The organism is Thalassotalea fusca (assembly GCF_053485835.1).
The window spans coordinates 230,687-288,357 of record NZ_JBQRUN010000003.1 but is presented as its reverse complement, the minus strand read 5'-3'; the positions used below and the strand labels follow the sequence as shown (position 1 = coordinate 288,357).

Genomic DNA, 57,671 nt, shown 5'->3' with positions numbered 1-57,671 from the left:
AAAGTTTTCAACGAATCTGGCTGGGGTTATTCTTCAAGCTTAGTTGCGGCAGTTGATGACTGTGTGGCTGCAGGCGCAAAAGTTGTTAGCATGAGTTTAGGTGGTGGCGGTAGCAGCCAAACGGAAAACAATGCGTTCAGCAACTACTACAACCAAGGTATTCTAAGCATCGCGGCAGCTGGTAACGATGGTAATACATCACATAGCTACCCAGCGTCATATGATTCAGTGGTATCGGTAGCGGCAGTTGACTCAGGCAACATGCACGCAAACTTCTCACAACGTACGAATCAAGTAGAAATTTCTGGTCCAGGTGAAGCGGTACTATCAAGTGTTGCTATTGGCGACGGTCAGCTTGCACAACTAACAGTTGGCGGTACAGACTACTTTGCAAATGGCGTTGTTCCACATATTTTCTATAACAGCAGCTTGTCTTATGCGCCTACCGGCAACGACGGTTCAGCTTCAGGCACATTAGGTGTTTGTACAACAACCGGTACGTCATACTCTTGTGGCGACATGACAGGTAAAATCTGTTTAGTTGAGCGTGGTGAAAACCAAGGCGATAGCAGCACTTCTACAGAAAACTCTTACCCAGAGTATCGTGGAGCAAACGCGTGTGCTGATGCTGGCGCAGCCGGTATTGTTGTTTACAGTAATGCGGCACGTCCTGGGTTACAGGCACCATTTATGGTTGACTTTAATGGTAAAATCCAAGGCAAGCCTACGGCTTCTGTAGACCGTGCAACAGGTTTAGCGTTAGCTGCTAAAGCTGGTCAATCGGCAAGTATGTCTAAGTCTGGTGGTCACGATTGGGACTACTACAATGGTACATCAATGGCGACACCTCATGTATCAGCAGTAGCGGCATTAGTTTGGTCACATCACCCAAGCTGTACAGCGACGGATGTTCGTAACGCTATGAACATGACCGCACAAGACTTAGATACTGCAGGTCGCGATAACAAGACAGGCCATGGTTTAGTTAAAGCACAAGCGGCACTTAACTACTTAGCAGGCCAAAGCTGTGCCGGTGGAACAACAGATAATCCTCCTTCAGCTAACTTCACTTACTCTTGCTCTGCGCTTGCGTGTTCATTCACTAATAACAGCACAGACGACAACGGTATCGTGAGCTATAACTGGAACTTTGGTGACGGCAATACAAGTACTGCACAAAACCCAAGCCATACGTTCTCTGCTGACGGTGCATACAACGTAACGTTGACTGTTACTGATGGTGCGAGCCAATCTGATTCTTCTACGCAATCAGTAAGCGTAAGCTCTGGCGCAACAGTTGATATTCAACTATCGGCAAGTGCTTATAAGCGTAAAGGTCGTGTGAGTGTAGACCTAAGCTGGAATGGTGCAACTACAAGCAACGTAGATATTTACCGCAACGGTAGCAAAATAACTACAACAGCTAACGATGGTTCATACACTGACGCAACAGGACGCCGTGGTGGTGGTTCATTTACTTACAACGTTTGTGAAGCTGGTACGTCAAACTGTTCAGACAACACAACAGTGTACTTCTAATCACTGATTCCTTGTAACTATCCCTGTTTAAGCGGCCATCTTGGCCGCTTTTTTTATTTACATATTTACCAGAGTAACTTATACCAATCTCTTATATGGGTTGGTATTAGATGAAAAAGAACTGTTAAGATATGGGAAATCTTAAATTGGTTTATGTTCGATAAAGGTATAGATGTGATCAGAACTTTGCTTCTTTGTATAACTTTAATAATCTCGTCTCAGTCAATGGCAAAAGAGATAAAAGGCCAATACATTCAGCCAAATAATTATACGCCAAAAGTGCGAGTAGAAACCTCTATGGGCTATTTTGTACTCGCGCTTGATCGTTATCGCGCCAAAATAACGGTAGATAATTTTTTGGGCTATGTTGCCCGCGGTCAATACGATAAGACGCTATTCCATCGTGTAGAAGAGGGGTATTTAATTCAAGCTGGCGGCTATCAAACTAATTTCTCAGAAGTTGAACCGGATGAGCCTATTTTCAATGAATCGGGTAATGGCTTAAAAAATCGATTTGGTACCATCGCTATGGCTAAGCAGTTACACGAAGCACATTCTGCCACCAATCAATTTTTCATTAATGTAAACAACAATAGCAATTTAGACCCGGGTAGTTCTTGGGGTTACGCTGTTTTTGGTGAAGTCGTTGAAGGCTACGACGTGGTAGAAGCGATTTCCGAAGTAGAAGTTGGGCACAGTGATGAATTGGGTTATCCAACCGTGCCAAAGCAAATGGTCACGATCATTAGAATGGTGATCTTAGATGAAGAGAAAAATTAGTACAAAAATACAAAGTTTAGCGCTTCAATTAGCAGCGTCGCCAAAAACACATTAGCAGCGTCAAAATGAGAACGGTGCAAGATACTAACATAGTAGTAGCTATTGAGTGACCAAGTAGCGTTCCTGTAACAAAAGCCCCTAACGATGCCGCGCTAATTTTTGCTGCGGCAATCCACATATAAATTTGTGCGGCACTTTGCTCTGGGGCATATTCTCTTCTGGCGGCCAAGGTGACAGCAAAGAATATTGAATTCACTACACCGCAAAGCCAGTAACCGATTAGGCCCGTAGTAAAATTGGGACTTAGCACCACTAGTATCAGTGTTACTACTAGTACAGCGCCTACGTTTCTCAGTAACATGATCGCGTCAGCTTTCAAGGGCTTGAACATTAGTAAGCATGCGCCACAAATGCAACCAAGCCCATAAAATGTAACCAGAAATGCGCCATTTTCTTTACCTTGCATCCACATTTCACTAAGGAATACCGCCATGATTGGCAAGGCTGCCATGCTAAAGGATGCGCCAGAGGTCATAGCAAGCGTCCGCCGTAATGGAGGTGAGTGAAGTATTGTCTCTAGCACCTGTTTAAAGCTAAGGTAATTCTTGTGTTGGTCACAGGCTCGAGACGTTTTTTTGGGGAGATTTAGTACAAATAAGCCAGCAATTACAGGTAACGTCATGACCCATCCTGCGGTTAATTCAAGGGCAAAGTGTTCTGAGAAGATAGCAATGATTAATGGGCCAACGGTTAAGCCAAATCCATAACTTAGGGTGTCGTAGCTTTGGGCGCGGCGTTGGATGTTAGTATCGTTATCTACCTGAAAAGTTAATTGGGTGCTGAGCCCTCCCATCATGAAGGAGCTGCATAAACCACAAATCAGTAACGAGCTTATGGTGAGCCAAAGCTTTTCAGTGTGAAATCCTACCAAACTTAACTGAAAACAAACGGTAAAAACAAAACAGGCTATCGCTAATAAACGCCGAGGGTCATGTGAATTATCTAACCAGCGACCATAAATAGGGCCGAATAAATGTGGCGCTGTGATACACGCGGCAAGCAACCCAACTATTTCTCCTTGCGAGCCGTTGGCATGTGCGAGTAAAACCACCGCTATGGTTGAAGCCCCTGTTGCGATGCGCGCTAACATAGCTGCAATGATGTAAATGCCCAAGTTATTACTTGGGCTTGAAGGATTGACACGACGGCAGACTGATTTCACCAAGTTGTTCATTGAGCGGCTAATCCAGTTTTAATTGGGCCAGAACGTTGGCTAAGGCTTCACGTTCTTCACCAACTAATGGGGTGAGCGGCGCAGGCAAGCAATTGCTTTCGGCATAGCCAAGTATATGAGCTGCAGTAGCCATTACTCGTAACCCTCCTTTGTTGCGAGCGAACAATTCCCATAGGCAGTTCAACTGTGCGGAATAGTGTGACGCGTTTTCCGGCTGGTCAGACTGTGCCGCGTCAATTAAACGTTGAACTGTTCTAGGGAACAACCCCCCTATAACTGAAAACCATACGTCACAACCCGCTGCCATACCAGCAGCACCAAATTTATCGCCACTAACACCTATTGCGACATTGTTTGGGACTATTTTACGTAGCTGTGCGAGCCGTTCTGCGCCTTCGTTTGTCGCAAATGGCATGCCTGGAATTTTTATCGCGGCGACATTAGGTAACCTTGATATTGCTCTATAGAGTTCATCACTAAAGGCAAAGTTGGTTACTCCGGGGTTTTCGTATACACAAAGTGGTACCGAAACCGTTGCGCTTACTTGCTCATATAACGATAATACTTCGCTGTCTGTCAAAGGATGATAAGACACTGGTGCCAGTAATACTGCGCTCACTCCAGCTTGTTGTACTGCTTCGGCATTTTTCAATACATCATAAGTACGCAGACTACCGATACCTGCCATAACGGGGATATTTCCTGCCAGTTCCGTCGCGGTTTTGGCGACATTTGTTAGCTCGTCAGGTTTTAGATAAGGGTAAAGCCCTGTTGACCCCATGGCGCAAATAGAGTCAACTTTGGCTTCTGTTAAATTAACCATTAGGCGTGCAAACGCTTTCAAGTCTATTTGTTCATTTTGGAACGGTGTAATTGGAAAAGCAGATAAACCAGTAAACATTTGAACTCCTATTCGTTTAGAATGTAATAAAACAAAAAACCATGGGATAAATAGCTTTGGCTATTTTGACCTAGGACATAATTTTTTATTGTCATAGGACAAAAGATGAAAGTCAAGATTTCAGGTACTTCTGCGCAAGGAATTTTTGAATCCATTCGAGCATTAACCAGTAATGGTCAACTAGTTGCTGGGGATTCACTGCCGCCAGTTCGTGAGCTCGCTGAAGAATTAGGGGTTAATCGCAATACGGTGTCGGCTGCTTATCAGCGCTTAACTAAAGCAGGCATTGCGGTTACTCAGGGAAGACTAGGAACGCGAATTTGTCAGGAACCAGATGCTGGTGAACAAGAAGGGGTAACTGACACTGCATTGTTTGATCTTGCCGACGGTAGTCCACGGCGGGAATGGTTGCCTGATCTCAACAAAGTGGTTGCGGCAACGCATTTAAACCAATTCTTATACGGTGAAGAGACCATCTTGCCGCAGATCCTTGAATATGGAAAATCGTGGTTCACAGGTGCGTGCCCGACACATTTCGATATCACGCTTTGCAATGGTGCCATAGACACAATAGAACGGATGATAGCTGCTCATTTAGTGCCGGGTGATAAGGTCGTGGTAGAAGACCCATGCTACATCAGTTCTGCCAACGCCATTCGCCTCGCTGGCATGCAGGTTGTTGGTGCGAAAGTAGATGAGCAGGGTATGTGTCCAGACGCACTTAGCGCGGCATTGAAAAAAGGCGCCAAAGCTGTGCTAATTACGCCTAGAGCGCATAATCCTACTGGTGCGAGTATTACCAAGGCGCGTGCTGACGAACTCAAAACTGTGCTTGCCGATTATCCTAACGTACTAGTTATGGAAGACGATCATTTTTCGTTGCTGGCCGTAACAGAGCATCATTCTGTTATCCCCGAAACTACCTACAATTGGGCGATATTTCGATCGGTATCAAAAGGGCTTGGCCCAGATTTACGCATGGCATTTGTTGCTGCAGATTCGGAGTCGATTAAGCGTATCAATACGAGATTAGCACCTGGCATGTCATGGGTAAGCAGGGTGCTACAATCATTGGTGTACACTTGCCTAACGACAGCGGAATTTCAACAACACCTTAGTGATGCACGAGACAATTGTGCACAACGACGGGAGTTAGCCATTAACACATTGGCGGCGCATAGTATTGAAACAACCAAGACGATAGATGGGTTAAATATTTGGATCCCTATTGGGGAAAACTGTCAGGCGGTGGTTTATGCTTTATTACGCAAAGGCTGGTTAGTAAGACCTGGCAGTAGCTTTGATATTGATATTGAATCAAATGCGATTAGAGTGAGCGTACAAAACTTGGAAGAAAATACTGCACGAGAGTTTGCCTCTGATCTTGCAGAGATAATGTTCAAAGACTAGGAACAACTTACTGATTGGTCATGCATCACAAATGATAAAAGTGTAATCACCCAACTCTTGCACAAATGTTTAAAGGTTGCTTTATAAGTGATTGTTTTGATGTTAGATTAGACTTAAGAAACGGAATTATAATAATAACCGAGATTAATCGGTAGAAAACTTTTTATGACAAACCTAACTAAGAATACCATTTTCCAAACGGTATTAGTCAGCGCATGTGTATTTGCTTTGACGGCATGTATTTCAAGCCCTGAAAAGTCAACGCATAAGATTAATGCTATTTCTAATGCAGCCCCATCTTCTATAAATACTCCAACGAGCGCAGCTGAACAGGATCCTATCGCTAAACAAGATCGCTGCGATAGGATAAAGCCAACAGACAAATACTATAACTTGTGCAAAGAGCGTGTACGTAAATCAAAATCAGAAAAAAATGATGACTCGGTGGTGTTTGAATGGAAGAAGCAGTAAAGCAATCGCGAATGGCATTTCACGCGAAAGTAATTTTTCTTTTTGTGGCTTTCGCTGTTTACGTAGGGCTGGAACTATCTTTAAATGTATTGCTAATTGACCTATACGCACTACCAGTGGAAAAGGTATTTGTTGAACATGCAGAATCAGTTGCTCGGTTAGATTTATTCGGGCGCAGTTTATCTAGCTTTGGTTTAGCTTTAGCAATTTATACATTTTTACCACGCAAACTTAAGAGCCGGTTTAAGTTTCAATCACAAACAATAGACACGGTTCATCCTCAGCACATCTCTACCACGCAACGCATAAGGCTCTTTATAATTTCCATAGCCAACGCGGGCATTACCATATTATCGATAATTGTAATTTGGTTATTGCTAATCCCAAGCATTAGAGTTGGCATAGAAAGTTGGGTGCACAGTAGGACGGGTGAACAAAAACTCAGTGCTGTGCGAGCTATTGTATACAAGGAAGGCTATCTAGCTGGTCGAATTAAGATTGCTGATTTTGATGAATTTAATGCAATTGTACAAGATGAAGATCGTCGAGACTTAGTGGTAGCCTTGATTCCATCACTTGCCTATTTTTCTAAGAATTTTAATCAAATGATTGAACAAAATATGGAAAAGTTGGCAGACGCGTTTTTAAGCAATAATCAAACACAACGATTTACACAGAACGGCCTTCCTAAACTGAGACAATTCGACGATTTATATCGTCAGGAATTGCAGCTTTACCACAAAGCAAATAGTGACTACCAAAAAGCGATTCATCGACTTGAAAATGATAACGCAATCTTGAATGAGCAACGCGAGTTAATAGCATCAGTAAATACCCAACTTCAAAGTCGCTGGGATACCTATGCTCAGCTTTACGGTAGTGCACGTTCGAGTTTTAAACAGTTGTCAAAAGATAAGTCGTTAAGAAAAGCCCACCATAAGTTTAAAGATCAACATCGCGCTAGGGGTTGTAATACTGCTTGTAAAAGAAGAGTAGAAGAGGCACATGCTGACTACCTGAACAGCATAACGTACCAAAATGGACAGGGGTTAGGCATCAAAGTATTGCCAGAGCATGTAATTTTCACTGTATTGGGTACAGAGGAACGTATTTTGAGTATGCTCCGGCAGGGTCGTGAGCATTGGTTAAAATTAGTCTACGGTGTTGGCGAACATGAAAAATTTGATGAATTTGTCGTGTCTGAAGAAGCGCGTGTACAACTTATCAAAATGTTTAAAGAAAAAGGCGTTGAGCTACCTAGCAACTGGCAAACACACGATGTAAATGCTATCACCAAAATACTTCGTGACAAATACGAACAACAAGCCAATCAAGTCTGGCAAAAATACCAACGAGATTCGCGATTTGATATTACCGATGTTGGCCTCGACCGCATTGGTTTTGCTACTCACGACACGATCAAGCGAATGGCACAGCAAACACTAGGACAATACTATATCAACGACTTTTCGCCAGGTTTGTCCGAAACCACCTATGAAAAAAAATGGTTGGCTGAGCAAGATAACATTTCGTTTATTCGGATGATTACATCTACTGCAGCAGCCGCAGCTTTTGCACCGGGTGGTTCACTTTATGATATTGGTAATGATGCAGTTAAGCTGGCTGTTATATTGCCGTTCAGCGTGGTATTGAGCTTTGTCGCAATTTGTGCACTTTTCTTCAAATTTGGTTACTACCTTTATCATAATAGTGTCACCTATTTAGTTGCATTGGTAACGATGGGCGTGTTGATTATTGGATTGCCCGTAATAAATTCAGTTTCCAAAGAGGGCACTTATGGCGAGATGATGAGTGCATTTGCCGAAGACTTCAATAAGAACGAACCACTTGAATATACAAAAACGACACTTTTTGGCTTTGTGCTAGATGTTGAAAACGGTATTTTCGAAAAATACCGAGGTTTATCTTTTATTAACCATATCGCTTCTCAAATATTCAATCAGTATAGAGAAGATCCTGCCACGGGAGAACTGGTTGTGAGAAAACCGAAAAACGACTTTTTTAAAGTTATGAATCGCTATGACGACGTTTTCTTTGAGCATTTTTCGTGGTTACCTTCAGCTGTAGCACCTAGTTTCTTCGGTATGAGTGAGGTTAGACAATATGACGCAAATATTACCGTGTTAAAACGTGATCATAGCATTGGGGCATTTTTAGGAGTCTATTTGAATAATGACAAAGTCACCCGAGTTGCTATGCCGAATTTCTTAGCAAATAAAGATCTCGGCTTACTGGCCGAACAACGCTTTTTCTATAACCCTGATTTAACGAGTATTGCGAATACATTCATTGGTAGCTATGAAGATGGAGATTATCTGCTCAATTTAGCAAACGGCACGGTCATGCGTGAGTCTGCGAAAAACAAAATTGAAAAAGCTATGGTGAAATTGATCAACAAGCAACCTGGGTTATTAAACTCGCTCAACAAACTGCAGGCATCTGGGTTAAAGAATTTGGTATTGGTTCAACTAAACCGCTCGGAAAATTATCAATGTTTCTCGGTGCCAACGATAAACTCTGTATCTTTTGCGAAGGCTATAGCAGAGCAGAGCTTGAGTTTCCAACCTATTGATAATTGTCGAGGAGTTTTGTAGTGATTCAATCGGTTATTGACACTATCAAAGAGTATTTATCTAAAACCATAGTTGCATTAGTGTTGTTTGCACTTATTTTTTCCGCCTTTCAGGTGATGAAATCGCAACATGATGCTGAGCTGTTAAAGGCTTTGCAAACTATAGAACGCATTAAGCTAAAATGGACGTTAACTGAGGAGTAAACTTGTGTTGAAAAGGGCTAATTCATCCCAAAAAGATAATGACCAGAACATTTATAAAAAGCGGTTACTTTCATTCGAAATTAATGTACCTATTGTAATAGCGGTTATTGGACTGCTCTATTTAGGATATGCTGGTCATCAGGAGAATATGAAGAACAGTCGCAAGTTAAATGAGCTGCTAGTAAAATATGAAAAGACATTAGATACCGCCATCGCAAATGATGCCAATTCACTTAAAAACTATCGTAAGAATGTAGAAAAAGTGCTTGCAGATCTTTCGCCTCAAGAAAAAGCTATTTTAGAGACCGCACTTCGTTTGTCGCAACAGGAGGCAGACTAAACTATTTAAGAGGCAATTGTGTTGGAAATTGCCTCTTAAGTACTAACTGCGTTTATCGTAATGATGAATCACTTGCTCCGGAGAAAATCCTTCTGGTATTCGTAGCGTGATTGGACGATATAAATGTATATTGCCCTCTACAATAGCCCCTTCTTCTATTTCCAGAACCGGTATTTCCTGCTCAACTTTTGACGACCAATAGCCCGGTTTTTCGAAAATAATATCACCGTTAATTCGTGTTCCCTTTCCAATTAAGACATTGCCAGTAGCTGTGCGCACGTTGGCGCCAATTTCAACGTTTGTTGCCAGCTGAATGTCACCGTTGAGCGTCACCACATCATGGCTGACTTGTACCTTGTCACCGATATCAATATTGCCATTGGTAGTTTCTATGGAATCGGCTTCACTGAAGTTTTCGATAGTAATATTACCGTTTAATACTTCAATCGACTTTACTTTGGCATGGTGGCTAATAGTGATGTTGCCGTTTGTGACGGCCAAATGCCCAGCTGAATTGTTAGCATTCACATCGATGTTACCCATAGTAACATCAACACTTTGTCCATGACTGGCAACGCGGTTACCAACTGAACAACTAGTTAGGGTAAGAATTACTAGGATGACACCGTACAGACGGTATGCATTGCTTAACATAATCAATTCCTTTTCAGCGTTTCATGTGGCTGATGTAAAAACTAGGCTTTTTTCACAAACTTGGCGGTTACCATCATTTCGCCAATACCGTCTACTTTGCAATCAAGCTCATGATCTTTTTTATCAAAAATGCGTCTTACCAGTGCTTTCGTCCCAATTTTGATGACTTGTGAGCTACCTTTAATTTTCAGATCTTTAATCACCGTAACTTTATCACCATCGGAAAGCAGGGCACCGTTGGAATCTTTGACTTCAAAGGCGTCTTCATCTTGTACATCTGAAGGGTTCCACTCGTAACCACATTCTGGGCAGATAAGTTGAGATTGGTCTTGATATACGTATTCAGATGCACATTTTGGGCAAGGAGGTAAAGATTCACTCATGGGTAATTAATTCGTAAGTTGAAATTTGCGGGTATTCTAGCAGTTTACATTTGTTATCGGAAAGCGCATTACTGCGTCAAAGTGAAAAAGACAGTATTTTCTCCGGCATATTTTTGACACAGATACTCTGATTTACGGATGACGTTTAATTTCACAGAAATGACTTCGGATTTTTCGCTTTTTTATTGCTGTTATATTTCATTGTGTTAACCAACTTTCACCTAACCATGCTCTTTTTTAGATAGATCATGGCGCGTTTGATGCTTAAAAAATGCACAATCATAAATTGAGTAGTACATTATGGAAAACGTAGCCAAACTCGAGAATCACCAAAGCATTTATCAAGAAAACTATCGTCTAGCGCAAGAACTCTCAATTGTCAGTGAAGTAGATCAATATGAAAGTAAAACGCTCACGGCAGAGAATTTAATAGACTTACATATCATCAATATCGATATGCCGGACACAGGAGCACATAATCGTGCGGTTAAGGCGTATTTGATGACACACTTGTTTGATCAGGAAGGGAATGTTGCAGATTCACCGGAGATGATTTTATTGATTGATCAAGCAAATAAAGTGCTAGAACCCTATTCATTAAATAAAGTATCGAATAAGCAGGACGTATCAGATACGCAACTGTCTCTAAGTGAGATGCTGAAAAAGCAGGCCCACTTGAATAACTTTCTTAAGAACTGGTTATTGAATCTTAAAGCGATGGATTATCAGCAGTTAAATTAACACTACAATTAGTAATGTTGGCTTTCTTTTATAATGAAGTTAAAAGAGCCTCAGCGTATTAAAGGCTCTTGTTCCTAACTGCGGAAATATTGCGTCAGTTAGTGCGCTTGCTATCTAGCCTATTTTGGATAATACCAAATATTGGTTGATAGCGATTTAGGTAAGAATGGAAATTTTAACGCTAGCTCATGCTTTCCGCGCGTTAATTCGGGAATATCAACATAAGCGATTAACCCTTTAGTCTCACTCTGAGCATAAACAGAAAATTCCCACTCGGGAGCCAATGTTAGTTCACCCAACTGCAAATTCACAAAGCTGTTTAGGCATTGGTTATCCAATTTTACATCGTTTAAATTCGGACATGTTTCTTGTAAATAATGCTGTAACGTTGCCGTTAGTGGAATAAAAACTTTAATCGGCATATGTTGATATTCCCTTTTGTCTACGGCTACATTTGTAATGAGCCCCTTTTGTATATGCTCTGACAAATGGATAATACGGTAGGCTTTAAGATCTTGCTCATTTCTTACCGTACTCTCATCAAATGAAAATACACTATTCCTTTCTAAATACGAAAAAACAGTAATCATAGCAATAGCAAAAATGAGAGACATCGCTGCTTTTCGGGCCAATCCATTGCTTTTCCCACCTAGGACAATTTTTTCGTATAGGAAGTAGCCAGTTAAAAATCGAAATACGACATAAATGTAATAAAAGGGAACTTGGATCCATTTGGCTTTTTGCCGGCTTAATAAGCTATCACTGAAAATTTCAGCTAAAAATATGAGTGAGCAAATTAAGAATAATAATATGAATAAGTGAACTGTTAGTTGAAATTGTTCAAAAGACTTTGCTAGTACAATTAGCCCACTCATTTCAAATGTTAAAAGTAAAACTGAACTAAAGAGACATACGACTAAAAGAGCAACTGCAAATAGCTGACTGCCAATGTGGTCAACTCTATCTATGTGTCGATTCATCTGTCTAAATTGCTTTACTTGAGCAATGTTCAGTTTCCGGTACTGGCTAAATTCCAGTTTTCCAGAAGTCTTTTCTACGCGAGACATTAGCCCAATCAGCGCTATCCAATAAGCGCGAAAAGACAAATTCAAAACTAAGAAAAATATGATTGACAGCATACTTAAGGTAGTAAGAACGGTTAAGTAAAAGCAGATTTGATAAAGCCCTGAACCATTATCTTTGATATAAAAATCAATCCAGCTATACAAGTACGGCAGGTTAAAATATGCCTGCATTAATAATACGAGTGTAAATCCAGAAATTAGGAGTTCCATTTCCCAGCTTCTACGATATAACGACTCAATCCATGTAAGTTTAGTTGATGACATCGACTTAAATTTTTTGGAGCGCATGCACTTGTTATTCAATGAAAAAGCGCTATACGCGATTGTATGATAGAGACGTATTCTAAGTGAATTTTTGTTAATTGTCTTTGTGTTAAGTGGTTTTCCAAATTCACTAAATAAAGTATCGAAAGCGTAGGACTAGTCAGAAAGTCAACTGTCTCTATGTGAGGTGCTGAAAAAGCAGGCCCAATTGAATAACTTTCTTAAGAACTGGTTATTGAATCTTAAAGCGATGGATTATCAGCAGTTAAATTAACACTTAGGCCAATACTTAAATGGCTTGGTGCGCTAAGTATTTCATGACGACGTCCTTGTTAAATTGATGAACAAGTAAATTTAAATTGTATTGCTATTGGGTGAGCTTCGGAAGTCTATCGCATAATTGTATCTTTTGTTGTCGCAAGCGTAATACGTACACACAGAAAAAATCCAGCTTAGCCGTGTCTAAACAAGGATGTAGTGTCTGCGCCTACAGGGGAGACATACTTTTTTTGTTCGCGCCAATAAGTTCGGACGAATAAAGTATCGGTAACTGACATAGTGTTGTCTTAATCAATGCTAGTAGAGAAAAGGTCACTATGTCTTTTGTAAAAACGCCAAATAACAATGCTATTACTCACTGTATTTCGTTTAACTGGCCGATAGTTGGTTTTCTATTATTTATGTTAGCCATTCCAGGTATACCGGCAATCTTCATCGTGTTATCTGTAACATTCAATGAACCTTTGATCGAAATGGCGTCATCAATCGTCAATGTGGCATATTTCAATTCACCTTCGCCCATTATGGTGCATGGTATATCTGGCATCATATTTTTTATGACCATTCCTTTTCAGTTCTCCAAAGCGATTCGCATTAACCACGCAATATGGCACAGAGTCAGCGGTATATTTGCGGTAGCTTCGGGGGGCGTGATGGCTGTCTCGGGCATATGGATGCACTTAGCTTTTGCGCCAAATACGTTTGATACGCGTTTGGTATCTATATTAACTATTGCAATTGCTTTGTGTGTAGCTTTTACCTTAGCAATTTTGTTCATCAGAAAACGTAACATTCCAATGCACAGAAAATGGATGATTCGGGCAGTCGCGATAGCTTTGGGAGCCGTTAGTCCATTGTTCATTGAAGCTGCTGCAGTGGTTTTCGCAGGTAATAATCAAGCGTTATTGAATACATTTGCGCAACTTCTACATGATGCTGGCCTAATCTTAGGCATGATACTGAATTTGCTGATTGTAGAATGTATGTTTTTGAAACAACAAAATAAAATGGCTCATTGTTAGTCACGTCGCGCAACTTAGCCGACAAGGCTTTGGTGTTGTTGATATCAATGCTGAAACACTCATCATGAGTAGCTATGACGTAGAAAAGAACATAGTCGTTTTAGACATTCAATAGCACATGTGAGTTGTCTAGCACCATTGAATGCAACGAAAGGATGATATTTGAATTAATTCATTGTAACTAAATGAAATTGTAATAACTCTTTGATAAGGTCAGAAATATTCCTGAACACTTTTAGGTGAGTTAAACGTGCGTTTAATATCGCAATTTTGTTCAGCTAATGCTAACGTTTAATCAAAGCGGTTAATCTCTTCAATAGGAGAGTTTAATGTTTCACTTTAAGAGCCATAATGAACATTCCTGACATTCCCAACTATCATGCACTGATCATGTTGATACTGACGGCAGTAGCGCTTTATTTCTTTCGTCGAGAGGATATACCGCTTGAGACATCGTCACTCGCCGTACTAGTGGTATTGTGTTTAGTGTTTACTATTTTTCCATTTGAAGTTGATGGTAAGCATTTGGAGCCATCGTCGTTATTTTTTGGTTTTGGTCATGAAGCACTCGTTACTGTGTGTGCGTTAATGATTATTGGCCATGCGCTTGTGCGCACTGGTGCGCTTGTACCTGTTGGCCGTTACCTTGCCAAACTGTGGAAAATAAGCCCGGCATTGTCGCTCCTTATCACGCTGATTATTGCGGGTACATTGAGTGCCTTTGTCAATAACACGCCTATTGTTGTTTTACTGTTGCCTATTTTGACCAGTGTTGCGTTACGCACTAACACCCCAACTTCTCCTATGCTCCTACCTATGGGGTTAGCCACGCTTGTTGGTGGCATGACAACGACTATTGGTACGTCGACTAATTTATTGGTTGTCAGCGTTGCCAGTGACATGGGACTACCCAGAATTGGCATGTTTGATTTTAGTCTGCCTGCCGTTATTGCAGCGGCAATAGCTATTGCGTATCTGTGGATTGTTGCCCCGAAACTGTTACCCGACCGCAAAGCATCGCTACCCGATACGTCACCTCGGCTCTTCAGTGCCTATCTTAATATCAATGAAGACAGTATCGCCAATGGAAAAACGGTCGCAGAAGTGCTCAAAATGACGGATGATGCGATGAATATTGAATCTATTCAACGTAGCCCAGATTATCGCAATATTAGGCCTTTCCCTGATACTGTGCTTAAAGAAGGCGATCGCTTACATGTTAAAGATAATCCTGACCAGCTAAAAGAATTTGAGTCGGTTTTGCAGGCCACATTATTCTCAGGGACACACCGTGTGGATGAAGATCATCCACTCAATGCAGAAAAACAAATGCTCGCAGAAATTGTGGTGATTCAGGCATCAGAATTGGTAGGACGTACGTTAAAAGATGTGCAATTTGCCAAGCGTTACGGGATTTCTGTATTGGCGTTACATCGTGATGGTAAGGCGATGGATATAGGGCGTCGTAGTATTGGCAATGTGGTTATTCACACTGGCGACGTTCTACTCGTGCAAGGGGACGCCGAACAGGTTGCTTATCTCAAAGAAACACAGGGCTTTCTCGTCATCGATGGTGCATCTGATTTGCCTTACTCTAAAAAAGCTCCGATGGCATTGTCGGTACTGTTTATGGTCGTTGCTGTGGCTGCCGTTGGCATACTTCCCATTGCTATCAGTTCAATATTCGGCATTTTGTTGCTACTTGTGACTAAGTGCTTAGATTGGAGTGAAGTCTCTGCGGCTTTAAGCAGCCAAGTAGTGCTTATCGTCGTTGCTTCGCTCGCATTGGGTTCCGCGATGATGCAAACAGGAGGTGCGGAGTATATTGCCCAGCTGTTTGTGGCATTGGCGTTTGATCTACCACCCGGTGGTATCATAGCGGCATTGATGTTGATGTTAGCGGTGCTCACCAACATTGTCTCTAATAATGCTGCGGCGGTAATCGGAACACCAATTGCTATTTCTGTGGCAACACAGCTCAACTTACCCGTACAACCATTTATTTTAGCGGTTTTATTTGGCGCTAATCTGAGCTACGCAACACCCATGGCTTATAAAACCAATATCTTAGTAATGAACGCTGGTGGTTACCAATTTTCAGATTTCATTCGGGTTGGTTTACCATTGATCGTATTAATGTGGCTGACGTTGTCATTTTTGCTTAGCTGGTTGTATTTATAACGTCACCGCGAAAAAATGAAAAAAAACGCCATAACTGGCGTTTTTTTCATCGTAGAAGCGAATTATTAACGCTTCGCTGCAACCTTCTTCTTCACTACTACGTTTGCTTCAATACGACGGTTTTTAGCATGTGCCTCAACGGTATTTGCAGCATCAAGTAATTGCTCTTCGCCATGACCAACCGCTATTAAACGGGTTGCGTCGATGTGATATTCATTTACTAGAACATCAACAATTGCTTGTGCACGTTTTTCTGAAAGGACTTTATTGTATGCGGCATCGCCTACTGAAGATGTGTGACCATTGATGGTTAATCTTGCGTGTGGATAGGTACGCAAAAATTCAGCGGCTGTAGCAACTTCTTCAAAGTATTCCGGCTTCACAATTGCTTTGTTATTGTCAAAATTAACGCTGAGTTCCATAGTCAACTGCTGCGTAGTAAATACCGTGCAACCATTCGCATTGACCCTATCTGTCATTGGCGTATTCGCGCAGCGATCTTGATGATCAAATACACCATCTTTGTCGCTGTCTTTAGGCTTTGCTTGTGTTGCCGCAGCGGCTGCTGGCGCTTTTGATTTTTTTGGACTGTCACCAAAATAGTAAATGAAGCCAATCTTAGTTGAAAAATCCATGTAATCATCGTCAAATTCGTAAGCACCTTTGGCTTCAGCATATAAGGCACTTTTCTCGCTAAGGTAGTAGCGGTAGCCTGCACCTAATCCGGCAGCTAAGTTAGAGCTGTCAACATCCAGAAAGTCTGCACCAGCATAAAGGTAGAAGTTTTGTTTACTTGGAAAATAGAGTAAATCGAGTGCTGTACTTGAACCTGAAGGCTCTTGATAGCCATTCGTTTCAGTCTCAAAATTCAACTTGGTAATCGATATTCTGGCTTCATACCAAGGGGAAATGCGATAGCCGTACTCAATGCCGCCACCTGAGCCGTGATCAAAGCCTGAATCATCGTCTGCCGGGTTCAGTTTGCGATCGGTGTCGTTCTTCATTGTAGTGCCGTGTAGGCCGATGTAACTACGGCCTGTTAGATCTTCACCTGACGGTTGTTCTGCGGCGTTGATCGCGCAAGAAAATAGCGAGATAGCCACAAGTTGGCTAAGTCGATTAAGCGTAAAAAATTGCATGTTTTATCCTTTTGAGCGTGTTGTCGTCAAATACAGGGGTAATAAATTAAACGCTAATTTTACGCAAAATTTCGAAGCGCGCCACAGCAGTTGGGCATTTAATCGAATTTTATTAACTAATTTAGAAGATTCTAGTGAAATCGATGCAAAAAGGCGCTTTTTACATCGATTTTGTAGGCAATTATCTAGCTTTGGGTTTCTAACTACCTTGCCACGGCTTAAGTGGGATATTGATACGGCTATCGTTAAACCATTTAATTGATAATTCTTGGCCTGCGTCAGCGACAGTTTCGTTGTTGACGGGCTTACCTGAACCCAGATTAACCTGTGCGTCGCGATTCTTATTAACATTTAAAACAATGGCGAGACGGCTGCCTTTTGCAATTAATTTAGCCGCCATTCTTGCGTTGACTATCGGGATCATCGTTTTTATATTGGGCGTCAGCAATTGGCGCTGGCTCATATCATTGGCAAAACTTGCTCTACTGCGGTAAGTATTTAAATGAAATGCGCGTCCTTCCTGATCAATTTCGTAGAAATTGTAGCCAATATCAACGTCTTTCTTGTTCACCGCTATTGAAAAGTGACCGGTAATCGCACCCGCCAATTCTTGTGGTGAATCGAACGCTTCGGTCATAAATATTAAACCATTTGGCTCGTTCAGCTGTTCTTGGATTACAGGCCACGGCGCGCGATTATGCTCTGTGGTTCTGTCGGTCATATCTATTGTTTGAGAGATAAAAGCTGTTTTATCTTCTGGGTCAGTTAGTAAAAAGAATTGTGAATCATCGTTAGCGGACGTTGATAAAAAATAGGTACGAGCTTGTGCGTTCATTGCCGCGTAACTGTTAGCGTGTCGCCATAGGTTGCTACCCATTAGCTGGTAGTTTACTTTGTCTTTCAAAAGTTCGGGTTGCTCTTTCCCTAACAATAAGTGATCAAACCAAGCGAATACGATTTCTTCGGTATCTTTTTTAAGCGCTACCTCATCGAGCTGATAGTTGCTGAAATGTGAAATGGCTTTCTCTTGTGCGGAACGGTGATCGTAAGGCCCAATGAGCAATGTATGATCGGCATTTTTGTTGTATTTATAGTGTCGTGTTAAATAGTCAATTGCAGATATCTGTCCGCCGTCAAAGTAGCCAGTTACGGTTAGCACCGGAATATTAATATTCTTATATTCTTCTTTTACTGGCACCATCGCCTGATAATAGTCGTCAAATGCTGGGTGTGATAACCACTTTTGAAACCAAGGACTTGCTACACCGTCAATTTTATCAATATCTGAAATGGCACGACCGCTGGTGTACATGTCTTCCACCAGTTTACTCGACTTTTGCCAGTCATTGTAAACACTGGCGTCTACCGTATTGTTATTTGTCGCGTAAGCAGCCCATTGATAATTTCCTGTAAGTACGATGTTGTTTTCGTAAGGTAAACCGGTGATTAGGCTAGCTGCAGTGTAAGGGGCAATTGCTTTGAGGGCAGGGTGCATATGCTTGGCAGCAGCCCACTGCGTGAAGCCATTATAACTGCCGCCATACATGACAACTTCGCCATTACTCCAAGGCTGCTTGCTGATCCAATCGATAGCATTAGTCGCATCTTTGCCCTCATGCTCCCATGGTACAACGGCGCTACTGCTTGAACGCTTACCTCGGGTATTTACGACAACTCCAATATAGCCGTGCGCTGCCGCATGGATTGCGGTTCTTATGTGCGCTGCTTCGTCTGCATATATGGTGAACTGCATTGCAGTAGGACTTTTGCCCTTAAGTCCTTTAGGTTTAACGATTGTTGCGGCAAGTTCGATGCCATCGGGCGTCGTAATCAGGGTTTCCGGTGTAATATCATATCGTTTGTCTTGTTCTATCTTAATTAATGTCTGACTGATAGGAATTACACGGGCAAGCACATGATACAAATGACTGTTGACAATGAGGTTTATCGCTTGCTCTTCACTCAGCGTTTCCAACGCACGCACGCTCATGAATATGTTGGTTACATAGTCAACCGCGCCAGATACTGACCAACCCAGTGCGCCGCCAAATTGTAATAACGTCTCGTTATCCATTGTCGCAAGTTGTAGATTGAGTGATTGACGCAAAGTCTGCTCAAAATGACGTGGATCAGATTGTTTTATAGCTAACGCTGTTTGGCTATCTAGTGTGTAATGGGTGTAGGAAATCGCCTGTGGAAACTGGTTAATTTCACGTAACAGTTCATGGTGTTGTTCACGAATTGAAAGCAATGCTGTCTTATTGAACATCCTTTCTTGCGCTATACGGTCGGATAAAATTTGATTGGCCAGTTGCTTTAGATCGTCATAGAATACAGGCGAATTCAGCACGGCTAACGTATCGTCATAACCATCGATTGTGGCAGCTCGAAGTGTTTTAGGTGTATAAAATATCTGTTCGCTTATTTGTTTTTGCGCAAATGCTTCAAGCACCTGAAAGCAAAAAATTAGCAAAAAAAGCTGTAGCGTTATCGTCAATGCGACTTTGTTATTTTTCATCATTGTTCTCATGTAAATTAGCAATTTGCTGTTGGTATCGTCTTGATTGCTGGTATGCTAGAAAATTGCAGGTGACGAGTAATGAAATACATCGGAATTTTTGTGACTTTTAATGACTGAGCCAGGTGGAATCAAGTGTTTTATGTAGCTTATTATAATATAAACAATGGTTTATATGTTTATTAGGGAAGTTTGATGCGCTGGCAAATCGCACAATATATTTTTTGTGATCAACAACAATTTCTAGCATTGCACACAGAAAATGACACAAAAACAGTTCAGTTAGAGCCAATGATGGTCGAACTGCTCCGTTATTTTTGTCAGCATCCAGATAAAATTGTTAGCAAAGAAACACTTATTGAGCATGTTTGGTTAGGCCGTATTGTCAGTGATAATGCGGTGAGTAAATTAATCACTAAGTTGCGCAAAGTATTTAACGATGATCCCAAGCAGCCTCAATTTATCGCAACATTTCCTAAAAAAGGCTACAAGTTTATTGCTACTGTCGTTCCTGCTAGCCATGACGAGCCATTGACGCCGACAGAAGATCCTTCAAAAACAAATGCTTGTATTGACCAAACGCACGATGTGCTAGTGCAACAAGCACCGCTAGTTTCGGCTGAAAGTGAACAAGTGAAGACTGTAGATACTGCGCTCGCTTCTACTGAGAAAAAGACCAATAGCGACTCAGAAAACAATACTCCTGCTACCGCGAGTAATTCTCTTCGCCTTGCTGCTGGCTTAATTAGTGTGCTAATGATTGTCCTCTTGTTATTTTGGTATAACAAACAAGCTGTTGAAAATATTGTAACGCTTACTTCTGCGAAAGCGATTACAACAGATGCAGGCAATGAGTTGTTTCCTGCGGTGTCACCCGATGGTACACGTGTTGCCTATATGCTAAGTACTGGCAAGCAGATGAAATTAATCATCAAGCGTCTTGCTGATCAGCAACAGATTGAAATACAGCACGAGTCTGGCGTCGGGGTAGGACCTGCTAATTGGAATACCAGTGGCGACAAAATCGTATATTTGGTTGCCACACCTCAGCGATGTCAGTACTTTATTCGAGAGATTGACGATATGTCAGTTGGTGAGCCTCAGTTAATACATAATTGTCCTGCGGGTAGCTATGGCAAAATACTATTCACCCATGATGACAATCGTTTAGTTTTTGCTGAAATATCTGAGGGGAACCACGGATATTCGATGTTTGAAATCAACTTGATTTCACAGAAAGTAAAACATATAAATCAACCTGAATTGGTGCTGGGGGGGAATAGTCAATTTGATTTACACCCAACCAAAAACCGATTACTTATTTCTTCACCTGATAAACAACAGTGGGAAGGGTTTTATTCACTCGATCTTGACAGCAATGAGCTTACATTATTGTTTAAACAAGACGCCTACATTTGCTGTGGTATTTGGAGTCACGACGGAGAACGCGTCGTTCTCATGGGGGAGCACCCAGCGTACCAGATCTTGAGTTATGACTTACAGGGTAATGATCGGCAAGTCGTGTATTCAGGGAGCCGCCAATTAAGTTGGCCAAGACGCCACACCAACGGGCGTGATTATCTATTTGCCTCGGGCAATCATAATGAAGATATTCATGCAATTTCACTGGCAGATTCAGCATCGCGAGTTGTCGCGGATGCGTCTGTAGATGAACGGTTAGTTACTTACTCTGCAAAACGTCATCAAATAGCTTACATCAGCTTTGCCTCTGGCAGCGAAGAAGTATGGATTTCGGACACAAATAGCACCAGCGACAAGCCAGCGCGAAAATTGACGAGTTTTAATGATAGTCGTCACTATGTTGATTTATTGTGGTCACCAGATGGTAAGTACTTGCTCGCTTTGATGCTCAATGAAATGCACCTTATCAATGTTGAGTCTGGCGATTATGAGCGTTTGAAAATACCGCAATCTGAGATTCGTGGCGTATCGTTCAAGTCAGGTTCACAAATAGCCTACAGTATTCAAGAATCCAATCAATGGCAGGTGTATCTTTACGACATAAACAATCATAGTGTTGCCAGTGTGGATAAACGCTGGCAGTTTGTGCGGTTTGACGCGCTGTTAAACGATACATTATGGCTTGATCAAACAGGTATATTGTTTGTAGGTAAGCAGCCAACGCCTATTGCTCATGAGTCAATTTCGTCGAGTAATCTGCTTAGTGGTCGACAGTTTAATTTAACTAAGCGCGGTAGTGATTATTTTTGGTATGAATACACAGATGGTGGAAAAATAAGACATCTTGATAGCGATACTGGCATTGTAAGCACTGTCACTCATAGCGACAGTGCTCGGTTTGCCTTAGCGGACAATACCTTGTTATATGGCATTACCCAGCGCGGCAGTATTGATATTTACCAAACGCAATCAGTCAGTCGATGATTGCGCTATACGTTTTCTTTTAGCCCTACGTGACAACATATTTAAGCTTTCGATAATCACAGCAAATGCCATTGCTGCGTATATATACCCTTTTGGTAGATGCGCACCAAAGCCTTCTGCGATAAGTGTTGTACCAATCAACAGTAAGAAGCCCAGCGCTAACATTACCACGGTTGGATTGGCATGAATGAAGCGAGATAGCGGGTCGGCGGCCACAAGCATAGCGGTTACCGTAATAATGACTGCCGCCACCATAATAGGTAAGTGTTCTGTCATGCCAACTGCAGTAATAATACTGTCGATAGAAAAGACAATATCGAGTAATAATATTTGAACTACAACAGCAGAAAAGCTTATGCCAACTGCAGCAATCCCATTATTTTCTGGTTCGGGATCCGGATCTATGATGTGGTGAATTTCTTTCGTTGCTTTCCATAGCAAGAACACGCCGCCCGTTATCAAAATAATATCGCGCCATGACAGGCTATGTTCAAACAATGTGACCACAGGTTCAGTTAAGCCAATGATAAAAGCAATTGTGCCTAATAAGAATAGTCTGAGTATTAACGCAGCAGAAATGCCTACTCGCCTTGCTAACGCACGTTTTTCCTCAGGAAGTTTATTTGACAAGATTGAAATAAAAACCAAGTTGTCGATGCCCAGTACGACTTCCATCGCCGTTAATGCAGCAAATGCCGCCCAAGCATTAGGATCTGTGAGCAGTGATAAAACATAATCCATACGTGTTTTCCAACAGAAATTCTGAAAGTGATAGAACCAAGATTATGGCTAACTGCTTCATTAAAAGCCATTTATTTTTCAATCAGGCAATATTATCTGAAGAATCCCAGCGTGATTGTTTCATTCGTCACGAAATGCCTCGGCATTGAGGTGATGTCGGTTAAGCAGTTTATAGAACTCAGTACGATTGCGCTGGGCAATTCGGGCTGCTTGTGACACATTGCCAGCAGTTAACTTAAGCAACTTGGCAAGGTAGTCTCGTTCAAATTCATCCCTTGCTTGTTGAAAGGAGGGCAGCGGTGCTGTTTCTTCACGTAGCGCATTGGCGACCAATTTCTCGTTGATTAAAGGCTCTGTTGATAGTGCGACACTTTGCTCAACCACGTTCTGTAACTGACGTATATTACCAGGCCAGGGGGCGCTAATAAGCAACTCCATCGCTTCTGTTGAAAACCCTTTTACAGTAGTTGTGGTGTGGGCAGATACGAGTGTCAGAAAATGCTGTGCCAGCAGTGGAATGTCTTCTCGACGCTCCAGTAGTGGCGGTAATTCAAGCTCTACTACATTGAGCCGATAATATAGATCCTCTCGAAATGTACCGTCGATAATGGCCTGTCTCAGGTTTTTGTGAGTGGCGGAGACAATGCGAACATCGGTCTTAACTGATTGAGTGCTACCAACGGGACGCACTTCTTTTTCTTGAAGTGCGCGTAATAGTTTTACCTGAAATGTCAGCGGCATATCACCAATTTCATCGAGAAATAGGGTTCCACCAGTGGTTGCTTGAAATAAGCCGGTATGGTTATTTTCTGCGCCGGTGAATGCCCCTTTCACATGGCCGAATAATTCAGATTCTAAAAGGTGTTCAGGTATAGCGGCACAGTTAATGGCGGTAAAAGGACGCTCTGCACGATGACTTGCTTTGTGAATTGCTTTGGCTAATAGCTCTTTACCCGTACCACTTTGACTATGAATAAGTATGCTAAAGTCACTCTGTGCTACTTGTTTGGTTTGTTGCAACAGTGACTCCATTACAGCGCTACGACTAATGATTCCTTCGCGCCAATGGTTTTCATGTGTTCCCTTTGGGCTAATGGCTGGCTGTAACTGCATCGCTTTTTCAACTGTTGCTAACAGTTCCTGACTTTCAAAAGGCTTAGTCAAAAAACTAAAAACGCCTTGCTTGGTGGCGTTTATCGCATCGGGAATCGTGCCGTGAGCGGTCATAATCACCACAGGCATGCTTGGGTACTGTTGCCTAATTTGCTCGAACAACGCCATGCCGTCCATGCCTTCCATGCGTAAATCACTGATTACCATATGAGGATGAAAACTCTTTAATATGCCAAGTGCTATTTTGGCATTAGCTGCTGGCTCGACAGTGTATCCGGCGGCTTTCAATCGAATACCGATTAACCTCAATAAACTTGGGTCGTCATCGACGATCAAAATTTTTCTTGGTGATTGTGTATCAGAAGTCGTCATAGCGCGCTACTGTCCTCGTTTATTGATGGCTTGTTCGATTTTTTTCAGTTGGACAATTTGCTTATTCAGCTGGGTAATCTTTAATTGTTGCTGGCTTAATTGTTTATCTTGTTTCGCGATCAGCGATTGTGCCTGATGGTATGCACCTTGGTAATTCTCCAATTCTTTCAATAATAACAACTGCTGATTGAGTTGATCTTTTAGCATGACGATAAATGCCAAATCCTTAGGTGTAAAAATGGCGTGATTATATGGCTCAAGCTGATAAGTATTCAGTTGTGCTTTTGCCGTATAAGGATTATGAATAGGGGCGTTGGGTAAGCTATGAAGCATGACTAACAATAAGTCTGTATTGGCTACTCCGTTGAGCTTATTTTGTTTTTGTCTGGTTATTTCAGCCGCTAATTCTTCATCGCTTAAGGTTTTTATCCATAGATAATAGTGGCTAGCATCAGATTCAGGCGTTGGTGCTCCTGTGATAGATTGGCACGCTGAAAGTAGCCCAGCCAGCGCCAGCATGAATAAAGACCGTCTTAGACATGAAAACATCGTTTGAACAATGGGAAATTGGTGTCTAGTTTTCATAACTTGTTGCTCTTTCTCTCGGCCGATTTAATCTTCATTTCTTGATACTCGGGGAAGTGTTATCTCAATATTGGCGCCGCAGTGTTGTGCATCACTGTCCTTAATGATTATTTCACCATTTAATCGCATCAATAGTTCTTTAACAATTGTTAGGCCAAGTCCACTCCCTTTTACTTGGCAATCAGTCGGTGCGGGCCCTTGATAGAATGCTTCGAACACACGTTCTTTCATATCATCACTAATACCGGGTCCCTGGTCGATAATATTTAGCGTTAACTGCTCTGCGGTGATGGTACCACTAATCGTCATCGTACCGGACGATTTTGTGTATTTAATCGCATTGGAAATAATATTGTCGAGAATCACCCTAAGTTGTTTGGCATTACTGTAGATAGTCACATCGTCAAGCGTGTTGATAATGGTGATCTGCTTGCGTTTTAAATCGAGCTTGTGATCGTTTAATACACTGTCAATCAATACCAGCAAGGCTATTTTTTCACTGTCTTGCAGGCTCGTTGAATCGAGCACAATATTAAAGTCGAGCAATTCTTCAATATGGCGCTGCAACCTATTCACACTCTCTCGAATGATTAGACAAATTTCTTGTTGTTCGTCGTTGAGTGGCCCGACACTATTGTCGTATATCAGTTCCGTACCTTCTCGTATGGCAGCCAGCGGTGTTTTCAATTCGTGTGAAATATGGCGAATAAAACTCGATTTTTGCAGTTCTAGTGCATGTAAACGTAAGCGCATCATTTCTAGCGCGTCCGCGATTTCCCGAATCTCTGGCGAACTTTTAACATGAATTGCTTGTTCAAAGTTGCCTTGCTCGAGTGATTTTATTTTTCGAATCAATAGTTTAAGTGGTGAAGTGATCAGGAAAATAAAGAATCCGGCAATAACTAAAGTAACAGGAATAATCACTAAGCTTATTAACATTGTGCGACTAACCTGTTCGGCGCCTTTCTTAATGCTGGTAGCTTGCGCACTAATCAGCTTATTGCTGTAAATATTTATTTGTTTGCCTAGGTCGGCTAATTTGACAAAGTGCTCTTGCAGCGGTTCTAAAGATTGCTCATCAATTGCCTGATCATTGATGAGGTCGTCGATTAACTGAATGCGTTGTTCGAAATGTGCACGCAAATCGTTGAGTGAATTGTCAACGTAAGGTGCTAGCTGATGGTCTAGCAGCTCTCTAATTCTCAGAAATTGCGCCACGTAATTGCGCTTCAATTCTTGGTCTTTCAACACGACGTATTGGCTAGCATATCGTTCTAACTGCGAACGACGATCATTGAGTTCCTGATTGATATTGGTTAACTCCGCAACCGAATAAATCGCCTGTGCGCCTTGATTAGACAGTTGATTTACTTGCGTCGCACTATAAATTAGCGCCACTACCAGAGGCAAGCTCACTAGTGAAAAACCAAGCAAGGTCAGCTTTTTGATGGAAAGAGCACGGCCGTCTAATAGTCGTCTAAGCGCATGATATTTTCTGCGCAACAATAATTTCATCGTTGTCGTGCGGGTCTTACGAATATCTACACCGCTTGGTGCAGGCGTTTTATTTATGGGCAAAACTTTCGTTATCCAAATGTTGAGAAGCCCTTTATTTTTAAGCGATCCGCCTGTTGTTTTCAATGCTGTCGTTAATTTGAGACAGGTAAGGAAACGGGGCTGGTGTGTTGTTTGTTATTGATTTTTAACAATTTATTTGTGTGTGTAAGGTTACGGGTAGGCGCTAAGTTTTTTTAACAAAAATAACTGTCGCCAAATAGCAACAGTTATTGATCAGTAAATTCATGAATGTCTTTAATTATCAGTAGTTTAAAATCTTGGTACGGATGGTGCTATGTGAGAGTGACATAAAAATAATGCGTTCTACGCTAATTCTATTGAAGGAAGATAAAATGAATAACATTAGTCTTAAACAAGTCACACTAGCCGTTTTCGTTACAGCATTAATCTCTACATATGTGAGCGCAGATGAAGCGGTAGAGAAATCGACAGCTATTGCCAAATCAACAGCAACACACAAAATTGATTTTCAGCAAATCGATACAGATAAAGATGGCGCAATTAGTCAGGTAGAAGCAAAAGTTAATCAATTTTTACATGATTCATTTGCAAAGGTTGATGCTAACGGTGACGCCGTGATCAGCAAAGATGAGTTTGACGCTTTTGTAAAAAACACTAAATAAGTTTATTACCTAAGTTTCGGTGGTCGCAGTTTATCCCCCTGCGCCGCCAATAACTTTGCTCGCGCAATGTTTGCCGGCAGCTCCCAACCTTCCAAGCCGGCTTTTTTTAAGGGTGAAACAATGATTGACAATAATGCTCGCTACATACAACTCGGTGAATGGATATTTGAAGTAAAATCGATTCGCGCGTTACGCGTTGATGCTTACGGTAAACCTTACAATGCCATAGCTAATGTTACATTGAACGGCGACGCTGCATATGTTGATGGTTTGATGACAAGAGAAGAAGACGAGATTAGTCGAGAAGACTTTCAAACTTTCTACTCTTTATGTCAAAAGCTTGGCCTGAAACATATGCAGTTTGACCGCTTCAAAAATGACGAGGCAAAACTGAGTACTGTTGAAATTACACCTTTAGAAATGGAAACACCGCGATTAAAGTTAGTTCTGTAGTTCGAATGTTTGTTTGTGCGACGGCACTAAACAATTGACCTGTTCGAATGACGGAACAAAAGCCAAAGCAGTGCTAAGTCTAAACGCTTAGTGCTGCTTTTTTCTATGCGCCATGAAGAAGCTTGATTACTGAGCCGGATAATCGCTATTTGTATCATTTGCTCATGGACATTGGCGTCAAATATACCTAACCTTGCATATTAGTCGAATATCAAATTCAAATTAGGAAGTGAAATGAAACTATCATCATCTCTATTAGCGATTTCTTTAGTTATTCTTTTAAGTGCTTGTTCAAAAGTTAACAAAGAAAATTACGATAAACTTGAACTCGGCATGAGTAAGGAAGAAATTCAAGCCGTTATCGGTGGCGCGGATAATTGTGAAGAAGCAATGGGCACATTAACATGTGTATGGGGTGACAAAGACGCTAAACATATTAAAGTGCGCTTTGTTGCTGATGCTGCGGTTACGTTTTCTAATAGCGGTTTATAATCGTATCGTTAAAAACAAAATGAAGCCAAATACCTGAGATATCCCTTATTTGTGCACGGTATCTCAGGTCCATATTCATTTACGATGGTACTAGAGCTAACTATATCAATTCAACATCAAGCACATCCGCCAACCGTCTTCGATACACATTCAATTCCCCATACGGGCGCAAGTTTGCAATAAGTGCGCGCACCAAGATAGTGTTGATTACTTCGCTGTCGAGTTCGGCGGAAATGAGCGATACAGTTTCCAAAACTTGTTGTTTCTGTACACTACTCATATCTTGCGCTTCTTGAGTGATGTTTTCCAATATCTGTACCGCCTGAAGGTGCTGGCGTTCACTATTATCAATCCCTTGCGTTAACGGGAAATTATCTTGCGTGAGCAATGGTTTAACGTTTGAAGTTTGCAAGGCGTTTATTGCGCTGTCTAAGCAAAAGGCGAGTAGTTTGGCACAGCGTTGAATAGAAAAGTTCGCATCATCTAGCGTTAGGTAAATCATATATTCTTGAAGCAGACCATTAACGAGTGATACGATGTCATACAACCATGGAGTTATGGTGTCACCATATGCATGGTGTAATACCTTTTGCTGAGAGAAATGGTAGTTAATTCGACACTCTTGCACTACAGCCATTACATTGGCATCCATTATGACCATTTCTTCGGATAGAAATGCTTGAATGAATGTTCGTTCATTGAGGGCTTCTTGAAATTCCTGCACAAGATATTCCTCTAGAAATTGCACTCCATTTTTTTGACTATTCTCTAGAAGTTGGTCAACTAACTGTTGGTTTTTTTCGTCTGATTGCAAAAAAAGTGCCTGTACTATATCAAGTTTACTTGAAAAGTAAGAGTAAACGGAGCCTTTAGCAATACCGGCTGATTCCGCAATACTGGCAATGGTTGTGCCTCTAAACCCTTTCTCTATAAATAAAGTCTTTGCGGTCGACATGATTAAGTCACGTTTCGATTGCGTTGGAGTAACCATTCTAATATGCGCCTTTGATATGGAAAGGCCATATTTTGCCATATTTTAAAATAAATGACTACTCGGTCATTTGACAAATGACTATGTGGTCATTTATATTTGGGTTTGTTGGTCATATCTGTGACCGCTTGGTCACTTTGGTTGGCTGGAAGAAATTTGAGGAGGCTCGAAATGCAAGAATCTAAAGGTAGTATACGTTCTTTATGGCAATTGTTGTCACCACATAAACCACCTAAGAAGGCTTTTGTTATTTTGACTATTCTTGTCATTTTCGCTACTGCGCTTGAGTTAGTCTTGCCCCTCTATTCGAGTTACCTCGTAGATTCTATTGGCAGTGAGGGGATAGACGGCCTAGTTGTTGCTGGGCTCATTGCTATTGTATTGATTGCTGCAATGTTTGAAGCTTTCCTTGGTTGGTATGGTGGAAGAATGGGGTGTCAAATAGGCTTTCGCTTGCGTTATAGCTTGATTGGACGTTTGTTGCATGCACAAAGTAAAGACATGGATGAGGAGCATAGCGCAGAATTAAGTGCAAGGATTGCCAATGACACATTAGAAGTAAAGGCTGTACTAGCAGATGATTTGATTGGATTACTCAGCGGTATCATTTCGCTTGTTTCGGTCATTACAATAATGTTTGTGCTTGATTGGCGACTAACTTTGGTGCTACTTACCTGTGTATTAGCCGGTTTTGTGCTGATAACACCTATCGCGATGATGATGAATAGTGTTGGTCAGGCAACATTGTCAGCAGAAGCGAATTTACTAAAATACGTGACTGAATGGCTTAGGTACGGACGTTTGGTGAAGTCACATAATGCGAGCGCACAACTACATTCACGATCAAAAGGATTACTTGATGAGTGCTATAAACATGAAATGCGCGCGGTAAAAATACTGTCGTTGATTGGCCCCATTTCTAATTTGGTACTGATGCTAAGTATGATTGCGATTCTTGGTTTTTCGGCATACTGGTTAGCACAGGGCACGATGACGCTAGGCACGATAACGGCATTTCTAATGTACTTGTTTGGCTTAACGTTTCCGCTAATGGCAATGGCGATGTTCTTTAGCAACTTAAATAAAGCGGCAGGCGCTGCGGCGCGACTCACTGAAATAAATCAACTGCCAATGGAGTCATCTGAACAATCCACACCACTAGCACAGGTAACGGAGCTAGCTGTACAAAACCTTTCATTTAGCCGCAATAATAAGGCTATCCTAAAAAATATTAACTATCGTTTTTCAGGAAATGGCTTGTCCGTCGTATTGGGAGAAAGTGGCAGCGGTAAGACGACTTTCCTGAATCAATTTTTAGGTTTCTACCCTGAAACACACGAAAGCGTACTCATTAATGGTCAACCACTAAATACTTATGAATTGGCATCAGTTCGTCAATCAATAGCGTGGGTTGATCAAGAACCGAAATTGCTGCATGCAACTATTAGAGAAAATTTGACGCTTGGGTTAGACGAACCGTTAAGTGACGAACGCATTCTTTCAGTATTAAATCGCGTTGGTTTAAATAATTGGTTAACACGTATTAATCACGATTTAGATCAACAAGTTTCTGAACAGGCACATCAATTTTCGGGAGGAGAAAAACAACGTTTTGCTATAGCGCGTGCTTTGTTACGTGATGCAAGGGTACTATTGTTGGATGAGCCCACCTCTGCGCTGGATGAAGCAAACAAACTTGCGATGATGTCACTGCTAAGAGAGCTCGCACAGAATATGCGAATTATCATGATTAGTCACCATCGAGAGCTGATAGCGCCTAGTGACAATGTAATCGAAATGAATGAGGGAAGCATTGCGTGCGGGTAAATTATATATTTGGGTAAAGAGTGGCATCTAAGAAATTGTTACATAACAGGTTTGCCCGCCCTGACCATTACTATTGCCAATGCAATGAGATGAGTTTATCTTATTTTAATTGTTAAACACTGTGTTTGCGTGGTGATGGTAGAAGACTCTAGGCACAACCACTCGCTTATCTGAATATAAGGAAATGTTATGGCGTACGAAATGTTAGTTGGGTTGCAGGTAACTGATGACGAAATGTACACTGCCTACCGTGAGGCAATGAAGCCAATACTGACTTTGTACAAAGGCGGTTTTGGTTATGATTTCAACGTTGCCGAGGTACTCAAACATGACGAGAGTTCGCCTGAAGGCAGTAACATCAATCGGGTGTTTACTATTTACTTTGAAAGTAAGGCGAGTTCTGAAGCATTTTTTTCAGATGCCGATTATCTCGCGGTAAAATCACAGTATTTTGAACATTCTGTTGGTGGCTCGACTATTATCGCTAGCTATGAAACTAATAAAAATAAGGCATAAGGGGGGCATATGTCGAACTTTAAAAAAGTGGGTATTGTTATTGTGGCAGTGCTAGTGTTAGGTTCTTTCGCCAAGCATTACAATGAAAAAAATCATATGGAAATGGCACTTAAAACGTGCGGTGCCAAAGAAAATATTAAGCGCGTTGATTCAAAAGGATTTGAGTGTCACGCCATGAATGAAGCACAAAATTAATATGACAGCGACGTTATTGTTACTCAAAAGACGGTAAGATCAATAACGCCCTGATTAGTCTTAATTAGTTCGTTAATTTCGTTGTTAATTAATCTCAGTAAAATTGACCGTGGTTTCAGTCTCGGCTTCAATCGTCAATTCGTGCACTTGCTCGCTCGGATTGGCAATCATTAGCGCGTCGTATTCTTCGGGGTCATCACCAACCGCACTGCATGAAAATGCAATGGTATACTCGCCTGCGGGTAATTGAGCGATTGTATAATGGTATGTGTCATTGTCAGCGTCATATGTAATCGTATCTGACGCAAATGGCGCAACTACCGTTTCAGGGATTTCATTTTGAGCTTCCGCTGGATCAAATTCATCGCCCATCATTGCTTCATCGGCAAGCATGCCCTCATATAGATAAACGATTTTTCCGTGATCGGTATCTTCATCGAACACTGTTTCACAGCTTTCACCTGCCGTGAGTAAATTCACATCAACCATTCCTGCAACCGAGCCTACCATGGCGTCATCAACGATACGTATACCATGAGGTTTCAAGTTGTAACCTGCGCCACCAGCGGTACTTACCAAAGAAGAGCGGAGATTAAACTCAATGGTATAAGCTTGTTCACCTTGATCAGATACCGTGAATGCACCTAATTTGAGCTTGTTGCTGGGGGTTTTTAAAGTCTTAGTGCCGTCACTGTCCTCAACCCAGCAAAACTCTGTACTGCCATTATGGTTTTGCGGACAACCTGAGGTATTTAAAATTAGATTGCTATAACTACCCGGGGCTATTTCAGCGCCTTCTATGATCAACTTAGTTTCCCCGTCTTGATAATCCATTAAATCAATGGTTAAAGTGGTCGGGTTGTCACTGTCATCTAAGATGGGGACTAATAGTCCAGAATCATCATCTTCATTATCATCAGCTGATTTTAATGTAATCGATTCAAACGTTACGTTGACAGAAGTGATAGAGTCAGCTGGCGCATCCGATAAAGAAAAAGAGACTTTCGGTGTTTGATCTTGCACTGGAGGAGGAGGAGGTGTGTCATTGTTAGTGTCTGAGCTTGAGGAGCCCCCGCCGCATGCATACAGAAATAAACTTAAAGAAAATAGGAGAGCCGTATTAGATTTCATGAGTAACTCTTAAGATAAAGACACTAGACTACTAATTATAGCAAAAGCTCAATTAAACCGTGGGACGAAGGACTCTTTAATCCTTCGATTTTTTCTCGCTCTTCTCTTCATACATGCGCTGGTCAGCAATGTTTGCTAATCCGTCGAGGGTGATTTCATCTTCGGGATAAATAGCGTAGCCGATGCTGGCGGAAATCGTCATTTCATGACCTTCGATATTCGCAGCACTCAGCAGGTTATGGGTTAGTTGAGCACGTATATGGCACATATCGTGGGCTTCATTTATATCATTAACCAGAATGAGAAATTCATCGCCTCCCGTCCTAGCAACAGTATCTGATGCGCGTACACTAAGCAGCATGCGTCTGGCGGCTTCTACCAACAGCGCGTCTCCAACACGATGCCCTAGCTTATCGTTGATACATTTGAAGTCATCTAGATCAATAAAAAATAAACCAAATGATTTCTTATAACGCTGGCTGTATACCATTACCTGTTGCATACGATCATCTAGCAATCGTCGATTAGGCAACGTGGTTAACGGATCGTAAAATGCCAAATCGCGATTGATTTTTCGTGAGATAGAAAGTGACGAGACAAGCGCGCCAAATGCGATGGCAATAAACCAACCCAAGAGCCTCATGTGCCAAATCTGTGTTGGCTTGATGGACCAACCAGAAATTGGACTAGCAGCAAGTAACCATTCACCGTGTTGTAAATTAATGGGGGTTAATATCGGTTGCCTGTTGAAAACGTCGGCGCTACCTAGAATCATTTCGCCTTCAACGCCTAAGCCGTCTTTTCCACGCAAAGCGAATTGAAATCCTTCTTGTGTTTCACTAAATTCAGTGGTGGTAAAAAATCCGTTGCTTTCGAGCACCAATGAAGCTAACCCCCAATAGCCGGCAGGGTTTGAATCGATATGGCCTGCAAGGCTTTTTCGGGTGAATATTGGGGTGCGAATAATGATGCCGCGTCCTCCTTGAACAAGATCGAGCGGCCCAGCGACTATGGTTCGTTTTAACTCAATGGCTTTTTCTACAGCTGGCCATTGTGTGGTGTTTTTTGTGTAATCTAATCCCAGTGCCGCTTCGTTTCCTTTGAGCGGGTAGATATACGTAATCACATTGTTTCTGGCGAGTGCAATATTGCGAATATTCCTTCCAGTGGCGATGATTTCACTGGCAATTGTGGAAAATTCCTCGTTGCTAATTTGAGGGTGAGTCGCAACATGTGCCATTAAACCCGCTGATAAATAAAACATTGCATTAAATTCACCCTCAATTTGGGCGCGGATGGCTTTAGATTTGTCGATGGCTATTTGTTGCTGGCGGGCGGTGTGGTTTTCGCAGATGAGTTGAATAATAAACTCTGTAGTGGCAGTCAGCAGCACAACAATCATCAGCCCAATTACAACATGAGGATATATAAACTGACTAATGGCTAACTTAGTTGTCATAGCGCTATCAAAAACTCATCGTGATTTGCGCCTTATTGCATTTACAGCTTAAAAATATGCGGTTAAGGGTTTAATGGTGAGTTTAAGTATAGTGCATGTGTGTGTTATGTCACTTTGTGGCCGCTTGCTATCAGCCTAGGCTTCAACGCTAGTACGTATAACTCCTCATGGCTCGTTTCTGTCACTGTCTAGAGACGCGCTTTTATTCTCTGTGCGTTCCTCTTTTACTACATGCTGGAATGGCTTCGTTGCTTCACCGGCATAAACACTTAAGTGCGGGAAAGGTATTTCAATGCCGTGCTTATCAAAGGCTTTTTTGATCTCGATATGCATTGTATTTTTGAGCTCAAGAAAGTTTTCACGTCTTGCCCAAACGGAGAATTGAATATCAATTGAAGAGGTACCAAAGCCAGTTAATATGAAAATAGGCGCAGGTTCATCTAAGCATATAAGGTTCTTTTCAGCGATTGACATCAGGATCTCACGCACTTGTTCAATATCTTCTTTGTAGGCAATGCCTATTTTCAAATCCGCGCGCCGAATTGGAAATTTTGTTAAAGTGGTGACTGCGCTCTTAATCATGCTTTCATTCGGAATACGCACAAATAAGTTATCAAATGTACGCAGTTTGACCGAAAGCAAGTCGATGGAAACAACTTCTCCGGTGATATCATTGACCTTAATTACATCGGTGATGGAAAACGGTCTTTCCATCATCAGAAAAAGGCCACTGATTAGATTTGATGCCGACGTTTGAGACGCAAAGCCGATAGCGACGGTTAAAATACCTGCGGCACCTAGCAGAATACTTAAATCAATGCCTAGATGTTTTAAGGCGGTAAAAATGACGAGACCAAATATACCGTAGAAAATTGCTCGCCGCAGGATTAGGCGGCTATGCAATGTGAGTTTTTCCTCGATTATTTTAACCACAGCGCTACTGAAAAATTTAGCGATGATAAAACCAAGCAAAATCATCATTAATGCTTGCGATAAAGTGAATAATGGCGACGCTTTAATTAAGTTAATGATGCCAAGTAAATCTTCCATTGCATGCCCTTATAAGTACGCTTTGTTAAGCAAATAAGCTACTGATACTACGAATGAGTCTGTTGTCTTCAGAAGCTTCTCTGGGCGAATTGACGAGTTGCGCGTTGTTAGCTTCTGCTGGCGCTCGTTTTTCCAGAGTCAACTCGACATTGCCATTGTCATGTTCTCTTTTGACTTCGATGCTGGTGGTCCATAACTGCTGCACGTCATCGCTGTATAAATGTAGTAAAGTCACAGGCACGTTAATGCGTTCAATCACCAGTGATTCTTCATGATTGTTAATGACCGTAATTGGTGTAATGGCGCGATGTGACTTTCTTTCTAACTTGTCCAATTGAATACGTGCAGAAGTGTATTTGGCGTAAACTATTTGCCCTTCACGCGTTGAAGAACCAAACCAGGAATCAGAAGGGCGCCAAAATGGGATATCAACTAATAATGCTTCGCTAGGTAATGATTTCGCCTGAAACCAAATTGGGGTTGAAACATAGAGCCTTGAACGTTGGCCGGGAAGTAGTGTTAAAGGCGTTGCCGGGCGAGCCACGATGGAACGATCTGCTAATAGCGGTAGTACTCGAATGCTGCTACTCGTGTTTTGCTGTAAAAAACGGCCATGAATTAGTTGTTCATCATATTCTGCCGTGCAATTGTCTTTGCATTGAATGGGTTCGTCTAATTCTTCTTCTGCCTCAATATTCCAGCTATTCCATTCGTTGGCCAATCGTCTAAGAATTATGGCGCGTCCACCAACTTGCCAGCATCGCTGCTGTAGTTGTTCAAAGTTGTATTCACCCCACCAAACCTCTGTTGTCATTTTCTTCTCTTATTGGTCAATATCAACAGCCCAAGGAACACCGATACCAATCGGAATTACACAGCACTGTTATTCTTCTTGTTACAGGCTAGCGTGAGCTGAGCGTATATTCAATTTAAACTATTTTGCATGATAACACTTTTTTTTCGAACAAAACGATGCTTTTTATCTCGCGACAAGCCATAATTTTCCTTTAGATAATAAAGATTAATCATAACTTGGTTGAAACTACATTATGCAAATGGATCCATTTTTACCGCAAGCGGTAAGCGCGATATTTCTTATCTTGATGGTAGGGTTCTTATTGCGATTTTTTCGACAACCTCACGTTGTGGCATACCTAATTGCAGGCATAATTATCGGGCCTTGGGGGTTTGGGATAGTTTCTGATATCGATACTATTTCACGTTTAGGTGCTGCAGGGGTTGTGCTATTGCTGTTTTTTGTCGGCATGGAGGTTGATGCTCGTAAGTTAGCACAAAACTGGAAAATCATCGTTTTTGGTACGCTGTTACAGATTCTATTAAGTGTTTTTTGTGTTTGGCTATTAGGGCTGTGGTTTGATTGGAGTACAGCGCGTGTCATATTGATTGGCTTTGTGATCAGCATGAGTAGCTCTGCGATAGTTATTAAACTATTACAAGAGTCTGGATTGATGGCGAGTAAATTAGGGCAAAGCACGCTCGGAATTACCCTTGCGCAAGATTTAGCTGTTATCCCAATGCTTATTATCATTGGCTTATTCGGCGCTAGTGATATCAATAATATTCAGCTGATAAAACAAAGTGTTGGCACAATACTAGCCGTAGCGGCTTTTGGCTTTTTAATTATCCAGCAACAAGTGCATTTCCCGCTGTCTAAATGGCTTAAGCAAGATCATGAATTACAATTATTTGCCGCACTGGGCGTATGTTTCGGATTGGCGATGTTATCCGCGTGGTTTGAACTTTCGACGGCGCTTGGTGCGTTTATCGCAGGAATGTTAGTGGGGGCCGCGAAAGAAACCCATTGGGTACACCATACTTTAGACTCATTTCGAGTGTTGTTTGTCGCCTTGTTTTTTGTCTCAATTGGAATGATGCTTGATATTCACTTTTTACAAACATACTGGTTAGAGGCGTCATTGCTAGTATTGGCAGCGATAGTTACCAATACATTTATTAATGCTTTCATTCTCAAACTATCCCAGTTTAGTTGGCGTGAAAGCTTGTTTGCTGGCGCGTTATTGTCACAAATTGGCGAGTTTAGTTTTGTTTTAGCGGCTGTGGGTTACCAAAGCCAAATTATCAACGCACATGGCTACCAACTTGCATTGTGTGTAATTTCACTGTCATTGCTGACCAGTCCACCTTGGATCGCCTTGAACAAGAAGTTCTTGAAAATTAGTCCAATGCGATCTGAGGTAGAAAAGTAAATTGCTATAACCAACGCTTTCGTTTGAAAATAGTGAGTAAGACAACCGTGATGACTGCCATGACGCCAAGCAGCATAAAATAACCATTTTCGGCTTTAAGTTCGGGGATATACTCGAAGTTCATGCCGTAAATACCCGCAAGAAAGGTGAGTGGTACAAACAAAGCGGTAATAACCGTTAACACTCGCATCGTTGCATTTAATTGGTGAGACGTAATTGACATATAGCCGTTAATTAAATCACCGCAAATGTCATAATACATTTGCGATAGCGTTAATAGTCGCTCTAATCGTTCACGTAAATCGTTAACTGTGTGATTTTCTGCCTCAGTAATTAAGCTGGTATCTTCGTCATCTACGTAGGCTTTGAGCGTTTCTCCCATGCTAACATGATAATTGAAGGTACGTCTGATTTTCACTAGTTGCGAGCGGTAGGCAGTGATTTTTTTCATCATGTGGTCATTGCCTTTAAACTGGAATTTATCTTCTATCTTTTCCAGTTCTGCTTCGAAAGCGAATAATTCTTTAAGGTAAAAACCGCAGCTACAGTGAAATAAACGAATTGCCATATGTACCGGACTGCGGGCGAGATATTTCTTGCTACTAGCCTTAAACAAAGTGTTAATCGCCATTGAGCTTTGGGGATGTCGTGTAATTAAAATACGTTGACCTATGAACATGGCGATTTGTAGGTGGGCAAAGCGAAGTTCATCTTCCTTAGCAACTAACCCGCGATACAACATAAAAATATAGTCGTTAAAGAGTTCAATTTTTGGCGGATGTCGATCACGTTGCGCGTCTGATATCGCAAGTGGATGGCAGTTGAACTGCTCGAGAATTTTCAGCTCTTGTGATGGTTCAACATTGTCTAAGTCAAGCCACAGGGTACTTTTTTCATCTTCTCGCCAAATGTCGACGAGTTCCATACCGCCTATTTTAACGTCTGTACCGGGCGCAACCAGCATGCATTTAATCATTGTATACTCCAAAATTATGCAGCCGTTAAAGTCGATGGCAAGCCGCAGGGAACAATATAATTTTTTGTTAATTTATCCTAATTTTCTTATGAGTGTAATACACTTAAGCTACTCAGGCGAAAATAAGAAAACACATTAACGCATTTGATACCCTAGGCGCATGATGGAATCAGTGTAAGCACCAATACGATTCAGCGTGAATGAAGTAACACCAATCAATTAGGAAAATAAATGGCAGAAGTTGCAATTGAGAAACTCTCGATAGTTATTAATGATTTGCTCAGCGCTGAATATGAGCATGATATCGTTCATATTATGGACACTGCCTCTGAGGCATTAGTAGACGATCAATTTGCGCTGTTAATCGAGGCGATTCCTCCTGAAAAACGTCTAACAGTTTGGTCAACGTACCCGAATGACAAGCAGCGATTAGCATTTGTGTTAATGGGGAAAGATACTCGTAACTGGCTAATTAGGGCGTTAGACGATGAAGTTTGTTTTGAGTTACTGTCCCAACTTGATGCAGAAGAAGTATTGGAGATTGCTGAAGAAATTCCCGATAGATTTCTTAATTATGCGATCAAACACCTCGATGACTCGCAAAGAAAGCTTTATCAACAAGCACAACTTTATACGGTAACACAATTAGGCCACTGGCTAGATTATCAATATGTACGTATTTCTGAAAAGTTAAAGGTGGCAAGTGCAAAACTACTTTTGCAGAAGGGACTAATGCCCTATACCGAGGAGTTTTATTCGGTAAATAAAGAAGGCCATCTAGTCGGGGCTGTGCCTGTAAATACGCTATTGCAAGCATCAGATAGCAACATGATGAGTGAATTAATCGAGCGTGACATTGTCAAGCTCAACGCGTCTGACGACATAGAGGACTGTGCTGAGAAGGTCATTCTATCGGGCAAAATGGCGCTACCTGTTGTGGATGACAATAACCATTTTCTCGGTCGTTTTACGATTGCACTGGCCTATGAAATTAAAGATGAGTCACAAACAGAAGCGGCAAACAAAGCGGCAGGTTTGAGAGCGGACGAAGATTTATTTTCAAGCGTGGCCAGTAGTGCTAAAAACCGTGGTATTTGGTTAGGTGTGAACTTGGCGACCGCGTTTTTGGCATCATGGTTCATTGGGCTTTTCGAAGCAACTTTACAGCAAGTGGTCGCCTTGGCTGTGCTGATGCCAATCGTGGCTTCGATGGGCGGCGTTTCTGGCAGCCAAACACTTACTGTCATTGTTCGTGGATTGGCACTAGGGCAGGTGACAGATGCTAACCGAAGAGCTCTGCTAATAAAAGAGCTTCGGGTTGGTGCAGTTAATGGTATTATATGGGCGGTTGTCATCGGTGGCATAACCTATTTCTGGTTTAACAACATTTTGTTGAGTGCTGTGATTTCAATTGCCATACTGCTAAATTTACTGGCTGCGGCAATGTCAGGGGTCGTAATTCCTTCTCTCTTGAATAAACTTAAAATAGACCCTGCGTTATCAGGGTCAGTCATTCTAACTACTGTGACTGATATTGTGGGTTTTGTTGTTTTCTTGGGGTTAGGTAGCTTAATGTTACTTTAAACCTAAACGCATTAATTAAAGAAAGGAATTACTATGTCGGTCGAAATGTTAACTTGGATTGCGATAGCCTTTTGCATCAGTCAATCTGCCATCTTTTCGGGATTAAATCTCGCTTTTTTTTCACTCAGTCGTTTACAGTTAGAGGTAGAATCTAAGAAAGGCAATAAAGCGGCAAAGAAAGTGCTGGCGTTGCGTGATGATTCAAACTTTTTGCTTGCCACTATTTTATGGGGAAATGTCGGCATTAATGTTTTGCTTACGATGTTATCTGACTCTGTGCTGGCGGGCGTGAGTGCTTTTCTTTTTTCGACTATTGCGATAACCATCATTGGTGAAATTACCCCACAAGCGTATTTCTCTCGTAACGCGCTAAAAATGGGCAGTTTATTAGCTCCAGTAATTCGTTTTTACCAATTCTGTTTTTACCCTGTTACGCGTCCAACTGCTTTTATTCTCGATGCGTGGCTTGGCAAAGAAGGCATTACATATTTTGCTGAGAGTGAATTACGCAATATTATACGTCAACACATCACAGCTGAAGAGGCTGATCTCAATCATGTTGAAGGCATAGGCGCGCTCAATTTCTTTGCGCTTGATGAAATAGACGTTATTGAAGAAGGTGAAGTGTTGGATCCCAAGTCTATTATTTCATTGCCAACTAAATTAGATTTGCCTATTTTTCCTGACATTACCAGCAGTCCACAAGATCCATTTTTAGCGCAGCTCAATCTGTCAGGACATCGGTGGGTCGTATTAATTAATGATAATGGTGATCCGCTATTAGTGGTTGATGCCGATGGTTTTTTACGTGCAGCACTATTTGAACCAGAGACTTTTGAGCCTTACAATTTTTGTCACCGTCCTGTTGTACTCTTAGACGAAAATACTTCACTCAATGAAGCGATCCTAAATATAAAAGTAAAACGCTCTATCGACAAAAACTTTGATGGTGTGATTGAGCATGACATGTTGTTAGTGTGGGGAGAAAATAAACGCATCATCACAGCCGCTGATATATTTGGCCGTTTGTTGAAAGGTATGCTACCTGAAACATTACAAAAGAAAACCAGCGACAAAGCCCCTGACGAAGACAAAAAATAAAGGGGCTATAAATGAATATAGCTCATAACGAACGACTAAATGCCCGAATGCTGCCCTGACAAGCTAGTTAGCAATATGATCTAAATGGCTGATGGCATCACGAAACTGTTCATCTAATTCTGGGTGTGTAAGTACGCCCTTTTTTACATCAAAGTTGTCGTAAAAACTGGGAATCGACATACTGGCCTTCACCTCGCCGTTGAAATAGGGCATTGATTGCTTGGCGGCTGCTAATACGCTTGCTCCCCCTAAGGATCCAGGAGACGTTGAAAGCAATACCATTGGCTTCCCTTGGTACACTTTCGGTTCAATGCGTGAACTCCAATCGAAAAGATTTTTATAGGCAACGGTATAAGTACCATTGTGCTCCGCAAATGAAATAATTACCCCACAGCTTTGAGCAATTTTGGCGAGGAAATCTTTAGCAAGTTGTGGGTGCCCAATTTCAGCCTCTTTATCTTGTCCATACAGTGGCAATTCGTAGTCATTCAAATCAATGATATCAACCGAAACTTTGTTTAATAGCTTGCTGGCATACGTGACTAAGTGTTTGTTGATTGACTGCTTATGATTGGTTGCAGCGAATGCAATGATGCTCATAATAGATTCCTATACTTTGCAGAAAGTTAATCAAGTATAGCATTGACATTGCAACGTCAATTTCGTTTATACTAAGTAAACAATGTGACGTGGTTACGCAACTATGTTAAAAGCTTGTATTAAAATAATTCTTACATGTCTATTATTGTTTGTATCGCTTGCCAAGGCTGAACAGACACTGAGAATAGGTGTTGGCAACTTTCCGCCGTTTTTTATTGAAGCGGAAGAAACTGGCATTTTTATCGAAATTACCGATGCAATCTTTAGTCACTTTCCTAAATATAAAGTTGAATATGTCTTCATGAGTAATCATCGGCTATTGTATGAAATCAATTCTGGTAAAATCATCGACGTTGCGTGTAATATTTTCCCTGGTTCAAAAGCCAAAGCACATCTCTCAGAACCTGTTTTTCGCTATCGTGATGTTGCCGTCACCCGAAAATCAGCCAATCTCATAATAAACGACGTGTCTGATCTGCAAGGTAAATCAATTGCTGCTTACCAAGGAGCTAAAGAATTACTTGGTGAAACTTTTAGGGCGGTGACCCATAAAAGCACGGAGTATTCTGAACACGCTCACCCCAGTGAAACAACCAATTTGTTAATTAGTGGAAGTAAGGATGTTCGTGTGGGCGACGTGAATATTTTTTGGCACGATCTCAAAAATAAGCATCATATTAGTGGAGATAAAGCGGAGGCTAGTAATTATACTGTGCACTATATTTGGCCAGATATCTATTCTCATATGGCGTTCGTTGACGAGTCATTACGTGATGAAGTAAACAAAGTGATTATTAAGCTACGTGAAGACGGTACGTTTAATCAAATTTACGAGAAGTATAAATTACAATAATAGCTTTTATGTCATTCGCTAGCGAGTTTCATGCTTATATTGCCTAAATAGCCGGTATCCACGCCAAACCAGACAAGCCCTCTTTCTTGATCAAATATCATGTGTCTAATGGCTCCTCCAGAAGGAATCGGCGTTGAGGAAATAAACTTCTCTAATTGCGTATCAAAAACCACAACACGGTTGGGAGAAACGCCTGTTTCAGCAATCCATAACCTGTCCTTATTATCAATAGTCATGCCGTATGGTCGGCTATCTGATCCTGAAGGCAAAGGCCATTCACTAAATTTTTGCTGTTTAGGGTCATATTTGCCAAGTTTGTTGCCGCTATAATCCACATACCAAACATGATTCTTCTGACTGATTGCTAATCGTCTCGGACGAGCATTTTTTCGTGGAATTTCTACTAAATGCGACTCAAATGATTCTGGATTTACGTAAAGTAAATAGTGAGTGCCAAATAAGACTGTCCATGGGCGATTGCTCTTGTCGACAACAATGCCATAGGGTCTGGCGTTATTCAGCGGAATGGGGATTGAAACAACTTCGCCAGTTTTGGGATCAATTAGCCCGACTACATTACTATGTTGAGCGGTAAACCATATCTGTTGTTGATGGTTAAAAACCAGAGTATGTGGATCAGTTATTGCCGTAGGCATAGGAAATATCACAGGTTTGTTAGCGTTAGGTAGGAGTTTACCAATATGGGCATCTCTATTGCCGGCGTACCAGACGTTCCCTTGTACATCTATGATCAAATTATGTGGATGAGCACCTTCTGGCAAAATGATGCGTGTCATTTTCTCTGTTTGTGGATCAAATCGCGCAATATAGTTTCCCGATTGTCCGCAAAACCAAATTGAGCCGTCAGGGGCTACATAGGGATCTCTAGGTCTACCTCCCCATTCGACATGCCACTCATTCACCTGAGCCAATGAAGGTAAATTGCCGTTGGTAGGTGTGCCATTAGCCCAAAAACTAAAGGCAATGGCAATGAGCCATAATCCTAGCTTTATGTGTATGGTATGGAAACTTATATTAGAGCGCATATAATTTTGAAAAGTGGGGAGCATAAACGCACCTGTTGATTGCCGTTGTATTAGTATAGGAAATACTTGCGCATAACAGCGCCAATTACACTCATATTTTCAATGGAGGATGAGATGAAAAAGCAAATATCATGTGATGCGCATGATTATTTTGAAATAGTCGCCATGCGAAAAAGTCAGGTCTTAATCAAGACGCAGTCGGGAGATTCCTATTCCGGCATTGCTAACGACATTGTGCGGGAAAATTCGGTTGAACAATTGGAATTAGTAAGCAATGAGCAAACATTTTATATTCCCCTGATCGAAATTATTCAACTAAATGCACGAAATAATAAAGTAGCACAACACAATTTTTCAGTAGATTTTTCAGGTGATTAGAGACATTTTTTTAGTTATTACATCGTATAGCAACACAGAGGAGGTAAAATTTATTTGTTGTTTACTGACACAATCGCAATTCTTGAAAGACCAATCTGTTATCTCATTTATTTATCAGAGTTAAAAGATGCAGCAGGAATTTGAACATATCATTTCGAACAATCAAGGACGTATTCGCTATATAGCATCCAGATACAGCCGTCCTGAAGAGTTCGATGACATGTATCAAGAAATTTTGTTGCAGCTATGGCGCAGTTTTGAATCCTTTGAAGGCAGGGCTGCACGAGAAACGTGGGTATACAAAGTGGCGCTAAATACTGCATGTACCTTTGTTAAAGGCACGATCAAGCAAAGAAACATTAAGTCGTCAGCGGCATATCAACCTACTGCTACAAGCGTACCAGCGCAAGATAGCTGTCAGGCGGATATTTTACATAGCTTTATGAATCAGCTTAATGATACAGACGCCAGTATTCTGATGATGTATTTGGACGGTTTATCTTCTGATGATATGGCCGAAGTTGTTGGCATAACTGCCAACGCGGTGCGCGCCAGATTAAAGCGGATAAAGAAAGAATTTGAACAACAGTATATTGGAGAGTAACGATGAAATTCGACGATTTGAAACAAAATTGGCAAGAATCAATTGCGCAGCAAGACTCTTCAGAAAATTTATCGGAGGTTATTGCAGTGTTAGCAACAGAAACAAAGAAACTAGACAACCATGTTAAATACAGAGATATATTGGAAATATCGATTGCCATATTCTTAATTCCTTTTTGGGTATATGGTTTGATGAACAGTGTAAGTACAATGCAATCGTTGGGCTGCATATTGGCTATCATTTCCAGTGTTTACATTCCATATCGCTTAATTAAAGCCAAAAAAGTGCCCTTGGCTAAAGATAATAGTGTGCGAGAATATTTGTTAAGTGAACAACAGAAAGTTGCACAACAAAAGGCGCTTCTAGAATCAATCGTTTGGTGGTATATCACGCCAATTACAGTAAGCGTTTTACTTATAACGCTTGGTGCGAATGTTGACGCTTCAGGTTTACCGCAGATTAACCAGCACATGATGATTTATTACGCTTCGGTGGCTCTATTAGTTGTGGGTATTTATTTGCTTAATATGCGAGCGGCTAAGAAAAGGTTCGGCCCAATTCTAGAAAAAATTGAAGAACGGCTTGCCGAGTTGGAAAGCTAATCCACGGTCACTAAATAGCGCGAATAGCGCCTCAAAATAAATATCCACTTCAAATACTCAACGAGCAGAATGTCTTTGTAAGGTCGCAGTACGTAAATGCGTCTAACACGTTTTGCTCATTAATTCAGGAGAGAGACAATGAAATCTAACAAAATACAGGCAACAGTAGTGGTATTAGTTGTACTTTTCATATGTATCACCGCAGGCATTTAGCCAACTAATTAACATAATAATCAGTAGGTAACATAGCTTTCAATTTGGGTCACGAGTACTCAATTTCAAGCTAAAACATGGTCTAAATTTTTAATTCTGTGACATTTGTCGCATTTTGTTCTTGCATTGTTGTGACATCTGTCGCACTATAATGTGGTTCGTTATTCAGGATTAATGTAAAAAGGTAAAAGGTAATGCAACCGACTGCGCCCGAACTAGAAATTCTTAAATTACTTTGGCAAACACAACCACGTACTGCGCGAGAATTACACGACGAAATTAATCAGCAATTTGATTGGAGTTATTCATCGACAAGGAAAACCTTAGAGCGCATGGGCGAGAAAGGATTGGTAACAACAGATACCCTAGGCAATCGCAAAATTTATCATGCGAATGTTGAAAAAGTGCCAACGCTAGCTGGATTTGCACAGGATTTTGCGAAGCGTGTGTTAGAACTCAAAGGACCGCTACCGGTAGCGATGTTTGCCGATAGTGAGCTAATGGATGATAAGGAAATTGCCGACTTGGAAAAATTACTCAAAGATCTGGCTGACAATGATGCAAACGACAACGAGAATTCTTAAGAGGAAGTAACATGTTAGATCACAGCATCATTAACCAACTCCTGATGCCACTCTGTATGCTTATTGGTTGGAGCGGTATTTTATATATTGCTGCGCGTTTCGTTGAGCAATGTGTGCCTAAGGTTGCTAACTGGTCTCGATTCTGGCAACTATTGTTTATCGCTGCATTTGTGCCGTTGCTACCTGGTTACACTTTAAATTCCAGCCACACTATTTTGAAATTTGTGCCTGATTGGGCGGGGGAATATAGCGGCCAACCATTATCAACGGTGGATTTTTCTTTACTGGAGGTTAGCTCTACAGTTGAGATCTTGAGCATTTTATCAGTCAGCATATTGGCAATTACTATTGGCAGTTTGTATTTTGTCGGCCAATTTTTCGCAAGATTGTGCAAAGTTGTAATGCTTATCAAACAATCCACTCGTTTCAAGGATTTCAGTGGATTAACGGAACACCAAGCTCAATGTATTTCGACGTATAACATACGCGTATATGTGAGCAAAAATCGAATATCACCCTTCGTGTTTGGGTTGTTCAATACATATTTGGTGCTGCCGCAAAGCTTCTTTGAGTTATCAGAAAGGCAGCAAATGTTATTGCTTGAACATGAGTTAAACCATGTGAGGCGAAGAGATCCACAAGCGGTACTTATCATGCAAATGTTGGCAAGTATCTTTTGGTTTAATCCATTTTTACGATTCGTCGAGAGACGCTATACGCAAGTGATGGAATTAGAATGTGACAAGCAGGTCATTGTAGGTCATCCAACGCAAAAACTTGCGTATGCCCAAACGCTAATTGCCAGCTTAAAAAAGTGGCACGCTTGTGAACAAGCTTCATTGGTGTCGCATTTCACGGATCAAAAGCTAACAAAGGCGTTTTTTGAGCAGCGAATTAAACGAACAATGACTACTGCACCAGCAAGCTTTTTACACTATAGACAAAAATGGCTGCTGTTATTCATCTCATTAATGCTCATTCCGCTTTCTGTATTGGCCAAACCTTTCGTATCTATTGAGTTAGTGTCTGTAGACAATGAGAAATGGCAAGTGCCAGTAATTAATGCACGCTTATCTTCGGATTTTGGGCATATCAATGCATTTCGCAGCAAGCACCCGCACAAAGGAATGGATTTCGCAGCGTCTATTGGTACCTTGATTCGAGCATCTGCTGCAGGAAAAGTGATTATTGCAGACAATTCGAGCCTACACCGAAACTATGGCAAGGTTATAGTGATAGAACATAGTAATGGGTTGCAATCCTTATACGCCCACATGGATAGCTATGACGTATCTGTTGGTGATTACGTTTTGGCCGGTCAGATGATTGGTAAAGTGGGCGAAACGGGTAGAGTCACAGGGCCACATTTACACTTCGAAGTTATTCGTCAGGGAGAGCGCATTGATCCCAAGACGCTCATTGGTATCATAGATGTTGCGGGTGAATATGATTAGTTTTTCGGTATAATCCGCTAACAATTACAACAATATATCACCCGCCGACAATAAGTAAGGTTCATCTTAATCTGAATTTTTATTTCAATGAACCAAAGGAAATCTATGAAAAAGTCATTGTTATGTGGATTAGCAACACTGCTATTCTCTTTAAGCTGCGCTGCAGGTCAGGTATATACTGCTTTTCCAGAAAAAGTAGAGCCGAGTCAAACTTACGTATTTTATTCCCATGGGTTAATAGTTGAGGGCGACAACCCAACGCCTGTTAACCCGCGCTGGGGGACATATGATTATCCCTCAGTAAAGCAAGCGCTAGCGGATGAAGCGTATAACTTAATTGCCTATCATCGCCCGAAAGACACAGATCCAGAGGATTTCGCGCGAAAGTTAGCATCTGATATCGACCGTTTGGTACGCAAAGGCGTAAGCTATGAAAACATTGTGCTGGTCGGTTTTTCTCGTGGCGGTGAGATAACAGCAATCACATCCAGTATAGTCGCATCCGATAAAATGAAATCGATCATACTGGCAGGATGTGCTGGTTACGTGAAAAACAATAAAGCCCTTCAAGTGTACGGTAATGTATTTTCGATATATGAAACCTCTGATGAGGTGGGCTCTTGCCAGTTCTTAATTGATCGTAGCACTGCAGTTACGGCTTTTCAGGAAATTTCCATTAGCACAGGAAAGGAACATGGCGCTTTTTATAGGCCGATTGATGAATGGATAGTGCCAGTGAAAAACTGGATCACTACGCCTTAATTTCAAGAGTAATAGCATCTAGTAGATAAAAATATGGCAATAACATTGTTGCTTTGTTATCGCCATATTACGCTTTGCTAGGAAGTCTTTCGTTTAATACCAAACCGTATAAAGCTAGTCATTTGATAGCAGGTGACCATAGAGTTCGTATAGTCTTTCAGGCAAATAACTTGCTTCATGCGGTACATTGGCCATTTTTGATAATGACAAAGAGGCTGCACAATTGTCGTAATGTTGTGTAGTTGTACCAGAACTGTTATTGGTAACACCTTGTTGTTCAACCGTTTCAAAGGTTTCATTACAACCATTCTTATTCAACCAGTGGGCAATAGTTGCGTTAACTGACTGAATCGCACCAAAATTTCGACCATCGTATGGTACATCATTGTCTGATAGGCTATGCATATGGTGTATGCGAGTAGGTGTAGACGTTGAACACGCTGCAAAATCACCACGATACTGACCAGCAAGGGCAATGACACCCGTTAATTGCTCTGGTATGTGACAAGCGAGCGTATATGCCATAAAACCACCCGCAGAGTAACCAAAAACATAGACCTTATCAGAGGTGACGTTGTGTTCACTTACTACTTGTGTAAGGAGCTCGGTAATAAAATCAACGTCTTCGTTTGACGTTTGGCTGGTTTCATTGCGACTCAACCAACCCCATGTTTGTACGTTACCTTTAGGTGCGACAGCAACTAAATTATGTGTGTCTGCCACCATCTTTGCATCGAAAATTGACATCACTTTAGACGCCGAGCCAGGAGCGCCGTGTAAGAAAAGTGCAATTCCGTCTGGGGCGTCAGAAGGCTTATAAAGAATACTTTCTCTACTGCCTGTGGTAACACAAACTTGGTCATCGCCAAGTGCTGAACCTGTACACAATTGCGCTGCTGGCGGAAGTGGGTTGGTAGAACCGCCACCTGGCGTTTTGGTTGATTCGCCACCACCGCAACCGGTTAGTACGACGAATGCGCTGGAAAGTAATATCGTTTTGTTAAAAAGACTGTTATTGCTCATTGAGTCATTCCCTGTTTTTATTTTGAGTGCACATAGTGTTAAGCTTCAACAGATAAGACAATTTTTAAAAGATAATGAAAAAGTAATCATTTCATAATGGTAATAAATTCAATTAATTAGGTTTGTTGATGAAGTTTTATTTTAGCGATGTTGTTGTTGACGAAGCATTGTTCTCAATTACCAAAAACGCGCAGAAGTTAGAAGTTGAACCAAGAATTTTTACACTGTTAGTGTATTTTTGTCGTCATCCCAATATTCCAATTTCTCGTGAACAACTCATCGAACACGTGTGGGATAGTCGAATCGTTAGTAACGCAGCAATTAATCGTGCGGTAAGCGAATTGCGCAAACTGATAGAAGAAAACCCTAAAGCGCCAACAATTATTACGACCATTAGTAAGGTTGGTTATCAATTTTCTATTACGCCAACAGTTGAAGAGCAAGTGTCGACTGCACAAGATCCTACACCTCAATTAACGGAAGCTGCTGATGTTGATAGTAGTGATGATGCTGATACCAGAAAGCGCAATGGAGAATTACGCCAATCAGTAGCGTATGAATCGGAAACTGCTGAGCATAGTGTAGTCGACAGCAACACGGTCAGTCATTCATCTACTCTGTCTAGAGTTAGGGTGGCGACATTATTGATGTTGTTAGTCACTGTTATCGGAGTGGGAGCCTGGTTGATTGGACAACAGGATGTGCGTGAACAACACAAAGTTGATCACTTTAGTGTAAAAGAGTTGCCCCTTACATCGCTAAAAGGTGCTTCGTTTAGAGCAAAATATGCAAAAGACGGTGAACAGCTGCTTTTTCTACACAAATCATCTGCTAAAGATAATGTTAATATTTGGTATCAGTCACAATCACATGCGCCCTATCAATTAACCAATGATGGTTATTACTATACTTATGCTATTTTTGCTGGTGAGCATCGAATTATTGCGTCTCGTTTTAACAACTTGCACCAAAGAACATGTGAAATTGTGGCAATTGATATTGAAAAGAAAGAAGTAACGCCAATTATCGACTGTGCAGAAAGAGCAATAACTGTACTGGCATATCGCGCTAGTACTGACACATTGTATTTTAATTTCCGAACCGAGCTTAATACACCGTATTCTATTTATAGTTATCATCTTGCCACCAAGCGTTTTAAGCAGATAACGCTGCCGTACAGTGGTGGTAATCTTAGAGGGGATTACATGTTGGCGCTGTCGCCAGATGAAAAGAGCTTGGCAGTACTTGAGTATCAAAGCAATAGTACTTCGTTGATGAAGTTCATTGATTTAGATAATCAGCACGAAACTTATCATCAAACGGCGTTTAGCGCTTTTTCAAACATAGCGTGGCTTTCTAAAAATACACTGGTTGTTGCTGATGGTTCTGGGCTTAAACAATATGGTGTTGACGACCAATCTATTCGTGTACTGATCACGAATAGAGATATTGGTTACGTTTCCACCAATCTTAAAACAGGGGCCATAGTGTTTGATAAGAGTGATATGGTGGTCAACTTATATCAAGCGCCTCTTGCGAAAAATGGTGAATCTAACAGTTTGGACATTACCGCCAATGCTGCGATAACTCAATCGAGTTTTACTAACTATTCTCCGTGGTTGGCTAATCGGTCGCTGAAAAGTGCGTACGTGAGCTCGGATAAAGGGGACAGTACAATCATGATCCGCCAAGTTGACGGTAAAACAGCCGATACGCATTTTCCTGCAACCATCAAAAGTATTGGCAATGGACATTGGTCACCTAATGATAGGTATTTGGTTGCCGGGCTAAATAACCAATTGTATGTGTATGATGAAGCTGCTGCACAATGGCAGAGTTATTTACCTGACAATCACGCCATTCATTATGTACATTTTTTGAATGACAACAAAGTATTGTATAGCACAGATGTTGATGGCGACTGGCAAATATGGCAGCTGAATTTAACGAATAACCTTACCAAAAAAATTACCCATGCAGGAGGCTATAGCGTTCAGGCGAGTGACGATGGTGTAACACTTTACATGACTAAATTTAATCATGCCGGGTTATACCGTCACAATATCGAAACTGGAGAAGAACATATCGTGTTACCTGAATTTCAGATAACCTCTTGGGGGCGCTGGCAGTTACGAGGTGACACTATCTATTATCTGGCAAGTGATGCGCTAGAAGCTTATGAAACGTTAACAAATGAGCGATATTCGGTGTTGAACTATGCTCAAAATCGACCGTTGTCGTTCTCGGTTGCCCATGATCAGGAAACTGTCTTTCTGGACGTAACTGAGTCATCTACGGCCAATATTTGGCAAATGAATATCGACCAAGCGCAATTGAGCGCCAAATAGGAAGTCTACATGAACTGGTTAGCGATTTTAAAAGAAGTGCAGCAGGAAGTGACCCCGTTCTTGGGAAGTGGCAAGGTAGCAGAATACATTCCTGCCTTAGCAGAAGTAGATCCCATGCAATTTGGTATGGCGATCACCTTAAATAACGGTCAAACCTTTGGTGTTGGCGCATATGAACAAGCTTTCTCAATTCAGAGTATCTCTAAAGTATTCAGCTATACCTTGGCATTGCGTGCTCATAAAGATGACTTATTCAAACGGGTTTGGCGTGAACCATCCGGTAACCCATTTAACTCGCTCGTTCAGCTGGAATACGAAGCGGGTATTCCCCGAAATCCGTTCATTAATGCCGGTGCGATTGTGGTGTGCGACAGTATCCTTTCATTGCACCCAGAAAAAGGGAAAGCATTGCGTCATATCCTAGATTTTGTACAACAATGTAGCAATGACTATTCGATATCGACAGACCCCGCTGTTGCTGAATCTGAAATGGAGCATGGCTTTCGTAATTTAGCGCTGGCTAATTTGATGAAGAGCTTCGGCAACCTAGATAACAATGTTGAAACCGTCTTGGAAACTTATTTTAGTCAGTGTTCAATCGAGATGTCTGCCAAGCAGTTATCGCGCGCGATGCTTTATTTGGCAAACGATGGCATGGATCCGATTTCAGGGACCAAGTTTATTAGTGCAGCGCTCGCCAAACGTATCAATGCCATTATGTTAACTTGCGGACACTACGATGCTTCTGGTGACTTTGCATACCGAGTCGGCTTGCCGGGTAAGAGTGGTGTAGGGGGGGGCATTGTCGCTATCGTACCGGGCAAAATGTCTATTGCTGTTTATTCACCTGCACTTAATGAATTTGGTAATTCATTGGTGGGGACTAAAGCATTAGAGCTATTTGCTGATAAAACTGATGTTTCGATTTTTTAAAAAGGCGAAAATATTTACTTAGGGGAGCATGTGCCCCCCTAATAGTAAATTAACCTAATACCATGTTGGTTAAGCCATAACTTAACCAATAGCCAATGGAGTAAGCGACAAGTAAGTATCCTGCCATTGACAAATAGCTGATAAAGTTTAACTCCTTCACTTTACTCATCGCGATAATGCCGGCCGCTGAACCGATAACGAGCATTGAACCGCCTACACCCGTAGCGTAAGTAAGCGCCAACCAATCGGTGGTTTCCATCGCAATGTCAGCTTTAAGTAGGGCAGCTGTAAGTGGAACATTGTCTAATATTGCAGACAACATACCGAGCAAGTAGTTTGCGACGCTGGTGTCCATGATGCGATAGATGCCCGTCAGTTGGTTGAGTACACCTATTTCCTTAAGCATACCGACGATGAGTAACACACCTAAGAAAAACAATAAGGTATCGAATTCTATTTCTCGGATGTAATTGAGAATACTTTGGTTGGTTTTTCGAACCAAATATTGGGCAATGAGGAACATGCAGCTCAAACCGAAGAGGAAGGTCAATACTGGCGGAATCTGGTAGATAGCATTCAGTGCCAGCGTTGAGATGATAGTCAATAAGAACACGCTAGCAATGATTTTGTCGTTACGTTCGATAGGTTTTGATGAGGTATCGAAATATAGTTGGCCGCGCATATTACGCGCCAGTAGGCCGGCAAGTACCAAGACTGCGAATAGTGAAGGGAGAACTAATAATAATAAGTTAGCAATACTCACCTTGCCATCGAGGAAGATCATGAGTGTGGTAACGTCACCTGTTATTAACGATACACCGCCACTATTAACGGCAAAAATGATCAGCGTTGCATACTTGAGACGCTGCCGCGCTGGCACATCGAGCGAGGCGATTACGGCGACAGAAACGAGCGTTGCGGTAACATTATCGGCAAATGAGCTGAACAAGAAAGCAAACCCCCCAATTAAAAACATAAACTTACGTTCGTGCATTTTCTGGGGTAGTAATCCCTGTACGAGATTAGAAATAAAGCCTTTACTGTTGAGGTAGGCAACAAAGGTCATTGCAGCCATTAAGAACAACCAAAGCGTTGCGATCTCTAACAAGTTTTCATTGAGTTGATGACTGATTATTTCAGGCGTATTGCCGTGCATTGGGAATAAATAAGCGAGTAGCCAACACAAGGTGCCAATAAACAGCGTAGATTTTGCTTTGTTGATGTGGATTACTTCTTCAAAAATCACAAGAAGCAATGCGATAAAGGCCAAAAGACTGATAACCAATGTCATTTTCGTTCCTAAATTTGGGTGGTTCAGCAGTGTGGAAATTTTGATGGCGCGATGGTAAAGCTTTTGCTCTAACAAATAAATCGAAATTGATAAAAATGTGTAAATCATCGCTACTTATTTAGATGAGGATGGTTGTTTTTAGAAAATAACTATCACCAAGAACGTGCCATTGACTTCGCCTACGTATCACTATGTTTTCTTATATGAAGGCGAATTTAGCAACTACACTGAGATTACAACGAATCGTCAAATTTCATATTTGGCTATTGAATATTGGCCTGATAATCGCAATTTAAATCATAGGCAATGGAAGAGCGGACTACTCTTCTATGGTTACTGTAGAACATGCATGAGGTAGAGAAAGTCGTTGATGAAGAATAAAGATTTATATACACAGTTTGGTCGCCAAATCGTGAGCCGCACTTTACGCTCAGCGCGTCCATTTTTTGTGGGTATTAATGGCTGTCAGGGTTCGGGAAAATCCACCCTGTCTCAATTTCTGGCAACATATATTCAATCTAACTTCATGCTCAATGTAGTGGTTTTATCTCTTGATGATTTCTACCTTTCGCGCGCTGAACGACAGCTGAAAGCAGACGCTGTCCATCCTTTGTTTGCCACGCGTGGCGTGCCGGGTACACACGATGTAGAACGGCTAAAGAATACTATTCAGGCGCTTGCTCGGCGCGATATCAAGATAACCTTACCGGTGTTTGACAAAGGCACAGACGATATCTTACCTCGTTCGCAATGGCGTTCGGTCAATCAGGCGCCTGATATTGTCATTATTGAAGGTTGGTGTTGGGGAGTTCCTCCGCAAAATGAGCAAGAATTGCAAATGCCTGTTAATGCCTTGGAGTCGACGCAAGATGAAGACGGCACTTGGCGTAAGCATGTAAATGATAGCTTAGCACAAGGCTATCAACCGCTATATGACTTTATCGATCATTGGTTGTTTCTGCGCGCACCCAGCTTTGATGTTGTTAAACAGTGGCGACATGAGCAAGAACAACCGCTATTGGCACAACAAGCAAAACAGGCAATGTCAGAAAATGAAATTGCAACGTTTATACAATATTTTCAAAGACTCACTGAGCATGGACTGCGTGTATTCCATCAGTATGCGGATACTATTTGGCATTTGGACAGTGAGCGCAATATTGTTGGGATCAATAAGTCTGATTGAGACTAAAGGCTTAGGTTTGTTGTTTCTTGATTGGTCTGACATTATCAAGCGGCTCTTCTTTATACACTTGCACTTGGTTTCTTCCTTGGATCTTCGCTTGGTATAGAGCTTTGTCCGCTTGTTCTAACGCCAGAGCTTGGCGTGTTGTAGAAACATTGTCGATAAAACGTAGGCCGATGCTACCAGTAACTACCGTCTTATCAGCAACGGTTGAAAAGCGATGTGGAATAGCCAATGCTTCGATACTGAACCGGATTTTTTCTGCAACTTCTACTGCATAGTCGTAACTTGTATCACATAGTAATACGACGAATTCTTCTCCACCGTATCGTGCGAGAATATCGCCTGGTCTGCGTGCAATTTGGCAATAAGTAAGCTGAGCGGCTATTTTTTCTAAACACTGGTCACCTTTCTGATGGCCAAAATTGTCGTTGTATTGTTTAAAACTATCGACATCGAGCATGATGATGGCGATTGAAGTTCGTTGTCTGAGGCTACGTTGCCACTGTTCGGCAAACACCTGATCAAACCTACGACGATTGGCAAGTTTGGTGAGTCCGTCGGTAATGGCAAGAATCTGTAGCTCTTTGTTGGCGCGAGATAATTCATCTTGTGCATCGAGTAACTCTTGAGTGCGCTCCGCGACCTTCGCAGCAAGCAGGTGTTTATCATCTTGCATTTGCTGAGCAGATTTATTGAGCAATGAGAAAATTACCCGAAGTACTACATAGCCAACGACTAATGTGAATACGATAACGCTGATAAAAATATTGCGTGTCTGTATATAAGACGTCAGCGCTTCATCTTTATTAATCTCCGTGGCTAACCCCATACTCAGCGTGCTGTCCCATAGCCACGAGCCGAAAACTTCGACGCCACGATAGTCGCGGTAGCCTGTTACGTCATGACCGCTTAAACCACGTACGGCTTGTTCTGCCATTTTGGTGAGCGGTCGAAGTTCGTTGTTCGTTGTCGGTTGATGACCTTCAAGTAAGTTTCCACCCGGATCGGTAATGTAGATATTCATCATGCTGTCTTCACCCAATGAAATTTGGTTGGTGCTTTCCAGATGATGTTTAAAACGGCTCTCAGTTAACAATAAGCCACTACGGTCAAATGCATAGGTTTCGCCTGACTCACCAATTCGCCCAAGTTCACTGATATTAGAGAATTGCGTTTTGGGGTCGACAAATTTAGCCAATAGTGCAATTACATTTTCCTGTTTATCTTTGATTGTGGCTGTAATGAACATCGCAGGCACAAATTTTTTGCTGCTTGGGTCAGGCGTCTTTATTCCCTTGATGATGTAGTTATCATCCTTAAAAGCTGCATCCAGTTGCGTAGCCGCCAGTTGGTCGATAATACTGCGTTTGCCGATTTGGTCGAACTGATTGCTTGATATATTAATGCGCTCTACAGAAATGAGAAAAAAATCTCTGTTGTCATAACGTTTAAGCATGCCGGACACGATATCAAATAATGACATGGCAATCGGATGATACTGTTCAAACGCTACCTGATTATCGAAAGCTTTAATTAACTGCTGTGTTTGATTGACAATCTCAGGCGCGGCGACGATGGCATCCAACGTGCTTTTGCGTTCTTGAATAACTAAATGTTGGGCTTCTTGAACGGTTTGTAATACGGTATGAAGAGAATCACGCATGCCAAGAGCAGTGCGATGCTTGATATCCATTAACGCAAGGGCAGCGGCCGAAATAATGAGAATTACGGAGGCGATATAAAGTGAAATGCCAATGAGGCGTTGGGTTTTATAGTCTTGCACCTAAGAAAGTTCTCTTGTCTATTACTACATATTACGGACAAGCTTCCTACTACTCAGCGATGCTCCCTATCTGTTGTTCAAGGTTCTCGCGCTCAAAAATTTAGCGCTATTAGGCTTTCACGCTTAATGATCAAGTATAGACGTGAATTTCAATTAATGTAATTCAAATTCCGGCAGATGCTGCTTTATGTAACTAGCACCAACGTCTGACACTTTGACAGTAGTCCTTAAATTGCTGACCAAACAGTTGCGTTAGCATTTGTTCTTCGGGAAGGATCTGGAATTTATTCATATAGGGCACGAATAGTAAGGCAAATATCAATGCATAAGCATTACTCAAAAAACATCCCCAACCAATAAGGGCGGTAAAGAAACCCACATACATTGGGTTGCGGGTAAATTGATAAATGCCACTGGTGACTAAACTACTCGTCGATTCCGGTGCGGTAGGATTGACAGTGGTTTGAGCGCGCCGAAACTCCAATGCTCCAGCAAGCGTAAGTACGACTGCGATCACAACAGCTATTATCAATAGCACTATCTTGATGTTATCCAAAAACATGAATGACGGGGTAGCTTGGGCGATTAACCACATAATCGCGGCAAATAGCAACATCAATAATAATGGCGGAATTCGTAATTCAAGAAATTTCACTTCGAGGCTCACAGCAAAAACAACCGTTAATATTAGACCAGATTACAGGCAGGAGGTAAATGTTAGTATTGTTAGAGAATTTCTTAAAAATCAGATACAACCAGTAAATTATCAGTTTGTTATCCGTTTACTATCAGTAATATCAAATGATAGTGTTCAAATAAGCCCGCATCAACCATGGCTGATATTTCATT

General features: G+C 41.5%; 53 protein-coding genes (1 of these 53 cut by a window edge). 30 read left to right on the top strand and 23 right to left on the bottom strand.

The features are described from left to right. Positions 1-1,539 carry the 3' portion of a S8 family serine peptidase gene (locus ACSLUK_RS05645; RefSeq protein ID WP_448547555.1) on the top strand. Its footprint begins 660 nt before the window's first position, so 1,539 of the gene's 2,199 nt are visible here — the last part of the coding sequence; the start codon falls outside the window, past its left edge; its stop codon occupies positions 1,537-1,539. A 225-nt stretch (positions 1,540-1,764) separates the two neighbouring features. Beyond that, positions 1,765-2,319, top strand: coding sequence for a peptidylprolyl isomerase (locus tag ACSLUK_RS05640; RefSeq protein ID WP_448547554.1), 555 nt, complete (start codon positions 1,765-1,767; stop codon positions 2,317-2,319). Positions 2,320-2,347: 28 nt separating this feature from the next. Here ACSLUK_RS05640 and ACSLUK_RS05635 read toward each other — a convergent pair whose 3' ends face one another. Then, a complete protein-coding gene (locus ACSLUK_RS05635) occupies positions 2,348-3,553 on the bottom strand; it encodes an MFS transporter (RefSeq protein WP_448547553.1) in 1,206 nt (401 codons plus the stop codon). A 7-nt stretch (positions 3,554-3,560) separates the two neighbouring features. Further along, positions 3,561-4,454, bottom strand: a complete 894-nt coding sequence (locus tag ACSLUK_RS05630; protein WP_448547552.1) for a dihydrodipicolinate synthase family protein — start codon at positions 4,452-4,454, stop codon at positions 3,561-3,563. Between the two features lie 105 nt (positions 4,455-4,559). Here ACSLUK_RS05630 and ACSLUK_RS05625 point away from each other — a divergent pair, with 105 nt between their 5' ends. From ACSLUK_RS05625 to ACSLUK_RS05605, 5 genes are all read left to right on the top strand, one after another. Beyond that, positions 4,560-5,864, top strand: a complete 1,305-nt coding sequence (locus ACSLUK_RS05625; RefSeq protein ID WP_448547551.1) for an aminotransferase class I/II-fold pyridoxal phosphate-dependent enzyme — start codon at positions 4,560-4,562, stop codon at positions 5,862-5,864. A gap of 165 nt (positions 5,865-6,029) precedes the next feature. Next, complete coding sequence (locus ACSLUK_RS05620) at positions 6,030-6,335, top strand: hypothetical protein (RefSeq protein WP_448547550.1); 306 nt, start codon at positions 6,030-6,032, stop codon at positions 6,333-6,335. Further along, positions 6,320-8,950 carry a hypothetical protein gene (locus tag ACSLUK_RS05615; RefSeq protein ID WP_448547549.1) on the top strand — a complete coding sequence of 877 codons (2,631 nt, stop codon included), beginning with the start codon at positions 6,320-6,322 and terminating at the stop codon, positions 8,948-8,950. Before ACSLUK_RS05620 ends, ACSLUK_RS05615 begins: the two co-directional genes overlap by 16 nt. Beyond that, positions 8,950-9,132 (top strand): hypothetical protein, encoded by a 183-nt coding sequence (locus ACSLUK_RS05610; RefSeq protein ID WP_448547548.1) that lies wholly within the window; start codon positions 8,950-8,952, stop codon positions 9,130-9,132. Before ACSLUK_RS05615 ends, ACSLUK_RS05610 begins: the two co-directional genes overlap by 1 nt. Positions 9,133-9,136: 4 nt before the next feature. Further along, positions 9,137-9,472 carry a hypothetical protein gene (locus ACSLUK_RS05605; protein WP_448547547.1) on the top strand — a complete coding sequence of 112 codons (336 nt, stop codon included), beginning with the start codon at positions 9,137-9,139 and terminating at the stop codon, positions 9,470-9,472. A gap of 42 nt (positions 9,473-9,514) precedes the next feature. On the opposite strand, the gene ACSLUK_RS05600 is transcribed toward ACSLUK_RS05605, so the two are convergent. Both ACSLUK_RS05600 and ACSLUK_RS05595 read right to left on the bottom strand, forming a co-directional pair. Continuing rightward, entirely contained in the window at positions 9,515-10,126 is a 612-nt protein-coding gene (locus tag ACSLUK_RS05600) for a hypothetical protein (RefSeq protein WP_448547546.1), read from the bottom strand. A gap of 41 nt (positions 10,127-10,167) precedes the next feature. Next, on the bottom strand, positions 10,168-10,509 hold the full coding sequence (locus tag ACSLUK_RS05595) for a zinc ribbon domain-containing protein YjdM (RefSeq protein WP_448547545.1): 342 nt from the start codon (positions 10,507-10,509) through the stop codon (positions 10,168-10,170). Between the two features lie 300 nt (positions 10,510-10,809). Between ACSLUK_RS05595 and ACSLUK_RS05590 the strand changes: the two genes are divergently transcribed. After that, positions 10,810-11,250, top strand: a complete 441-nt coding sequence (locus ACSLUK_RS05590) for a DUF6908 domain-containing protein (RefSeq protein WP_448547544.1) — start codon at positions 10,810-10,812, stop codon at positions 11,248-11,250. A 119-nt stretch (positions 11,251-11,369) separates the two neighbouring features. On the opposite strand, the gene ACSLUK_RS05585 is transcribed toward ACSLUK_RS05590, so the two are convergent. Beyond that, positions 11,370-12,599 carry a hypothetical protein gene (locus tag ACSLUK_RS05585; protein ID WP_448547543.1) on the bottom strand — a complete coding sequence of 410 codons (1,230 nt, stop codon included), beginning with the start codon at positions 12,597-12,599 and terminating at the stop codon, positions 11,370-11,372. A 596-nt stretch (positions 12,600-13,195) separates the two neighbouring features. Between ACSLUK_RS05585 and ACSLUK_RS05580 the strand changes: the two genes are divergently transcribed. Both ACSLUK_RS05580 and ACSLUK_RS05575 read left to right on the top strand, forming a co-directional pair. After that, complete coding sequence (locus tag ACSLUK_RS05580; RefSeq protein ID WP_448547542.1) at positions 13,196-13,900, top strand: DUF2306 domain-containing protein; 705 nt, start codon at positions 13,196-13,198, stop codon at positions 13,898-13,900. A 351-nt stretch (positions 13,901-14,251) separates the two neighbouring features. After that, positions 14,252-16,081: an SLC13 family permease gene (locus ACSLUK_RS05575; protein ID WP_448547541.1), complete on the top strand. Its 1,830-nt coding sequence runs from the start codon at positions 14,252-14,254 to the stop codon at positions 16,079-16,081. Positions 16,082-16,146: 65 nt separating this feature from the next. Here ACSLUK_RS05575 and ACSLUK_RS05570 read toward each other — a convergent pair whose 3' ends face one another. Next, entirely contained in the window at positions 16,147-17,220 is a 1,074-nt protein-coding gene (locus tag ACSLUK_RS05570; protein ID WP_448547540.1) for an OmpA family protein, read from the bottom strand. Between the two features lie 199 nt (positions 17,221-17,419). Beyond that, positions 17,420-19,741, bottom strand: a complete 2,322-nt coding sequence (locus tag ACSLUK_RS05565; protein ID WP_448547539.1) for a CocE/NonD family hydrolase — start codon at positions 19,739-19,741, stop codon at positions 17,420-17,422. 192 nt (positions 19,742-19,933) lie between these two features. Between ACSLUK_RS05565 and ACSLUK_RS05560 the strand changes: the two genes are divergently transcribed. Continuing rightward, entirely contained in the window at positions 19,934-22,144 is a 2,211-nt protein-coding gene (locus ACSLUK_RS05560) for a winged helix-turn-helix domain-containing protein (RefSeq protein ID WP_448547538.1), read from the top strand. On the opposite strand, the gene ACSLUK_RS05555 is transcribed toward ACSLUK_RS05560, so the two are convergent. From ACSLUK_RS05555 to ACSLUK_RS05540, 4 genes are all read right to left on the bottom strand, one after another. Beyond that, the gene (locus ACSLUK_RS05555) at positions 22,130-22,885 is read right to left on the bottom strand and encodes a TerC family protein (RefSeq protein WP_448547537.1); all 756 of its coding nucleotides are present in this window, start codon (positions 22,883-22,885) and stop codon (positions 22,130-22,132) included. The genes ACSLUK_RS05560 and ACSLUK_RS05555 overlap by 15 nt on opposite strands. A gap of 120 nt (positions 22,886-23,005) precedes the next feature. After that, positions 23,006-24,370 (bottom strand): sigma 54-interacting transcriptional regulator, encoded by a 1,365-nt coding sequence (locus tag ACSLUK_RS05550; RefSeq protein ID WP_448547536.1) that lies wholly within the window; start codon positions 24,368-24,370, stop codon positions 23,006-23,008. A 6-nt stretch (positions 24,371-24,376) separates the two neighbouring features. Continuing rightward, entirely contained in the window at positions 24,377-24,955 is a 579-nt protein-coding gene (locus ACSLUK_RS05545) for a hypothetical protein (RefSeq protein ID WP_448547535.1), read from the bottom strand. Positions 24,956-24,982: 27 nt separating this feature from the next. Beyond that, a complete protein-coding gene (locus ACSLUK_RS05540) occupies positions 24,983-26,533 on the bottom strand; it encodes a sensor histidine kinase (RefSeq protein WP_448547534.1) in 1,551 nt (516 codons plus the stop codon). A gap of 332 nt (positions 26,534-26,865) precedes the next feature. On the opposite strand from ACSLUK_RS05540, the gene ACSLUK_RS05535 reads away from it, so the two are divergent. The 3 genes from ACSLUK_RS05535 (at position 26,866) to ACSLUK_RS05525 (ending at position 28,101) form a co-directional block, all read left to right on the top strand. Next, on the top strand, positions 26,866-27,156 hold the full coding sequence (locus ACSLUK_RS05535) for an EF-hand domain-containing protein (protein ID WP_448547533.1): 291 nt from the start codon (positions 26,866-26,868) through the stop codon (positions 27,154-27,156). Between the two features lie 120 nt (positions 27,157-27,276). Beyond that, the gene (locus ACSLUK_RS05530; protein ID WP_448547532.1) at positions 27,277-27,609 is read left to right on the top strand and encodes a hypothetical protein; all 333 of its coding nucleotides are present in this window, start codon (positions 27,277-27,279) and stop codon (positions 27,607-27,609) included. Between the two features lie 234 nt (positions 27,610-27,843). Next, positions 27,844-28,101, top strand: a complete 258-nt coding sequence (locus tag ACSLUK_RS05525) for a DUF3862 domain-containing protein (protein ID WP_448547531.1) — start codon at positions 27,844-27,846, stop codon at positions 28,099-28,101. Between the two features lie 100 nt (positions 28,102-28,201). Here ACSLUK_RS05525 and ACSLUK_RS05520 read toward each other — a convergent pair whose 3' ends face one another. Beyond that, positions 28,202-29,092, bottom strand: coding sequence for a TetR/AcrR family transcriptional regulator (locus ACSLUK_RS05520; protein ID WP_448547530.1), 891 nt, complete (start codon positions 29,090-29,092; stop codon positions 28,202-28,204). 171 nt (positions 29,093-29,263) lie between these two features. On the opposite strand from ACSLUK_RS05520, the gene ACSLUK_RS05515 reads away from it, so the two are divergent. From ACSLUK_RS05515 to ACSLUK_RS05505, 3 genes are all read left to right on the top strand, one after another. Next, complete coding sequence (locus ACSLUK_RS05515) at positions 29,264-30,919, top strand: ABC transporter ATP-binding protein (protein ID WP_448547529.1); 1,656 nt, start codon at positions 29,264-29,266, stop codon at positions 30,917-30,919. A gap of 189 nt (positions 30,920-31,108) precedes the next feature. Then, the gene (locus tag ACSLUK_RS05510; protein ID WP_448547528.1) at positions 31,109-31,435 is read left to right on the top strand and encodes a DUF1330 domain-containing protein; all 327 of its coding nucleotides are present in this window, start codon (positions 31,109-31,111) and stop codon (positions 31,433-31,435) included. Between the two features lie 9 nt (positions 31,436-31,444). After that, entirely contained in the window at positions 31,445-31,630 is a 186-nt protein-coding gene (locus ACSLUK_RS05505; protein ID WP_448547527.1) for a hypothetical protein, read from the top strand. Between the two features lie 84 nt (positions 31,631-31,714). Here ACSLUK_RS05505 and ACSLUK_RS05500 read toward each other — a convergent pair whose 3' ends face one another. The 4 genes from ACSLUK_RS05500 to ACSLUK_RS05485 all read right to left on the bottom strand — a co-directional run bounded on the left by ACSLUK_RS05500 (position 31,715) and on the right by ACSLUK_RS05485 (position 36,084). Then, the gene (locus ACSLUK_RS05500; protein WP_448547526.1) at positions 31,715-32,761 is read right to left on the bottom strand and encodes a DUF4382 domain-containing protein; all 1,047 of its coding nucleotides are present in this window, start codon (positions 32,759-32,761) and stop codon (positions 31,715-31,717) included. A gap of 76 nt (positions 32,762-32,837) precedes the next feature. Continuing rightward, entirely contained in the window at positions 32,838-34,220 is a 1,383-nt protein-coding gene (locus ACSLUK_RS05495) for a diguanylate cyclase domain-containing protein (protein ID WP_448547525.1), read from the bottom strand. A 165-nt stretch (positions 34,221-34,385) separates the two neighbouring features. Next, positions 34,386-35,270 (bottom strand): mechanosensitive ion channel family protein, encoded by an 885-nt coding sequence (locus tag ACSLUK_RS05490; RefSeq protein WP_448547524.1) that lies wholly within the window; start codon positions 35,268-35,270, stop codon positions 34,386-34,388. A 25-nt stretch (positions 35,271-35,295) separates the two neighbouring features. Continuing rightward, positions 35,296-36,084, bottom strand: a complete 789-nt coding sequence (locus tag ACSLUK_RS05485) for a DUF432 domain-containing protein (RefSeq protein WP_448547523.1) — start codon at positions 36,082-36,084, stop codon at positions 35,296-35,298. A gap of 235 nt (positions 36,085-36,319) precedes the next feature. On the opposite strand from ACSLUK_RS05485, the gene ACSLUK_RS05480 reads away from it, so the two are divergent. Continuing rightward, a complete protein-coding gene (locus ACSLUK_RS05480; RefSeq protein WP_448547522.1) occupies positions 36,320-37,498 on the top strand; it encodes a cation:proton antiporter in 1,179 nt (392 codons plus the stop codon). A gap of 4 nt (positions 37,499-37,502) precedes the next feature. Here the strand turns inward: ACSLUK_RS05480 and ACSLUK_RS05475 are convergent, their stop codons facing one another. Beyond that, positions 37,503-38,474, bottom strand: coding sequence for a magnesium transporter CorA family protein (locus ACSLUK_RS05475; protein WP_448547521.1), 972 nt, complete (start codon positions 38,472-38,474; stop codon positions 37,503-37,505). Between the two features lie 231 nt (positions 38,475-38,705). Here ACSLUK_RS05475 and ACSLUK_RS05470 point away from each other — a divergent pair, with 231 nt between their 5' ends. Both ACSLUK_RS05470 and ACSLUK_RS05465 read left to right on the top strand, forming a co-directional pair. Then, positions 38,706-40,058 carry a magnesium transporter gene (locus ACSLUK_RS05470; protein WP_448547520.1) on the top strand — a complete coding sequence of 451 codons (1,353 nt, stop codon included), beginning with the start codon at positions 38,706-38,708 and terminating at the stop codon, positions 40,056-40,058. Between the two features lie 33 nt (positions 40,059-40,091). After that, a complete protein-coding gene (locus ACSLUK_RS05465) occupies positions 40,092-41,159 on the top strand; it encodes a DUF21 domain-containing protein (RefSeq protein WP_448547519.1) in 1,068 nt (355 codons plus the stop codon). Positions 41,160-41,222: 63 nt separating this feature from the next. Here ACSLUK_RS05465 and ACSLUK_RS05460 read toward each other — a convergent pair whose 3' ends face one another. Further along, positions 41,223-41,759, bottom strand: a complete 537-nt coding sequence (locus ACSLUK_RS05460) for an NADPH-dependent FMN reductase (RefSeq protein ID WP_448547518.1) — start codon at positions 41,757-41,759, stop codon at positions 41,223-41,225. 103 nt (positions 41,760-41,862) lie between these two features. Here ACSLUK_RS05460 and ACSLUK_RS05455 point away from each other — a divergent pair, with 103 nt between their 5' ends. Further along, positions 41,863-42,612 carry a substrate-binding periplasmic protein gene (locus ACSLUK_RS05455; RefSeq protein WP_448547517.1) on the top strand — a complete coding sequence of 250 codons (750 nt, stop codon included), beginning with the start codon at positions 41,863-41,865 and terminating at the stop codon, positions 42,610-42,612. Positions 42,613-42,623: 11 nt separating this feature from the next. Here ACSLUK_RS05455 and ACSLUK_RS05450 read toward each other — a convergent pair whose 3' ends face one another. Continuing rightward, the gene (locus tag ACSLUK_RS05450; RefSeq protein WP_448547516.1) at positions 42,624-43,682 is read right to left on the bottom strand and encodes a Vgb family protein; all 1,059 of its coding nucleotides are present in this window, start codon (positions 43,680-43,682) and stop codon (positions 42,624-42,626) included. A gap of 90 nt (positions 43,683-43,772) precedes the next feature. Between ACSLUK_RS05450 and ACSLUK_RS05445 the strand changes: the two genes are divergently transcribed. The 6 genes from ACSLUK_RS05445 to ACSLUK_RS05420 all read left to right on the top strand — a co-directional run bounded on the left by ACSLUK_RS05445 (position 43,773) and on the right by ACSLUK_RS05420 (position 48,255). Beyond that, the gene (locus tag ACSLUK_RS05445) at positions 43,773-44,036 is read left to right on the top strand and encodes a Rho-binding antiterminator (RefSeq protein WP_448547515.1); all 264 of its coding nucleotides are present in this window, start codon (positions 43,773-43,775) and stop codon (positions 44,034-44,036) included. Positions 44,037-44,163: 127 nt separating this feature from the next. Next, positions 44,164-44,640 (top strand): RNA polymerase sigma factor, encoded by a 477-nt coding sequence (locus ACSLUK_RS05440; RefSeq protein WP_448547514.1) that lies wholly within the window; start codon positions 44,164-44,166, stop codon positions 44,638-44,640. 2 nt (positions 44,641-44,642) lie between these two features. Then, positions 44,643-45,242 (top strand): hypothetical protein, encoded by a 600-nt coding sequence (locus ACSLUK_RS05435; RefSeq protein ID WP_448547513.1) that lies wholly within the window; start codon positions 44,643-44,645, stop codon positions 45,240-45,242. Positions 45,243-45,649: 407 nt separating this feature from the next. After that, positions 45,650-46,039, top strand: a complete 390-nt coding sequence (locus ACSLUK_RS05430; RefSeq protein WP_448547512.1) for a BlaI/MecI/CopY family transcriptional regulator — start codon at positions 45,650-45,652, stop codon at positions 46,037-46,039. An 11-nt stretch (positions 46,040-46,050) separates the two neighbouring features. After that, positions 46,051-47,493, top strand: a complete 1,443-nt coding sequence (locus ACSLUK_RS05425) for a peptidoglycan DD-metalloendopeptidase family protein (protein ID WP_448547511.1) — start codon at positions 46,051-46,053, stop codon at positions 47,491-47,493. A 105-nt stretch (positions 47,494-47,598) separates the two neighbouring features. Beyond that, positions 47,599-48,255, top strand: a complete 657-nt coding sequence (locus ACSLUK_RS05420; RefSeq protein ID WP_448547510.1) for an alpha/beta hydrolase — start codon at positions 47,599-47,601, stop codon at positions 48,253-48,255. A gap of 114 nt (positions 48,256-48,369) precedes the next feature. Here the strand turns inward: ACSLUK_RS05420 and ACSLUK_RS05415 are convergent, their stop codons facing one another. After that, complete coding sequence (locus tag ACSLUK_RS05415; RefSeq protein ID WP_448547509.1) at positions 48,370-49,278, bottom strand: CE1 family esterase; 909 nt, start codon at positions 49,276-49,278, stop codon at positions 48,370-48,372. A 128-nt stretch (positions 49,279-49,406) separates the two neighbouring features. Here ACSLUK_RS05415 and ACSLUK_RS05410 point away from each other — a divergent pair, with 128 nt between their 5' ends. Continuing rightward, on the top strand, positions 49,407-51,626 hold the full coding sequence (locus ACSLUK_RS05410) for a winged helix-turn-helix domain-containing protein (protein WP_448547508.1): 2,220 nt from the start codon (positions 49,407-49,409) through the stop codon (positions 51,624-51,626). Between the two features lie 9 nt (positions 51,627-51,635). After that, on the top strand, positions 51,636-52,559 hold the full coding sequence (locus ACSLUK_RS05405) for a glutaminase (RefSeq protein WP_448547507.1): 924 nt from the start codon (positions 51,636-51,638) through the stop codon (positions 52,557-52,559). 49 nt (positions 52,560-52,608) lie between these two features. Here ACSLUK_RS05405 and nhaD read toward each other — a convergent pair whose 3' ends face one another. After that, entirely contained in the window at positions 52,609-53,850 is a 1,242-nt protein-coding gene (gene nhaD / locus ACSLUK_RS05400) for a sodium:proton antiporter NhaD (protein WP_448547506.1), read from the bottom strand. A 370-nt stretch (positions 53,851-54,220) separates the two neighbouring features. Between nhaD and ACSLUK_RS05395 the strand changes: the two genes are divergently transcribed. Further along, positions 54,221-55,036, top strand: a complete 816-nt coding sequence (locus ACSLUK_RS05395) for a kinase (protein WP_448547505.1) — start codon at positions 54,221-54,223, stop codon at positions 55,034-55,036. Positions 55,037-55,046: 10 nt separating this feature from the next. Here ACSLUK_RS05395 and ACSLUK_RS05390 read toward each other — a convergent pair whose 3' ends face one another. After that, positions 55,047-56,822 carry a GGDEF domain-containing protein gene (locus tag ACSLUK_RS05390; protein WP_448547504.1) on the bottom strand — a complete coding sequence of 592 codons (1,776 nt, stop codon included), beginning with the start codon at positions 56,820-56,822 and terminating at the stop codon, positions 55,047-55,049. Between the two features lie 193 nt (positions 56,823-57,015). After that, complete coding sequence (locus tag ACSLUK_RS05385; RefSeq protein WP_448547503.1) at positions 57,016-57,477, bottom strand: methyltransferase family protein; 462 nt, start codon at positions 57,475-57,477, stop codon at positions 57,016-57,018. Between the last annotated feature and the right edge of the window lie 194 nt (positions 57,478-57,671).

Bases quoted from the DNA above. Each gene is read 5' to 3' on its own strand.
- ACSLUK_RS05640 (WP_448547554.1), top strand. From the start codon at position 1,765: ATGGCAAAAGAGATAAAAGGCCAATACATTCAGCCAAATAATTATACG.
- ACSLUK_RS05635 (WP_448547553.1), bottom strand. From the start codon at position 3,553: ATGAACAACTTGGTGAAATCAGTCTGCCGTCGTGTCAATCCTTCAAGC.
- ACSLUK_RS05630 (WP_448547552.1), bottom strand. From the start codon at position 4,454: ATGTTTACTGGTTTATCTGCTTTTCCAATTACACCGTTCCAAAATGAA.
- ACSLUK_RS05625 (WP_448547551.1), top strand. From the start codon at position 4,560: ATGAAAGTCAAGATTTCAGGTACTTCTGCGCAAGGAATTTTTGAATCC.
- ACSLUK_RS05620 (WP_448547550.1), top strand. From the start codon at position 6,030: ATGACAAACCTAACTAAGAATACCATTTTCCAAACGGTATTAGTCAGC.
- ACSLUK_RS05615 (WP_448547549.1), top strand. From the start codon at position 6,320: ATGGAAGAAGCAGTAAAGCAATCGCGAATGGCATTTCACGCGAAAGTA.
- ACSLUK_RS05600 (WP_448547546.1), bottom strand. From the start codon at position 10,126: ATGTTAAGCAATGCATACCGTCTGTACGGTGTCATCCTAGTAATTCTT.
- ACSLUK_RS05595 (WP_448547545.1), bottom strand. From the start codon at position 10,509: ATGAGTGAATCTTTACCTCCTTGCCCAAAATGTGCATCTGAATACGTA.
- ACSLUK_RS05590 (WP_448547544.1), top strand. From the start codon at position 10,810: ATGGAAAACGTAGCCAAACTCGAGAATCACCAAAGCATTTATCAAGAA.
- ACSLUK_RS05585 (WP_448547543.1), bottom strand. From the start codon at position 12,599: ATGTCATCAACTAAACTTACATGGATTGAGTCGTTATATCGTAGAAGC.
- ACSLUK_RS05580 (WP_448547542.1), top strand. From the start codon at position 13,196: ATGTCTTTTGTAAAAACGCCAAATAACAATGCTATTACTCACTGTATT.
- ACSLUK_RS05575 (WP_448547541.1), top strand. From the start codon at position 14,252: ATGAACATTCCTGACATTCCCAACTATCATGCACTGATCATGTTGATA.
- ACSLUK_RS05570 (WP_448547540.1), bottom strand. From the start codon at position 17,220: ATGCAATTTTTTACGCTTAATCGACTTAGCCAACTTGTGGCTATCTCG.
- ACSLUK_RS05565 (WP_448547539.1), bottom strand. From the start codon at position 19,741: ATGATGAAAAATAACAAAGTCGCATTGACGATAACGCTACAGCTTTTT.
- ACSLUK_RS05560 (WP_448547538.1), top strand. From the start codon at position 19,934: ATGCGCTGGCAAATCGCACAATATATTTTTTGTGATCAACAACAATTT.
- ACSLUK_RS05555 (WP_448547537.1), bottom strand. From the start codon at position 22,885: ATGGATTATGTTTTATCACTGCTCACAGATCCTAATGCTTGGGCGGCA.
- ACSLUK_RS05550 (WP_448547536.1), bottom strand. From the start codon at position 24,370: ATGACGACTTCTGATACACAATCACCAAGAAAAATTTTGATCGTCGAT.
- ACSLUK_RS05545 (WP_448547535.1), bottom strand. From the start codon at position 24,955: ATGAAAACTAGACACCAATTTCCCATTGTTCAAACGATGTTTTCATGT.
- ACSLUK_RS05535 (WP_448547533.1), top strand. From the start codon at position 26,866: ATGAATAACATTAGTCTTAAACAAGTCACACTAGCCGTTTTCGTTACA.
- ACSLUK_RS05530 (WP_448547532.1), top strand. From the start codon at position 27,277: ATGATTGACAATAATGCTCGCTACATACAACTCGGTGAATGGATATTT.
- ACSLUK_RS05525 (WP_448547531.1), top strand. From the start codon at position 27,844: ATGAAACTATCATCATCTCTATTAGCGATTTCTTTAGTTATTCTTTTA.
- ACSLUK_RS05520 (WP_448547530.1), bottom strand. From the start codon at position 29,092: ATGGTTACTCCAACGCAATCGAAACGTGACTTAATCATGTCGACCGCA.
- ACSLUK_RS05515 (WP_448547529.1), top strand. From the start codon at position 29,264: ATGCAAGAATCTAAAGGTAGTATACGTTCTTTATGGCAATTGTTGTCA.
- ACSLUK_RS05510 (WP_448547528.1), top strand. From the start codon at position 31,109: ATGGCGTACGAAATGTTAGTTGGGTTGCAGGTAACTGATGACGAAATG.
- ACSLUK_RS05505 (WP_448547527.1), top strand. From the start codon at position 31,445: ATGTCGAACTTTAAAAAAGTGGGTATTGTTATTGTGGCAGTGCTAGTG.
- ACSLUK_RS05500 (WP_448547526.1), bottom strand. From the start codon at position 32,761: ATGAAATCTAATACGGCTCTCCTATTTTCTTTAAGTTTATTTCTGTAT.
- ACSLUK_RS05495 (WP_448547525.1), bottom strand. From the start codon at position 34,220: ATGACAACTAAGTTAGCCATTAGTCAGTTTATATATCCTCATGTTGTA.
- ACSLUK_RS05490 (WP_448547524.1), bottom strand. From the start codon at position 35,270: ATGGAAGATTTACTTGGCATCATTAACTTAATTAAAGCGTCGCCATTA.
- ACSLUK_RS05485 (WP_448547523.1), bottom strand. From the start codon at position 36,084: ATGACAACAGAGGTTTGGTGGGGTGAATACAACTTTGAACAACTACAG.
- ACSLUK_RS05480 (WP_448547522.1), top strand. From the start codon at position 36,320: ATGCAAATGGATCCATTTTTACCGCAAGCGGTAAGCGCGATATTTCTT.
- ACSLUK_RS05475 (WP_448547521.1), bottom strand. From the start codon at position 38,474: ATGATTAAATGCATGCTGGTTGCGCCCGGTACAGACGTTAAAATAGGC.
- ACSLUK_RS05470 (WP_448547520.1), top strand. From the start codon at position 38,706: ATGGCAGAAGTTGCAATTGAGAAACTCTCGATAGTTATTAATGATTTG.
- ACSLUK_RS05465 (WP_448547519.1), top strand. From the start codon at position 40,092: ATGTCGGTCGAAATGTTAACTTGGATTGCGATAGCCTTTTGCATCAGT.
- ACSLUK_RS05460 (WP_448547518.1), bottom strand. From the start codon at position 41,759: ATGAGCATCATTGCATTCGCTGCAACCAATCATAAGCAGTCAATCAAC.
- ACSLUK_RS05455 (WP_448547517.1), top strand. From the start codon at position 41,863: ATGTTAAAAGCTTGTATTAAAATAATTCTTACATGTCTATTATTGTTT.
- ACSLUK_RS05450 (WP_448547516.1), bottom strand. From the start codon at position 43,682: ATGCTCCCCACTTTTCAAAATTATATGCGCTCTAATATAAGTTTCCAT.
- ACSLUK_RS05445 (WP_448547515.1), top strand. From the start codon at position 43,773: ATGAAAAAGCAAATATCATGTGATGCGCATGATTATTTTGAAATAGTC.
- ACSLUK_RS05440 (WP_448547514.1), top strand. From the start codon at position 44,164: ATGCAGCAGGAATTTGAACATATCATTTCGAACAATCAAGGACGTATT.
- ACSLUK_RS05435 (WP_448547513.1), top strand. From the start codon at position 44,643: ATGAAATTCGACGATTTGAAACAAAATTGGCAAGAATCAATTGCGCAG.
- ACSLUK_RS05430 (WP_448547512.1), top strand. From the start codon at position 45,650: ATGCAACCGACTGCGCCCGAACTAGAAATTCTTAAATTACTTTGGCAA.
- ACSLUK_RS05425 (WP_448547511.1), top strand. From the start codon at position 46,051: ATGTTAGATCACAGCATCATTAACCAACTCCTGATGCCACTCTGTATG.
- ACSLUK_RS05420 (WP_448547510.1), top strand. From the start codon at position 47,599: ATGAAAAAGTCATTGTTATGTGGATTAGCAACACTGCTATTCTCTTTA.
- ACSLUK_RS05415 (WP_448547509.1), bottom strand. From the start codon at position 49,278: ATGAGCAATAACAGTCTTTTTAACAAAACGATATTACTTTCCAGCGCA.
- ACSLUK_RS05410 (WP_448547508.1), top strand. From the start codon at position 49,407: ATGAAGTTTTATTTTAGCGATGTTGTTGTTGACGAAGCATTGTTCTCA.
- ACSLUK_RS05405 (WP_448547507.1), top strand. From the start codon at position 51,636: ATGAACTGGTTAGCGATTTTAAAAGAAGTGCAGCAGGAAGTGACCCCG.
- nhaD (WP_448547506.1), bottom strand. From the start codon at position 53,850: ATGACATTGGTTATCAGTCTTTTGGCCTTTATCGCATTGCTTCTTGTG.
- ACSLUK_RS05395 (WP_448547505.1), top strand. From the start codon at position 54,221: ATGAAGAATAAAGATTTATATACACAGTTTGGTCGCCAAATCGTGAGC.